The sequence below is a fragment of the Enterobacter sp. BNK-18 genome (assembly GCF_047456135.1).
GTDB classification, from domain to species: domain Bacteria; phylum Pseudomonadota; class Gammaproteobacteria; order Enterobacterales; family Enterobacteriaceae; genus Enterobacter; species Enterobacter ludwigii.
In genome coordinates this window covers 1-57,404 of record NZ_CP179899.1, presented here as the reverse complement: position 1 = coordinate 57,404, position 57,404 = coordinate 1, and the positions used below count along the sequence as shown (strand labels likewise).

50 protein-coding genes, 5 tRNA genes and 3 rRNA genes (1 of these 58 running past the window's edge) are annotated in these 57,404 nt (G+C 51.9%); 12 read left to right on the top strand and 46 right to left on the bottom strand.

From position 1 onward, the window contains the following. A protein-coding gene (locus tag ACMGG3_RS00290; RefSeq protein ID WP_414149478.1) for a hypothetical protein crosses the window boundary here: on the bottom strand, positions 1–185 show its beginning. Its footprint begins 205 nt before the window's first position; only the first 185 of its 390 coding nucleotides appear in the window; the start codon lies at positions 183–185; the stop codon falls past the left edge of the window. Between the two features lie 810 nt (positions 186–995). Between ACMGG3_RS00290 and ACMGG3_RS00285 the strand changes: the two genes are divergently transcribed. Further along, positions 996–1,865: a bacteriophage abortive infection AbiH family protein gene (locus ACMGG3_RS00285; RefSeq protein ID WP_414149477.1), complete on the top strand. Its 870-nt coding sequence runs from the start codon at positions 996–998 to the stop codon at positions 1,863–1,865. A 73-nt stretch (positions 1,866–1,938) separates the two neighbouring features. On the opposite strand, the gene ACMGG3_RS00280 is transcribed toward ACMGG3_RS00285, so the two are convergent. From ACMGG3_RS00280 to ACMGG3_RS00260, 5 genes are read right to left on the bottom strand one after another with little or no spacing between them, the layout of a single operon-like run. After that, positions 1,939–4,272, bottom strand: coding sequence for a primase-helicase zinc-binding domain-containing protein (locus ACMGG3_RS00280; protein ID WP_414149476.1), 2,334 nt, complete (start codon positions 4,270–4,272; stop codon positions 1,939–1,941). Positions 4,273–4,286: 14 nt separating this feature from the next. Beyond that, positions 4,287–4,610, bottom strand: a complete 324-nt coding sequence (locus tag ACMGG3_RS00275) for a DUF5375 family protein (RefSeq protein ID WP_414149475.1) — start codon at positions 4,608–4,610, stop codon at positions 4,287–4,289. Then, entirely contained in the window at positions 4,607–4,831 is a 225-nt protein-coding gene (locus tag ACMGG3_RS00270) for a hypothetical protein (RefSeq protein WP_021546758.1), read from the bottom strand. Before ACMGG3_RS00270 ends, ACMGG3_RS00275 begins: the two co-directional genes overlap by 4 nt. Continuing rightward, positions 4,831–5,367 carry a host cell division inhibitor Icd-like protein gene (locus ACMGG3_RS00265; protein ID WP_414149901.1) on the bottom strand — a complete coding sequence of 179 codons (537 nt, stop codon included), beginning with the start codon at positions 5,365–5,367 and terminating at the stop codon, positions 4,831–4,833. Before ACMGG3_RS00265 ends, ACMGG3_RS00270 begins: the two co-directional genes overlap by 1 nt. 8 nt (positions 5,368–5,375) lie before the next feature. Then, the gene (locus ACMGG3_RS00260) at positions 5,376–5,636 is read right to left on the bottom strand and encodes a helix-turn-helix transcriptional regulator (RefSeq protein ID WP_414149474.1); all 261 of its coding nucleotides are present in this window, start codon (positions 5,634–5,636) and stop codon (positions 5,376–5,378) included. Positions 5,637–6,635: 999 nt separating this feature from the next. Here ACMGG3_RS00260 and ACMGG3_RS00255 point away from each other — a divergent pair. Together ACMGG3_RS00255 and ACMGG3_RS00250 are read left to right on the top strand one after the other, a co-directional pair. Then, positions 6,636–6,908, top strand: coding sequence for an ogr/Delta-like zinc finger family protein (locus ACMGG3_RS00255; RefSeq protein ID WP_414149473.1), 273 nt, complete (start codon positions 6,636–6,638; stop codon positions 6,906–6,908). Positions 6,909–6,927: 19 nt separating this feature from the next. After that, the gene (locus ACMGG3_RS00250) at positions 6,928–7,710 is read left to right on the top strand and encodes a hypothetical protein (RefSeq protein WP_414149472.1); all 783 of its coding nucleotides are present in this window, start codon (positions 6,928–6,930) and stop codon (positions 7,708–7,710) included. Positions 7,711–8,402: 692 nt separating this feature from the next. Here the strand turns inward: ACMGG3_RS00250 and ACMGG3_RS00245 are convergent. The 7 genes from ACMGG3_RS00245 to proB form a co-directional block, all read right to left on the bottom strand. Next, positions 8,403–10,232, bottom strand: a complete 1,830-nt coding sequence (locus tag ACMGG3_RS00245) for a hypothetical protein (RefSeq protein ID WP_414149471.1) — start codon at positions 10,230–10,232, stop codon at positions 8,403–8,405. Beyond that, the gene (locus tag ACMGG3_RS00240; RefSeq protein WP_414149470.1) at positions 10,216–10,689 is read right to left on the bottom strand and encodes an ABC-three component system middle component 2; all 474 of its coding nucleotides are present in this window, start codon (positions 10,687–10,689) and stop codon (positions 10,216–10,218) included. Before ACMGG3_RS00240 ends, ACMGG3_RS00245 begins: the two co-directional genes overlap by 17 nt. Continuing rightward, positions 10,677–11,681: an ABC-three component system protein gene (locus tag ACMGG3_RS00235; protein WP_414149469.1), complete on the bottom strand. Its 1,005-nt coding sequence runs from the start codon at positions 11,679–11,681 to the stop codon at positions 10,677–10,679. The genes ACMGG3_RS00240 and ACMGG3_RS00235 overlap by 13 nt, the downstream gene beginning before the upstream one ends. 22 nt (positions 11,682–11,703) lie before the next feature. Beyond that, entirely contained in the window at positions 11,704–12,870 is a 1,167-nt protein-coding gene (locus ACMGG3_RS00230) for a tyrosine-type recombinase/integrase (RefSeq protein ID WP_414149468.1), read from the bottom strand. A gap of 163 nt (positions 12,871–13,033) precedes the next feature. Continuing rightward, positions 13,034–13,109 (bottom strand) — tRNA-Thr (locus ACMGG3_RS00225). A 111-nt stretch (positions 13,110–13,220) separates the two neighbouring features. After that, positions 13,221–14,474 carry a glutamate-5-semialdehyde dehydrogenase gene (gene proA / locus ACMGG3_RS00220; RefSeq protein WP_014168771.1) on the bottom strand — a complete coding sequence of 418 codons (1,254 nt, stop codon included), beginning with the start codon at positions 14,472–14,474 and terminating at the stop codon, positions 13,221–13,223. An 11-nt stretch (positions 14,475–14,485) separates the two neighbouring features. Then, positions 14,486–15,589, bottom strand: coding sequence for a glutamate 5-kinase (gene proB / locus ACMGG3_RS00215; RefSeq protein WP_020882782.1), 1,104 nt, complete (start codon positions 15,587–15,589; stop codon positions 14,486–14,488). A gap of 305 nt (positions 15,590–15,894) precedes the next feature. Here proB and phoE point away from each other — a divergent pair, with 305 nt between their 5' ends. Continuing rightward, entirely contained in the window at positions 15,895–16,947 is a 1,053-nt protein-coding gene (phoE, locus tag ACMGG3_RS00210) for a phosphoporin PhoE (RefSeq protein WP_014168769.1), read from the top strand. Between the two features lie 114 nt (positions 16,948–17,061). On the opposite strand, the gene crl is transcribed toward phoE, so the two are convergent. The 3 genes from crl to gpt all read right to left on the bottom strand — a co-directional run bounded on the left by crl (position 17,062) and on the right by gpt (position 19,329). Further along, positions 17,062–17,463, bottom strand: coding sequence for a sigma factor-binding protein Crl (gene crl / locus ACMGG3_RS00205; protein WP_020882784.1), 402 nt, complete (start codon positions 17,461–17,463; stop codon positions 17,062–17,064). Between the two features lie 57 nt (positions 17,464–17,520). Next, on the bottom strand, positions 17,521–18,765 hold the full coding sequence (frsA, locus tag ACMGG3_RS00200) for an esterase FrsA (RefSeq protein WP_014168767.1): 1,245 nt from the start codon (positions 18,763–18,765) through the stop codon (positions 17,521–17,523). 105 nt (positions 18,766–18,870) lie between these two features. Continuing rightward, positions 18,871–19,329 carry a xanthine phosphoribosyltransferase gene (gpt, locus tag ACMGG3_RS00195; RefSeq protein ID WP_010427903.1) on the bottom strand — a complete coding sequence of 153 codons (459 nt, stop codon included), beginning with the start codon at positions 19,327–19,329 and terminating at the stop codon, positions 18,871–18,873. Between the two features lie 260 nt (positions 19,330–19,589). Between gpt and pepD the strand changes: the two genes are divergently transcribed. Beyond that, positions 19,590–21,047 carry a cytosol nonspecific dipeptidase gene (pepD, locus tag ACMGG3_RS00190; RefSeq protein ID WP_193163276.1) on the top strand — a complete coding sequence of 486 codons (1,458 nt, stop codon included), beginning with the start codon at positions 19,590–19,592 and terminating at the stop codon, positions 21,045–21,047. A 54-nt stretch (positions 21,048–21,101) separates the two neighbouring features. Here pepD and dinB read toward each other — a convergent pair whose 3' ends face one another. From dinB to ACMGG3_RS00150, 8 genes are all read right to left on the bottom strand, one after another. After that, a complete protein-coding gene (gene dinB, locus ACMGG3_RS00185; RefSeq protein WP_014168765.1) occupies positions 21,102–22,160 on the bottom strand; it encodes a DNA polymerase IV in 1,059 nt (352 codons plus the stop codon). A gap of 101 nt (positions 22,161–22,261) precedes the next feature. Next, positions 22,262–22,465, bottom strand: coding sequence for a (Na+)-NQR maturation NqrM (gene nqrM / locus ACMGG3_RS00180; RefSeq protein ID WP_020882787.1), 204 nt, complete (start codon positions 22,463–22,465; stop codon positions 22,262–22,264). Beyond that, entirely contained in the window at positions 22,465–23,688 is a 1,224-nt protein-coding gene (gene nqrF, locus ACMGG3_RS00175; protein ID WP_025205098.1) for an NADH:ubiquinone reductase (Na(+)-transporting) subunit F, read from the bottom strand. Before nqrF ends, nqrM begins: the two co-directional genes overlap by 1 nt. A 10-nt stretch (positions 23,689–23,698) precedes the next feature. Further along, a complete protein-coding gene (gene nqrE, locus ACMGG3_RS00170) occupies positions 23,699–24,295 on the bottom strand; it encodes an NADH:ubiquinone reductase (Na(+)-transporting) subunit E (RefSeq protein WP_014168762.1) in 597 nt (198 codons plus the stop codon). A 6-nt stretch (positions 24,296–24,301) separates the two neighbouring features. Then, positions 24,302–24,940 carry an NADH:ubiquinone reductase (Na(+)-transporting) subunit D gene (locus tag ACMGG3_RS00165; protein ID WP_025205100.1) on the bottom strand — a complete coding sequence of 213 codons (639 nt, stop codon included), beginning with the start codon at positions 24,938–24,940 and terminating at the stop codon, positions 24,302–24,304. Then, a complete protein-coding gene (locus ACMGG3_RS00160; protein WP_414149467.1) occupies positions 24,933–25,727 on the bottom strand; it encodes a Na(+)-translocating NADH-quinone reductase subunit C in 795 nt (264 codons plus the stop codon). Before ACMGG3_RS00160 ends, ACMGG3_RS00165 begins: the two co-directional genes overlap by 8 nt. Continuing rightward, positions 25,720–26,955 carry an NADH:ubiquinone reductase (Na(+)-transporting) subunit B gene (locus tag ACMGG3_RS00155; RefSeq protein ID WP_020882790.1) on the bottom strand — a complete coding sequence of 412 codons (1,236 nt, stop codon included), beginning with the start codon at positions 26,953–26,955 and terminating at the stop codon, positions 25,720–25,722. The genes ACMGG3_RS00160 and ACMGG3_RS00155 overlap by 8 nt, the downstream gene beginning before the upstream one ends. A 3-nt stretch (positions 26,956–26,958) precedes the next feature. Beyond that, positions 26,959–28,302: a Na(+)-translocating NADH-quinone reductase subunit A gene (locus tag ACMGG3_RS00150; protein ID WP_414149466.1), complete on the bottom strand. Its 1,344-nt coding sequence runs from the start codon at positions 28,300–28,302 to the stop codon at positions 26,959–26,961. A gap of 298 nt (positions 28,303–28,600) precedes the next feature. Here ACMGG3_RS00150 and dpaA point away from each other — a divergent pair, with 298 nt between their 5' ends. After that, positions 28,601–29,341: a peptidoglycan meso-diaminopimelic acid protein amidase gene (gene dpaA / locus ACMGG3_RS00145; RefSeq protein ID WP_014168757.1), complete on the top strand. Its 741-nt coding sequence runs from the start codon at positions 28,601–28,603 to the stop codon at positions 29,339–29,341. Here the strand turns inward: dpaA and ACMGG3_RS00140 are convergent. Together ACMGG3_RS00140 and lpcA are read right to left on the bottom strand one after the other, a co-directional pair. Beyond that, positions 29,312–30,079: a class II glutamine amidotransferase gene (locus tag ACMGG3_RS00140; protein WP_014168756.1), complete on the bottom strand. Its 768-nt coding sequence runs from the start codon at positions 30,077–30,079 to the stop codon at positions 29,312–29,314. The genes dpaA and ACMGG3_RS00140 overlap by 30 nt on opposite strands. A gap of 46 nt (positions 30,080–30,125) precedes the next feature. Beyond that, complete coding sequence (lpcA, locus tag ACMGG3_RS00135) at positions 30,126–30,704, bottom strand: D-sedoheptulose 7-phosphate isomerase (RefSeq protein WP_414149465.1); 579 nt, start codon at positions 30,702–30,704, stop codon at positions 30,126–30,128. 239 nt (positions 30,705–30,943) lie between these two features. On the opposite strand from lpcA, the gene fadE reads away from it, so the two are divergent. Both fadE and ACMGG3_RS00125 read left to right on the top strand, forming a co-directional pair. After that, positions 30,944–33,388 carry an acyl-CoA dehydrogenase FadE gene (gene fadE, locus ACMGG3_RS00130; RefSeq protein ID WP_214580802.1) on the top strand — a complete coding sequence of 815 codons (2,445 nt, stop codon included), beginning with the start codon at positions 30,944–30,946 and terminating at the stop codon, positions 33,386–33,388. Positions 33,389–33,496: 108 nt separating this feature from the next. Continuing rightward, the gene (locus ACMGG3_RS00125) at positions 33,497–34,267 is read left to right on the top strand and encodes an amidohydrolase (RefSeq protein ID WP_014168753.1); all 771 of its coding nucleotides are present in this window, start codon (positions 33,497–33,499) and stop codon (positions 34,265–34,267) included. Between the two features lie 41 nt (positions 34,268–34,308). Here the strand turns inward: ACMGG3_RS00125 and ACMGG3_RS00120 are convergent, their stop codons facing one another. The 9 genes from ACMGG3_RS00120 to dnaQ form a co-directional block, all read right to left on the bottom strand. Continuing rightward, positions 34,309–35,910, bottom strand: coding sequence for a gamma-glutamyltransferase family protein (locus ACMGG3_RS00120; RefSeq protein WP_020882793.1), 1,602 nt, complete (start codon positions 35,908–35,910; stop codon positions 34,309–34,311). A 9-nt stretch (positions 35,911–35,919) separates the two neighbouring features. Next, complete coding sequence (locus ACMGG3_RS00115; protein ID WP_025205112.1) at positions 35,920–36,795, bottom strand: ABC transporter permease; 876 nt, start codon at positions 36,793–36,795, stop codon at positions 35,920–35,922. A 2-nt stretch (positions 36,796–36,797) separates the two neighbouring features. Continuing rightward, positions 36,798–37,739: an ABC transporter permease gene (locus ACMGG3_RS00110; protein ID WP_020882795.1), complete on the bottom strand. Its 942-nt coding sequence runs from the start codon at positions 37,737–37,739 to the stop codon at positions 36,798–36,800. An 18-nt stretch (positions 37,740–37,757) separates the two neighbouring features. After that, positions 37,758–39,272, bottom strand: coding sequence for an ABC transporter substrate-binding protein (locus ACMGG3_RS00105; protein ID WP_073395551.1), 1,515 nt, complete (start codon positions 39,270–39,272; stop codon positions 37,758–37,760). A gap of 2 nt (positions 39,273–39,274) precedes the next feature. Then, entirely contained in the window at positions 39,275–40,357 is a 1,083-nt protein-coding gene (locus ACMGG3_RS00100) for an ABC transporter ATP-binding protein (protein ID WP_250368616.1), read from the bottom strand. Next, positions 40,354–41,367, bottom strand: coding sequence for an ABC transporter ATP-binding protein (locus ACMGG3_RS00095; protein ID WP_414149464.1), 1,014 nt, complete (start codon positions 41,365–41,367; stop codon positions 40,354–40,356). The genes ACMGG3_RS00100 and ACMGG3_RS00095 overlap by 4 nt, the downstream gene beginning before the upstream one ends. Then, positions 41,364–42,083: a FadR/GntR family transcriptional regulator gene (locus ACMGG3_RS00090; protein WP_014168746.1), complete on the bottom strand. Its 720-nt coding sequence runs from the start codon at positions 42,081–42,083 to the stop codon at positions 41,364–41,366. Before ACMGG3_RS00090 ends, ACMGG3_RS00095 begins: the two co-directional genes overlap by 4 nt. Before the next feature lie 386 nt (positions 42,084–42,469). Then, positions 42,470–42,546 (bottom strand) — tRNA-Asp (locus tag ACMGG3_RS00085). A gap of 132 nt (positions 42,547–42,678) precedes the next feature. Beyond that, a complete protein-coding gene (dnaQ, locus tag ACMGG3_RS00080; protein ID WP_032677465.1) occupies positions 42,679–43,410 on the bottom strand; it encodes a DNA polymerase III subunit epsilon in 732 nt (243 codons plus the stop codon). Positions 43,411–43,474: 64 nt separating this feature from the next. On the opposite strand from dnaQ, the gene rnhA reads away from it, so the two are divergent. After that, entirely contained in the window at positions 43,475–43,942 is a 468-nt protein-coding gene (gene rnhA, locus ACMGG3_RS00075) for a ribonuclease HI (RefSeq protein ID WP_014168741.1), read from the top strand. On the opposite strand, the gene ACMGG3_RS00070 is transcribed toward rnhA, so the two are convergent. Further along, positions 43,943–44,659: a class I SAM-dependent methyltransferase gene (locus ACMGG3_RS00070; RefSeq protein ID WP_020882800.1), complete on the bottom strand. Its 717-nt coding sequence runs from the start codon at positions 44,657–44,659 to the stop codon at positions 43,943–43,945. 32 nt (positions 44,660–44,691) lie between these two features. Between ACMGG3_RS00070 and gloB the strand changes: the two genes are divergently transcribed. Both gloB and mltD read left to right on the top strand, forming a co-directional pair. Further along, positions 44,692–45,450 (top strand): hydroxyacylglutathione hydrolase, encoded by a 759-nt coding sequence (gene gloB, locus ACMGG3_RS00065; RefSeq protein ID WP_047744233.1) that lies wholly within the window; start codon positions 44,692–44,694, stop codon positions 45,448–45,450. Positions 45,451–45,518: 68 nt separating this feature from the next. Further along, positions 45,519–46,883 carry a murein transglycosylase D gene (gene mltD, locus ACMGG3_RS00060; protein WP_014168738.1) on the top strand — a complete coding sequence of 455 codons (1,365 nt, stop codon included), beginning with the start codon at positions 45,519–45,521 and terminating at the stop codon, positions 46,881–46,883. 52 nt (positions 46,884–46,935) lie between these two features. Here mltD and ACMGG3_RS00055 read toward each other — a convergent pair whose 3' ends face one another. From ACMGG3_RS00055 to ACMGG3_RS00045, 3 genes are all read right to left on the bottom strand, one after another. After that, complete coding sequence (locus ACMGG3_RS00055; protein ID WP_032681620.1) at positions 46,936–47,709, bottom strand: class I SAM-dependent methyltransferase; 774 nt, start codon at positions 47,707–47,709, stop codon at positions 46,936–46,938. A gap of 74 nt (positions 47,710–47,783) precedes the next feature. Beyond that, the gene (locus tag ACMGG3_RS00050; RefSeq protein WP_025205128.1) at positions 47,784–48,584 is read right to left on the bottom strand and encodes an endonuclease/exonuclease/phosphatase family protein; all 801 of its coding nucleotides are present in this window, start codon (positions 48,582–48,584) and stop codon (positions 47,784–47,786) included. Between the two features lie 136 nt (positions 48,585–48,720). Next, the gene (locus ACMGG3_RS00045; protein ID WP_047356242.1) at positions 48,721–49,896 is read right to left on the bottom strand and encodes an MFS transporter; all 1,176 of its coding nucleotides are present in this window, start codon (positions 49,894–49,896) and stop codon (positions 48,721–48,723) included. A gap of 104 nt (positions 49,897–50,000) precedes the next feature. Here ACMGG3_RS00045 and yafC point away from each other — a divergent pair, with 104 nt between their 5' ends. Then, positions 50,001–50,906 (top strand): DNA-binding transcriptional regulator YafC, encoded by a 906-nt coding sequence (gene yafC, locus ACMGG3_RS00040; protein ID WP_014168734.1) that lies wholly within the window; start codon positions 50,001–50,003, stop codon positions 50,904–50,906. 31 nt (positions 50,907–50,937) lie between these two features. Here yafC and dkgB read toward each other — a convergent pair whose 3' ends face one another. From dkgB to ACMGG3_RS00005, 7 genes are all read right to left on the bottom strand, one after another. Next, positions 50,938–51,741, bottom strand: a complete 804-nt coding sequence (dkgB, locus tag ACMGG3_RS00035) for a 2,5-didehydrogluconate reductase DkgB (RefSeq protein WP_059306445.1) — start codon at positions 51,739–51,741, stop codon at positions 50,938–50,940. Between the two features lie 162 nt (positions 51,742–51,903). After that, positions 51,904–51,980 (bottom strand) — tRNA-Asp (locus ACMGG3_RS00030). Between the two features lie 55 nt (positions 51,981–52,035). After that, positions 52,036–52,151: ribosomal RNA gene (rrf, locus tag ACMGG3_RS00025) — 5S ribosomal RNA — on the bottom strand. 63 nt (positions 52,152–52,214) lie between these two features. Next, positions 52,215–55,120: ribosomal RNA gene (locus ACMGG3_RS00020) — 23S ribosomal RNA — on the bottom strand. A gap of 180 nt (positions 55,121–55,300) precedes the next feature. Next, a tRNA-Ala gene (locus ACMGG3_RS00015) sits at positions 55,301–55,376 on the bottom strand. 38 nt (positions 55,377–55,414) lie between these two features. Beyond that, positions 55,415–55,491: transfer RNA gene (locus ACMGG3_RS00010), tRNA-Ile, on the bottom strand. A 70-nt stretch (positions 55,492–55,561) separates the two neighbouring features. After that, positions 55,562–57,101 (bottom strand): 16S ribosomal RNA (locus ACMGG3_RS00005). The 16S, 23S and 5S rRNA genes sit together here with 3 tRNA genes alongside, the layout of an rRNA operon. Positions 57,102–57,404: the final 303 nt, after the last annotated feature.

Genomic DNA, 57,404 nt, shown 5'->3' with positions numbered 1-57,404 from the left:
TGAACATCAAAACCCAGCTCAGCGGCTGCGGCCTCTATACGCTGGCCAGCATCCATATCTGCCAACAGCACTTTCCCGCCGTCATGCTCCCATACCCATAAGGCAGCCTGCCCCCACGTCATTTCAGTCTGGTGTTCGCCAGCACCGGCGGAATTTTGTTTAGCATGTGATGCGTCGACATCCACTTTATCGCCTGAAATAACAATTTCACCGCGGGCTATCCAGCCGTAAACCTTTTGCCGACTAACCCAGCTTCTCTATACCGGCTACATGATATTTTAAGCGCCAGTATTTGCCGCCTTAAGGATGGATCATGAGATACAAACCACCACCATTAGCCAACTTGTAAGCCTTCTCTTAGTGGCATTTAGTTTCACCTGGAGATACCTACTTAAGACCGAACTACAAGTACCCTTGTACCAACTGACCATTGATTATCAGGGGGTTTTAGTAGACGTGGAGATACTAAAAGGGTTTCAAAGCGCAGGATATAAGGGATTTTGGTGAACTTTAGTCGACTTGGGGAGACGTTAGAATGGTGCGATAATAGGAGTAAACAAATCAATCTAACACATTGTTTTTAAAAATTTTATCTTCATCGATAAATAATTCTATACACATAGCTATACACATTGGCGAAAGCGTTCAAATCTCGCTCACCGCATCGCACAATAAAAAAATTTTTCTTGAGAAAACTACTCACACTATTCACTACCTACTTTTGTAATTAAATATCAGCAACATACACAAGAACACTAAATGAATCGTGAACAGTAAACTCTACACTATCTAGAGGGAATTCAAAAACCTTCATTTAGCAGAGCATTTGGTCAACTAACTGTGTGACTTGACTGATAAAATTGACTAAGTTCACACTTCTGATCGAGACTAGCTATGGCAGAGCATCTTCATAAAAAATTTAGGGAAGTCATTCTCATTCAACTGTATCACTACATACAGATTGGCAATTTTAGAATCTCATTGTGGGACAAAAAATGCGACTTTACATTATTGGAAATGGTTTTGACATAAGACACAACCTATCTACTGGATATAAACATTTTAAGAATTATGTTCAAAATAATGATCGGGACCTATTTAATGCAATTGAAAGTTACCTACCAGTAGGCGATCTATGGAATGAACTTGAAAGCTCATTAGGCGATATAGATTATGAACAAATACTTGATGAAAATTCGATGTTTTTAGTTTCACCCGGCTCAGATGAATGGACAGATGCATGTAACCATGATTTTCAGTATGAGGTTGAACAAACCACAGAGTTACTGTCCGAGCGACTTAAAGAAAAATTCGCAGACTGGATTAAAAGTATTGATTTAACTCCAGCACTAAAACCAAGCGAATTTACACCACCAATTCCTACAGAAAGTTTATATTTTACATTTAATTACACAAATACATTGCAACAAATATATCATATTAAAGACATTAACATTAAACATATTCATGGTAATTGCCTACATGATGATTTTCTAGAACTCGGTCATGCCTTTACCCCCGCCGGGCCAATTAACAAGGGTGCAGGCCCTGACCAAGACATTAGGATAGCGGAAGCATATAGCTATATTGATAGATATTTCGGTGCTACATTCAAACCAGTAAACGAAATAATCTCCGATGAAAGTGATTATTTCTTATCACTAAGAAATGTCAATGAGGTGCATGTCTATGGGCATTCACTTTCTGAAGTTGATGGTGAATACTTTAAGAAAATATCGCAAAGCATTTTACCTGATGCAAAATGGCTAGTTGCTCTATATAGTAACGAAAAGAAATGCGGTAATTTAGAAAACTACGGAATTGATGCTAGGAACATAAAGTCAATTCTTTATGAAAATATTTAAAGCAATAAATAGTTAGTAACTAAACAAGGCCCGACACTCGGGCCTTGTATCTACTTGAGTTATTCCCACCTAGCTAACTTGTTGTCTTACCATCACATTTAGGTAACCAGTCTGCATTACTTTCCTCTTTGAGAGTGAGGTTTGTCTGCATTCCCTGATTAGTTCGCCGCTTCTCATAATGTAGCCCGTATTCCTTCAGCATAACTGGTAGCCCTTTGCCAAACATTGTCAGGCTGAGGATATTTTTATAGCCATTAGCCTCCATGTATACGAGATAAGCATGGTAAAGGTACGTACGTGGCTGGCGCGGGACAATATTGGCGTTCCCCATAAACATGCCGTTGGTGTCGGGTAATGCCTCAAGATAGCCACAAAAATCAAATGCAGGATCAGCGTCACGCTTGATGGTGAGAGCCTCATCAGAATTCTGCTGCGACTGAAGCAATGTTCTGGCGCTCATCGGATCGCTGAAACGCTGCATGAGCTGGCGAACAATCACAGCCAGTTCTCGTGCAATCTTATCTTTCAGCTGCGGATCGCGTTCTTCCGGTGCTATCTGCTCAGGAAAATGCAGGATAACTCTCCGGCGGGACACTCCACCACTGCGATCAGTGAAGCGCATAGGATTATTATTTACGGCCAGGATAACCGCCGGAATATGTGTTGAATAAGCATTCTGATATTTGGGGTCCACCGAAACAGCATCGCCACCAGTTATAGCCTTAAGCCCGGCGCCGTCGCCGCTCCACTTCTCCTGATCAGGTAGGCGAATAAGAGAAAAACCTATCAGAGCCGCACGTTCTCGCGGGGACTCCAGCGTTTCAATGGTCGCAGAGGTGGCGTTATCCTCTCCTGCAAGCATGGTCGCAATTTCAGCCAGGATACTTTTGCCACTTCCGCCAGGGCCAGTCACTTCCAGAAAGAGCTGCCAGTCATAGCGGTTCGCCAGCACCATAAATAGCGCTGCGAGAATAATGTCGCGTTTTGCTGGCTTGTGCCCGGCGGCCCTGTCCAGCCAGCGCCAGAATGCCGGGGCATGAGTTTCAAGCGTTTCCCCATTTACCGGTGGCGTGAAATCGACTTCGCACAGGGTACGCAGCCAGTTCTCTTTACAATGCGGGCTAAAAAGCCCTGTTCGCGTATCGAGGACGCCATTACGAAAACCGATCAGATGACGTGCCGGATTTTGCTGTTGCGGAACAATTAACTTTAATGTTTCCACAAGTGATGCAATCTTTCCTGAGGAAAACGGTGCGCCGAGGCGCTGGAAAAGGGCTGCGATATCTCGGGCAAAATCAGACTGAGAAATCACTTTCCACGCTCCAGACTCATAGCGGGATAAAAGCTGCCCGTTCGGATCAACCGCCAGTGCATCCCTGTAATGCTCCCGAACCCTCTGAGCTTTTTCGCTGACACTCATCGCTGTGAATTCTGCTTCACTCATCGTGTCGAAAGGACTGGCATTATGTGGCTTCAAAGCCTCAAGAATTGCCTTCCTGGTGGATTCCTCTCCGTAATGGACAAGCGCATCATTCCAGTCACCAAAAACCGGTGGCAGCACAATGTCACACTGACACGCTTTTGCAGCAGCTTCAGCCCTGTTCTGGCCTGAACCATTCAGATCTCGGTCCGCTGCAATAATTAGTTGATACTCCGGATACTTGTTATGGGCAACGCTGGCCAGAGAAAGAAAGTTGACCGCCGAAAATGCCACCATGACGGCTTCTCCTGTCAAATGATGAATGGTAAGCGCCGTGGCGTAGCCTTCCGCAATCCACATCCTTCTTACTGAACTCCCGTCCCCTTCTATCAGATGATAGGCCTCCTTAACCTGACCTCCTTTAAGAAAACACTTGCTACCATTGCCACTGATAAGCTGAATATTCACCAGCTCCCCGTCAGCGTTATAGAGCGGGACGATCAAATCACCGGGGCGGAACATAACCCCACCGGTTTTATGAGCTGAAGTCAGCTCATGGCAAATATGCTCCGGGAAACCTTTATGTGTAAGATAAATGTTTCCGGCAGATTCACGCGAGGCTTGCAGCAGTCGCGCGGCAAGTGCTGCCGCTGCATCTTTCCCGCTATCGGTATCGGCGGTTAACGTCCTGACTTCGGAAGTAGCTATAGACAGACCATGTGTCAGTCCATGTATCCTGTCAGCTGCTTCACTGATATCCACATTCAGTGCCCTAGTGACAAGCGCTAAACCATCCCCGGCTCCGCACTGATTGCAGAACCATGTTCCCCGTCCTTCCTGATCGTCGAAGCGAAAACGATCTTTACCGCCACAGACTGGACAAGACTGATGGCGATTTTTCAATATATTAACGCCCAGCGCTGGCAGAATCTGAGCCCAGTGACCGCGGGCAGCCTTCACGGCCTGACTGACTTTCATTCCTGACATGATGCAGCTCTCCCTCAGTGTAAAACAGGCTTTTTGATGTGACGGACGCATAACTCATCCATTACGGCTATTCCGAGCTGGGAGAGTGCGGGACAGGACATTAGAGGGCCGGATTCCATCAGGTCTGAAAGCAGGGAGCAGGCAATTTCCATGCCTTTTGTTTGCCCGTGCTGTTGCAAATAAAATCCTTCAAGCTCATGGGCAATAGCGGTTTCAATTTCATCCAGAGTGAGCTGCAGGTGGCGGTTTTGCTGATAGCAGGCACTCAGCCAGGCGCAGGCTACTGCGCGGCGATACAACGCTACCCGAAGTGAAAGGGAGAGAGTGCGTGATTTCATTGCACCACCTCCATGTTCATAAGGTCATCCTGGCAACGCTGTACCACGCCATCAAGCTGTTCTGTCATCAGATAAATCAGCGAAACCAGCTGTTCACATTGGGCACCGGCAGGTTTTTCGTAGCAGTCCTGAAGGACAGCCATTCCGGTAACAAACTCCCCCACGTTACGAAGATGCTTCAGGCGGACAATATCGTCATAAGAAATTGCGGCGTGATTCATCACATCACCTCCCGAACGGGCAGGCGAGCTGCAAGGCAAAGCACATAATCATGGGCCAGTGAAAGGCGTGCGTGATGCTCATTGCTGGCAACGATACGAAGCATACTGATGCGCGGTTTACGGTCTGCACGACGAACGGCGGCAAAAACAAATATGAATTGAGGATGTGATGGGACGAGGATCGTAGCCATGAGGGCAACCTCCAATAAGTAGCAGTTATTGCCACCACCAGAGCTGCAAATCTCATGGGTGATGGCCCGGACGGGGTTTGCAGTACCGGCCTTATTGGAAACCGGCCAGCCCGAAGGCTGCCCCGCCCGGACCACCATTATCTGACAGGAGCCACGGTGTAAGCACCACAGCCCGAAAAATAGGTGTGTCTGAGCAACGACATAAAAAAACACGCTCGACGCGTGTTGTGTCGCCAATAAGTTACACGGGCTGCAAATCCCGGCTGCCGATTTTGCGGCAGCGGGGAAACTATACCTGGAAAGAATGTCAGGATGCAAGCCAGAAAAAAAGAGATGAGACTGCATAACCAGTTTCACGCATGACCTCCCAGCTCGCGGGCTGCAATTCGCGCTGCCATCCATGCACTGATCTCCGACTGTACCCAGGCCACATTTTTTCCGCCCAAAGATATCTGCTGCGGGAAGGCATCCCGGCTGATAAGGTCGTAGATGGTTGAACGGGATAGCCCACAAAGGTGCATGACTTCAGGTAAACGTATGAAGCGCTCCTGCTGAGCCGGAACGGGGAGCACCGGAGCAACTGGTGCAGGGGTGGAAACGGAAATAGTATGCATCTCGCTACCTCTCTAATATGTTTACAACAGTCCGGGCAATTCCATCCGGATTCAGTTAGCTCCTTATTATGTTTATATAATCCGCTCGCGCATGCTTTATTTAATTAGAATGAAGCATTGATTTCTCAAAAAATAAAACAGTTTAAAACCGGATAAAACAAACAAAAACAAATCATTCCTTTATGAAATATAATAAGGAGCATCAAGAATAAAAAAATCTATTACACCAGGAAGGATCACAACTCAAGCCTAAAACAAGCCATGCCATTCCGGGTTTTACATCATAAGGACGAAGACATCGGAATAATAAAAGAGCTAAAAACGACCAAGACTAAACAGTTCATCATATGTATTAATTAAGTTACTAACTGAAGGAATTAAATTACTCTTATCCTTCCACATGTATCCGGATGTGTTTAATGAGCATCAGATAGATTCATTTTTATGAATATTTCCCTGAAATGCAACAGGGTGACGGGAGGTTGAATATTGAATTATTAAACAGAAATAAGACACCTTTTATTCTATACATCGAATAGTGCTGAATACTTGTGAATAGTGGTGAGGAGAAAAAAGCCAGTAATAAACTGAAATAAATATCGCGACTTATATGAGAAAAAAATATAAGTGTAATTTTATTTCTGTGAACAGTCATGAACAGTAGATGACCACTTCGATTCAAACACTACGCTCCTCAACCCCATGTATTTACTATCTTTTTATTAAAGTGAACAGTAGTGAATAGTATGTATTAAAGGAAGGGTGAATATCAGACATGACGCCTTTCTCTGGCTAGCCAGAACAAGGTCATTGTTCTGTCACTGGCACAATCCCCCTCGGTAGTGCCCTTGTATGAGTACCGGCACAATTGACACGACAACAAAACACTAATGGTGGATGCATCAATGCGTGCTAATGCATCAGCTAGTTTCACCCCGGCAAAACATAAAGTTTTCCTGGCTCGCCTCAACAGACTTAATGCAAAAGGAGGGTACTGATATGGCCCTGAAGTGTCCTGAATGTGGCACGGTCGCTCATGCCAGAACCAGCGCCTATGAAGCTCCATCGGTTAAGCGCTCATGGTATCAGTGCCAGAATCTTGAATGTTCGTGCACATTTACTGCCCTTGAAAGTGTCGACACGATAATTATGAAGCCCCATAAACCAGCGACGCCTGAACCTGATTCGAAGAGCAATTCTCTCGTACGTCAGCCGCAGACCCTGGGCCGCTACGGTTCAGCCTGCCCCCTTAAAGACCGTCATGCACAATAGAATGGAGAGGAACAACAATATGAAAGAACAACAATTGACGGAAAACCAGATTCAGGCCGCAACCGGACACGTAGTTACACTCCTCGCCAGGGCAAAAAAACCGCTTAAGGATGCGGATTGGCTCATTCGGTTGCCTGCAGATGAAATAGCTCGCGAGACGGAAAAACTGACAAAAAGCCTTTCCTCCGGCTGGCAGTCCCGAATTATCGATCTTTACCAAAAAATGCAGGCCTGGGTGGAGGCCAGTCAGGCCGAAGAAGCAGCCATTGAGAACCTCAGGACTCTGCGCCATCATCAGACCGAAACTGAACAGGCCAGCAAAGACAATCGGGCGCAGTTCAGGGAATTGCTTAACCAGAACGGCGGCATCGTAACGCCGGAGATGAAAGCTCTTCGGGCGGAGTATCTGGAACAACAGGAAACAGCCACCGAGCTGGCCGGACTGATTACTGAAAAAGAAGAGCAGTTGCCGATACTGGCTGGCGCGACCGGTCGTAAGGCAAAAGCCTATGTCAACTGCCATCATGGCCTCACTGAGGAGCGTATCGATGAGCTTCTGCGTGACTTTTTTATTTTCAACGGTGCTGAATTGAGTAGTCTGCTCAGGATGAAGTACAGGCAATTCGAACGGAATAGTTCAGCACATATACCGGGCATTATTGAAGGCATAAATGATGCAGATACGCTGTATCGTGAATTTATCCTGAATCTAATGCTGAAATGGACGAATGAAATAATGCCGCTGAGATTCCGAGACGACGTTATGAGCCTGACCGGTTCAGCACCCATCAGGCTCACATAAGGACAGGAGAAAAAAGTTTTGAAGTGAAAAACAGCTCACTTATGCCCGGCCTATGCCGGGTTTTTGATGTCTGTCGCCTGAGTGCATTTCTATGCTGCATGAAAACGCATGAGTCACATGCAACCAGTGAATGTACGTCAGACCAGCTACGGCGCGGCCCAACGACACTCATGCACCTGCATGAAAACCACTCCCTAAAGCGGGCAGGCGTGGCGGGGCTACGAGCGCGCGCTGTGGGGTTAAATAGTGCCGAACGTACAAATCTCAAGAAGCAGGCTGGGTCAAGACAGAGGGAAATCACGCCTCTTTGGTGCGCTGTTGAAACGCAAGGCATGAGGGAGAAGAGTAGCAGGTCAGAGTAGAACAACGCGGTAGAAAGCATTACAGGCTTGATGCTGCTTAGTGGGTGAATAATTTTGAAAAATCTACCGCTGAAGAGTGTAATCTACCTCTGTCGACGCGCTGAACCTGCCGCGGGTAGTCGGTCAAAAAAATCACATAAATCCCATCATTTTTCCCCAGTTAGAGTATGCATCAAAATGGTGCATCGTTTTGCATGCACTCTCCCGTTCCTGTACTCCCTACCAGCGCCAGTTCCAGAGCGGCCTGAGTCCACCTTTGTACCAGCATTAAAAGCGCCTCATTAAGCGGGCAGGCGTGGCAGAGAGAGCATTGCGCGCCAGAACAGTAATTTAATTTATACTCTTTTTAGGAAAAACTCCCGTTGCGCCATCAAAGTTAAGATCAATCAACTTTATGTCATCATTATTTTCTACAGTAAAGGATGGACCTTTATTTTCAATTAGTATGACCTGAATAGTTGAATTGGAATTTATTAAGTAGCTATAAAATGCATCAGTTAAAGTTAAAGGGTTAACTTCTGATTCTTTAATTTCTCTTTTTTTATCGAAATGTGTAACTAACGGACTATCTAACAGTACAAAGCCTGTCTGCGGATTTCCCTTCCTAGCTAAAACATCAGCAAGCGAAATCACAAAGCAAGCATATATAACAGCACGGCTACCTTTACCAAATAAAGAACGTTCTTTTTCATTTATGATAAAGTCATACTTATCTTCATCAAATTTCACTGAGTTATCGGTGCGCCCGTCGAATTTTATTGAATTGAGCACAAACCTTAACTGATTTATTACTTCCTTTATTTCATCAACTTTCAGATCATCAAAATCATCAGAATTATAGACGTCTAGGTCAAGATTATCCCCCTTGGATTCCAAAGCACTTATAATTTGATGCTTAGAATAGTCTGATGATAAGCATTCTTTATGTTCATATAATTTCTCCATCACTCTTCGTGAGTTCTTTAAATCAACATCATGTAAGCGTTCGTACTCTGGCATTTCCAAACTCAACAGGAACTCACTTTCTTTAATTGACAAATTAATGGATGACAATTCATCTTCGTTTGATTTGATTGACTTAAGCAACCCAGCCAGTTGGATGTTTATTTTTTCTGATTCTGCCATACATGAAGCATAATAATCTTCATAATTTATCTCCGGCGAATGGTTTATTGTATGTCCGCAGTTATCACACAACTCCTCAGCAAAATTCTCCAAGAAAAATGTCGCTTGCGATATAGAATTAATTCGTTGAAGGTCGGAAAGATAGCAATCTTTGAGCATCGTGAATCGGTCAATAAGCATTGATATATAATTACTTTTCTTTTGCAGCAATCCGATTTCATTTTTAATCTCATTAATAACCGTAACTTTATTCTCATAAAGCTCCAGAAAATTATCCACTTCTATTGCAGCATTTTCAATTTGCGTTTCAACTTTATGTAGCGCTTCATTAATCAATAAAAAGTTCAAATCTGGGAAAATTAGATCGCGATTTAACCCATCTATTATATCTTTCACCTGTTGTTTCAAAAATATCTTTGCCTTTTTATTTGGTTTTTCCTCTCCGATTAAGGCATCATCCCTTTTCGTTAGTAAAAATTTAAATTCAGACTTGCTTTTTATTTGTTCAGCATACTGCTCAGATAGTAACATGGATTTAGACGTTAATATTCTAATTTCATCTATAAAGAAGAAATCAAGTACATTACTTAAATTAAAATTCTGCACACCACCATTATTATTAATTCTTACCTGAGCTTTATTGAAACCTAACTTGCTATAAAATATAGAATTAAAACTATTCTTGGATTTTGCAGTTTTTACAATTTTCTGAATAAATGTAGCAGGACTAATTGTATCTATCCCACCAGAATATAGCTTATACTCAGAGTTATCATGCAACCCTCTTTCAATAGAATATGAGTTTTCATTTATAGAAAACTCTATAAATGATGAATCATAACCCTTAGCCTCATTTATACCCGCATTTTCAAGCTTATCACTACCTAAAAGGTATCGAATAAGATTAAACAAATATGTTTTCCCTGAATCTGAACCACCTGTGATAATGGTTAGTTTCGATCCAAATTCAATTAAAACATTATCAAGCATGGCACCCGTTATCAATATTTTTTTAATCTTAATGTATTGACTCATAGTATCCATCCTTATCCAAACATCCAAATTTTGATCCCACTAGCTTTTTCAACTCTGATTCATTTAAAGAACCAAATGTCTCTCTTGCAATGTTTATATTATGCCCCATTTTTGAAACATACTCATTCTGTACAGAATTTATGAACGAAAAAGTTTTATCAGTTACCGAGAACAAGATTCCATGCCTAGCATAATCCTCCTCTACTATTTTATATTTTTTCATTAAAACAAGCGCATCTGTGAATGTTTTTCTCGTAATTGCCAATTGGCTATCTCGCCTAGGAATTGCAGGATGCAAGCTACTCTGCTCAGGAATAAAATCACTTAAATTAAGGACTAGAAAATCTAGACATATTAACTTTTCAATGGTCAAACCATTCGGATTAAATGCCATAAGAATTTTGGCAAGTCTCAACGATATTTCTACTTGAGAATTGTACAATCTCAAATTTTCCATTGTAATTCACCATCGTTAATCATATGATGACATATTCCTTTTTTATCTGGGGCTTCACATATTTTTGATAAAATGGAATGTGATATGGGAGTGAGAGAAGCTTGTTTTAGAATATCATTACACCTATCAAATGAGTTTCCATGTGTTTTATACAATTCACTTTCGATAGAAGATGCAATATAACGCTTCAGAATTTTAAAATTATCTTCAACAAACGAGTCTCTTATGTATCTACTTAGTGAGGATGCAAAATAAAAATCATCACGACAACCTCTGAAATGATTGCTGAATGGCGCAATTAAATTTGTTAGGTCCATGTTTCCTACTGATGAAACCTCGGAATAAACATCTAATAACTGCCCCACATAGACGGACTCAATCAATGGATCATATTCTGGTGTTGATTTAGGAAAGTCTCTAGCGTAAAACATTTCATTGAAATATTTAAAATATAGAGGGGTCTTTGTTATCTCACTTAAAATTATAGACAAAGGAAGCGAGTGAAAAATATTAAAATTAAAATCATTTATATATTCAACCAAATCCTTAGTTAATGGAATCACCTTTGTAGATGTAATTTTATTGCTTATTGACTCATCCCAGACAGCTAAAATCTTTGCTTTTAATAAAGAAGAATCCCTTAATAATTCAGAAAATTTGGTGGATAGGTCTTTGGGAGACACAAAAAAATATCTTTCAGGTATTGGATAATCACCGTTTTTAGTAAAATAGATGAGCTTCCCAAATTCATCGGCAACGTCAGAGAAACTAAGTCTTTTGGAGTAAAATTTACACTGATAGTTATGCCAGATGTATTCTTTGCTATGCGGATCAGTTACAAATCCGACAACATCCCGACCTTTATCCCCCGCCCCCCCTAACCTTTCATGAGAAAAATATTCTCCGGCATGACATTCAATAAGCCAATCATGAATGAACTCCTCCCAAGTCGTATCATCCCAAGTCATAATTGTTGCCAGCGCTTTAGCCATATTTAAGTACCCATCCTATAAACTAAATGCCTAACTGGGTCGCATACCATTGCATCATATCTCTGCGATCCTCTAAATATTGTGCATGGTTATATGTGCCACGGATTTTGTTCTTGTCTGTATGTGCTAACTGCATTTCAACCCAAGCAGTAGAATAGCCTTCTTCATGTAGTATCGTCGATAAGGTATGTCTAAACCCATGCCCCGTCACCTTCCCGCTATAACCAATGCGTTTGATGACTTGATTGATACTCGCTTCACTCATAGGCTTGTTCGGATCATTCCGCCCTGGAAAAACATAACGATAGTTCCCTGTCATGATCTTAAGTTCATTGAGTAAATCTAACGCCTGAGTAGACAATGGCACAAGATGTGACCTGCGCATTTTCATCCTTTCAGCAGGAATTTCCCAAATAGCGTTATCCAGATCAAATTCTGACCATGATGCAGCTCGTAATTCGATAGTTCTCACACCCGTAATCATTAGTAATTTCGTAGCTATCTGGACAAGCTTACTCCCAGTGTAACCCTCTAAGGCTCGCAGAAACTCAGGGATCTCATCAGCTTTTAAGAACGGGAAATGATTGGATTGATGTACTTCGAGAGCGCTGGAGAGATCAGCTGCAGGATTGTACTCCGCCCGGCCCGTTGCAATTGCGTAGCGAAACACTTCGGAGCAACGCTGCCGCACTTTCCGCATTTTCTCCAACGCACCACGTTTCTCAATTTTACGCAGAACGTTTAGCAGCTCTAGCGGTTTAATATCTCCCACTGGCCTTGTTCCGACATAAGGAAAAATGTCGTTCTTAAACGCTTCCATGATGTCTGATGCATATCCTGCCGACCATTTAGCAGATTTAAGTTGATGCCACTCTCTGGCTATCTTTTCGAAGGCGTTCTCTGACTCTGTTTGCAGAGCCAGCTTTTGCTCTTTTCGAACCTCACTAGGGTTCTTTCCTTCTGCCACAAGTTTTCGAGCTTCATCACGACGGGAACGAGCATCGGCAAGGGTGATCGTTGGGTAAACGCCAAGCGAGATCATCTTGGGTTTACCGGCATAGCGATAGCGGAACCGCCAGCTCTTGCTTCCATTAGGTTCTATAAGCAATGACAAGCCTTGACCATCCCCAAGCGTATAGGGTTTATCTTCAGGCTTAGCGCGGCGAATCTGCATATCGTTTAAAGGCATGTGTATAGGAATCCATGACCGAACAGGAACGTATACACAATCCTATACACATTCTGTATCGGATTCTACTGGATGGTTACGGAAAATCATGGACAAAAAAGCAGTAAATTCTTTATAAATCAGGGTTTTTACGGATGAATACGGACATTTGAGGAAGTTGAAATGGTGCCGATAATAGGAGTCGAACCTACGACCTTCGCATTACGAATGCGCTGCTCTACCAACTGAGCTATATCGGCCCTGAAAGGCCGGTTACGAGCGTAACCACGGGGCAAAAGGTTAGATCTAACCGGGTGATGCGTCAATGCCCTTTTGAATCAAACGGCTATTTTTGCATCACCCGTGATTATTTACGCACGAATCGTATCATCACCGAAGCCGATCCACTTGTAGGTGGTCAGTGCTTCCAGGCCCATCGGGCCTCTTGCATGCAGTTTTTGCGTGCTGACAGCAACTTCTGCGCCCAGGCCGAACTGGCCACCGTCGGTGAAGCGGGTTGAGGCATTCACGTATACGGCGGAGGAGTCCACCTCATTCACAAAGCGGTCGGCATTGCGCAGGGTACGCGTCAGAATCGCATCCGAGTGCTGGGTACCATGTTCACGGATGTGAGCAATGGCATCGTCAAGACTCGCAACCACCTTCACGTTCAAATCCAGCGACAGAAACTCGTCGTCGTACTGTTCCGCTTTGACCGGTACCACCGTCGCCGGGCCGTCTTTCAGCAGTGCCAGCGCGTTGGCATCCGCGTGCAGCGTCACGCCGCTTTCGGCCATCTGTTTGCTCAGAGCAGGCAGGAAGGTATTGGCGATGCCCTGATGCACCAGCAGCGTTTCAACCGTATTACAGGTGCTTGGACGCTGGGTTTTGGCATTGACGATAATCTTCAGCGCCGGTTCAATCTCGGCACTGTCATCAACCACGATATGGCACACGCCGATACCGCCCGTGATCACAGGAATGGTCGACTGCTCACGGCACAGCTTGTGCAGGCCCGCGCCACCGCGTGGGATCAGCATGTCGATGTATTTGTCCATGCGCAGCATCTCGTTCACCAGCGCACGGTCCGGGCTCTCGATTGCCTGTACGGCACCTGCCGGCAGGCCGCACTCCTCCAGCGCCTGCTGGATAACGTTTACGGTCGCGGCGTTGGTACGCCAGGTCTCTTTCCCGCCACGCAGAATGGCAGCGTTGCCAGTCTTCAGGCACAGGGAAGCGACATCAACCGTAACGTTGGGACGGGCTTCATAGATCACGCCAATCACGCCCAGCGGCACGCGACGACGCTCAAGGCGCAGCCCGCTGTCGAGCAGCCCACCATCAATGACCTGACCTACCGGATCGGCAAGATTGCAGACCTGGCGGACATCGTCAGCGATGCCTTTCAGACGTGCCGGGGTCAGCGCCAGGCGGTCGAGCATTGCTTCGCTCAGGCCATTGCGACGCGCTTCCAGCAGATCCTGCTCGTTGGCGAGCAGAATCTCCTGCGACTGCGATTCCAGATAATCAGCGATTTTTTCCAGCACACGGTTTTTCTCGCGGCTGGAAAGGAGCGCCAGTTTGTAAGAGGCGGCCTTCGCGGCTGCGCCCATTTGTTCCAGCATTTTCTGGCTCCTTAACGAATAATCATGTCATCACGATGCACGGCAACCGGGCCATATTCATAACCCAGAATGGCGTCGATCTGCTGTGAATGGTGACCCGCAATACGGCGCAGGGCATCGCTGTTGTAGCGGCTTACGCCGTGGGCGATGTCACGACCTTCGAGATTACGGATACGGATCACTTCACCACGTGAGAAGTTGCCTGTCACGCTTTTAATTCCTTTAGGAAGTAATGAGCTCCCTCTTTCCAGAATTGCGGCGGTCGCCCCTTCATCAACGGTGAGTTCGCCTGCCGGCGGTGCGCCAAAGATCCAGCGTTTGCGGTTCTCGAGCGGGGAGGCCTGCGCGTGGAAGCGGGTTCCCACGGAGATGCCTTCCATCACGTCGCCAATCACGCCAGGACGGCTGCCCGCGGCAATGATGGTGTCGATACCGGCACGGCATGCCACGTCGGCAGCCTGCAGTTTGGTCCCCATCCCGCCGGTCCCGAGGCCTGAAACGCTGTCACCTGCGATGGCGCGTAGCGCATCGTCGATACCGTGTACATCGGTAATCAGTTCAGCATCCGGATTTGAACGCGGGTCGGCGGTGAAGAGCCCCTGCTGGTCTGTCAGGAGCAGTAATTTATCAGCGCCTGCCAGAATTGCGGCCAGCGCCGAGAGGTTATCATTATCACCCACTTTGATTTCAGCGGTGGCAACGGCATCGTTTTCGTTAATGACGGGAACGATGTTGTTATCCAGCAGCGCGCGCAGCGTATCGCGCGCGTTCAGGAAACGCTCCCGGTCTTCCATATCCGCACGCGTCAGCAGCATCTGCCCGACGTGGATGCCATAGATAGAAAACAGCTGTTCCCAGAGTTGAATGAGTCGGCTTTGTCCCACGGCGGCCAGCAGCTGTTTCGAGGCGATCGTCGCGGGGAGTTCGGGGTAACCCAGGTGTTCACGCCCGGCGGCAATCGCCCCGGAGGTCACAATTACAATACGATGCCCTGCGGCATGCAACTGAGCGCACTGACGTACAAGCTCAACAATGTGGGCGCGATTAAGGCGGCGCGATCCGCCTGTTAAAACACTGGTACCGAGTTTTACCACCAGCGTCTGGCTGTCACTCATGATTCTCTGCCGTTCAACGATAAGGGAAAATGATGTCAAACGAACGTTTTAACAGGTGTCAGCCCCGTTGCCAACTGCCTTAGCACATCGCGAAACACTTTGTTGCGCGGGATCAGGAAGCGTAGCGGCAAAATTTGACAGTTTTATTACCGAAATAATAAATCACAGTTTTTTAAAATTATTCTTAATTTGTCATAAAAGTTTCATTGCGTAACGTTAAAACCCTTTCTGTTTTTTCACGGGACTTAAGCATGAGCTTATCGTCCAGCGAATTTTTTTAGCGCGTTTATAAGACAGGATCGAAAATGAAAAAGAGCACACTGGCATTAGTGGTAATGGGCGTTGTGGCTTCCGCATCTGTACACGCAGCCGAAGTTTATAATAAAAACGGTAATAAACTGGACGTATACGGCAAAGTTAAAGCAATGCACTACATCAGCGATGATGACACTAAAGATGGTGACCAGACTTACGTCCGTTTCGGTTTTAAAGGCGAAACACAGATTAACGATCAGTTGACGGGCTATGGCCGTTGGGAAGCTGAATTTGCCGGTAACAAAGCAGAAAGCGACTCTACACAGAAAACGCGTCTGGCGTTTGCTGGTCTGAAACTGAAAGACATTGGCTCTCTGGATTACGGTCGTAACCTGGGCGCACTGTACGACGTTGAAGCCTGGACCGATATGTTCCCTGAGTTCGGCGGTGACTCTTCAGCCCAGACTGATAACTTCATGACCAAACGTGCGAGCGGTCTTGCCACCTACCGTAACACCGACTTCTTCGGTGCGGTTGATGGCCTGGATATGACCCTGCAGTATCAGGGCAAAAACGAAAACCGCGATGTCAAAAAACAGAACGGTGACGGTTTCGGTACCTCTCTGACCTATGACTTCGGTGGCAGCGACTTCGCCGTCAGCGGTGCCTACACCAACTCTGACCGTACTAACGCACAAAACCTGCTGACGCGCGGCGAAGGTAAAAAAGCGGAAGCATGGGCAACCGGTCTGAAATATGACGCTAACGATATTTATCTGGCAGCGATGTACTCTGAAACCCGCAATATGACCCCAATTTCGGGTGGTTTTGCGAATAAGGCTCAGAACTTTGAAGTTGTTGCACAATACCAGTTCGATTTCGGTCTGCGCCCGTCCCTGGGTTATGTCCAGTCTAAAGGCAAGGATATCGAAGGTGTGGGTGACGAAGATCTGGTGAAATACATCGACGTGGGCGCGACCTATTATTTCAACAAGAATATGTCCGCGTTTGTTGATTATAAAATCAACCAGATTGATGACGACAATAAACTGGGCGTGAGCAGCGATGACATCGTTGCTCTGGGTATGACCTACCAGTTCTGATATTGTTGAAATAAAAAATCCCGGCGCAGATGCCGGGATTTTTTTTGCCTGGAGGGGGTCGGGTTTACTGCCCTCACCCCATCCCTCGCGAAGAGAGAGGGAGAAATATCGCGATTACGCCGTCAGCTTAACCGCTTCGCTGGAAAAGTTATCCGCGGGTTCAAGCTTCAGATCCAGGGTGGCCAGCAGTGCTCTTGCCTTTTCGAGGTACTCTTTCAAAGTATGCTCCAGGCGGTCGATCACTTCCTGGTCTTTGATGGGGGCTGTTTGCCAGTAGCCGTCTTTATTAAACAGGCCGAACTGGTAGCTATACGTAAAACGTTTTTCTTCCGCTTCCATTTCCATCCACCAGCCCCAGAATTCACGTTTTTCGGGTGCAGGCTTCACGTTGACGCATACAGCCAGGCAGTCGAAAAAAAAGCGATTTTCTTCACACTGCTCTTCTCGAATATACGGGCCGAGAGCCATAAACTTCTTGATCAGTCTACTTTTCGGGTGTCCACTCGGTAACGTCATTGCGATCTCCTTTTGTGAAGCCACTGTTTTACCAAACCAGCAAAATTTAGCAATCTATTAACACAATCTCTGCGCGATCCAGCGTGTGATCTCTCTCAATGCTTTGTCAAAATTCTGGTACACCGGGCTGAACGGTACCTCAAGCAATTTGCCATCCGCAGATGACGAAGTGATTAAGCGTGACTCCTCTTCGGGACTGAAGGGATCGTTTTTCCAGTACCCTGACATCATCGGCGTAGGGCAACGCCGTCCCAGCAACCCCTGCGTTTTTAGCGAGTAACGATTGAGTTCAACGCGCAGCGCTTCGTCTGATGCATCATGCATGCCAAGGCGGCTGGCCAACACATCAAGGTACATTTCCGGCACGCGGCCCTGCCGGGTCGGATCGCTGAGCAGAGCGTGCACCACCGGGCCGAGACAGGCGACGGCCTTCAGGCGTGAAGCTTCAAGGTAAGCCAGACGCACGGCGACGTTGGCGCCAAAGCGGAAGCCAAATGCAGCAACACGCGTGTGGTCAACCCATGGAATGTTTTCCAGCGCTTTTAATGCATGCTGGTGCAGAAGACTCGAGTCCTGAGTCAGTTTCCATTTGGATGAAAAGCCAATTGATGGCATATCCAGCGTCAGCATCGCGATCCCTTTTGGTGCGAAGTAACGCTCATACAGGCTGTAATAGTCGATTTGCAGTGAATCCAGCCCGCCGCACATCAAAACGGTCGGGAACGGGCCTTCGCCTTCTGGCATATGCAGGAACCCGGTGACGGGCGCGCCACCCGGGATGGTAAACTCCAGTTCGCGCATCCGGCCCGGCAAGCGTTGAGCGGCCTCTTCGTAGGCGCGATTCGCCAGCGCCTGAGCCTGCTCGGCCAGCTCATCACCTTTCAAATGCGGGTATGCGGCAATAGCATAGAGGTTGGCTGCATGCAGCCAGTGTTTGCCGCTGAGCGTGGCGTCCTCTTCCTGGCTGGCTTTTTGCTGCCAGAGCATCGCCTGTTTAGACCATTCGTAGATCCAGTTTCCCCCGCGATAACCCACGACCGTATCGTAGAGTTCACTGTCGGTACGCTCGGCTTCGCTCATCACGATACGCGCCTGCACATCAAGGATTTCACGGGGATCAATACCGCGCCAGATCCACATCAGACGGTTAATCATGCGGTACCAGTGGGGCACGTTTTTACCGTCTAATGCAGACTGGACGGCAGGCATGGTCCCCGGATTAAACCGGCGCACCAGTGTCGACGTTTCAGGATGTTTGAAACGGGGTTTGAAGAGAGTCTCGGTGAGATTCGCCTGCGTCATTACGTTGCCTCCATGAATACGTCATATAGAGACCATTGTAACGCGCGTCAGACTAAAAAAAACAACGCCCGGTATCACCGGGCGTTAAATAAGTGCGTAAGAGAATTAACGACCAGAGATTGGCGGTACGAATACCACGCCCATATCCCATGGCTGTTCAATCCAGGTATCCTGAGGGATATCAATCACGTAATCGTCAACCAGCGGACGGCCTGCTGGCTTCGCGAAGATGGTGACGAAGTGGGCTTTTGGATACATTTCGCGGATAGCCACCGCGGTACCGCCGGTATCAACCAGGTCGTCGATAACGATGAAGCCTTCACCGTCGCCTTCCGCACGTTTCAGCACGGTCAGCTCACGCTGGTTGTCATGGTCATAGCTGGAGATGCATACGGTATCGACATGACGAATACCCAGCTCACGTGCCAGCAACGCCCCCGGTACCAGACCGCCACGGCTGACGGCAATAATGCCTTTCCACTGTTCGGAAGGCATCAGACGCGCAGCCAGTTTGCGTGCGTGAATCTGCAACATGTCCCAGGTGACGACGTATTTTTCGCTCATGTGAAGTGTCCCAGCCTGTTTGTATACGGCTTAAAAAGTGTTCGAGGGGGAAATAGGTTGCGCGAGATTATAGAGATCTGACGCACTAAAAACCAGTGTTTAGCGCCCGGAGCCTGAGTTTTTACATGCTTTATGCTACCAGCCACCGGAGAAAGTGGTATTCTCAGTTGCATCTCGCAAGCCTGTCTTGTGGTAACTATTAACCTGCTAACCCTGTGACCTGCAACTCGCTTTGCAGGGCATCGACAAGGAGACTTATCGTGTCTGAACTGTCTCAATTATCTCCACAGCCACTGTGGGATATTTTTGCCAAAATCTGTTCCATTCCCCACCCTTCCTACCATGAAGAACAGCTTGCCGAACATATTATGGGCTGGGCGAAGGAAAAAGGTCTGCATGCTGAACGCGACCAGGTTGGCAACATTCTGATCCGCAAACCGGCGACCGCAGGCATGGAAAACCGTAAACCGGTTGTGCTGCAGGCGCACCTGGACATGGTTCCACAGAAAAACAACGACACCGTTCACGACTTCACCAAAGACCCTATCCAGCCTTACATCGATGGCGACTGGGTGAAAGCGCGCGGCACGACCCTTGGTGCAGATAACGGCATTGGTATGGCGTCTGCTCTGGCGGTACTGGCGGACGACAGCGTTGAGCACGGTCCGCTGGAAGTGCTGCTGACCATGACGGAAGAAGCAGGCATGGACGGCGCGTTCGGTCTGCAGGCGAACTGGCTGCAGGCGGACATCCTGATCAACACCGACTCTGAAGAAGAGGGTGAGATCTACATGGGCTGCGCCGGCGGGATTGATTTCATCACGACCCTGTCACTGTCCCGCGAAGCGATCCCTGCTGGTTTCCAGACCTTCAAGCTGACGCTGAAAGGGCTGAAAGGCGGCCACTCCGGTGGTGATATTCACCTGGGTCTGGGCAACGCCAACAAACTGCTGGCACGCTTCCTGGCTGGCCACGCGGCTGAGCTGGATCTGCGTCTGGTGGATTTCAACGGTGGCACACTGCGCAATGCCATTCCGCGTGAAGCCTTCACGACCGTGGCAGTACCCGCAGCTAAAGCTGACGAGCTGAAAAAGCTTTCCAGCGTATACCTGGATATCCTGAAAAACGAACTGTCAGCGAAAGAGAAGAACCTGACCGTGGTGCTGGAGTCCGTGACTACCGACAAAGCGGCACTGACCTCCCCGTCTCGTGACGCCTTCGTTCAGTTGCTGAACGCGACGCCAAACGGCGTAATTCGTAATTCAGACGTCGCGAAAGGCGTGGTTGAAACCTCCCTGAACGTGGGCGTGGTCACCATGAGTGATGACAGCGCGGAGATCATCTGCCTGATCCGCTCGCTTATCGACAGCGGTAAAGAGTATGTGGTGAGCATGCTGGAGTCTCTGGGTAAACTGGCGGGTGCGCACACCTCCGCAAAAGGTAGCTACCCAGGCTGGCAGCCGGATGCCAGTTCGCCGGTGATGGCGCTGGTGCGTGAAACTTACCAGCGTCTGTTCAACAGTACCCCGAACATTCAGGTGATCCACGCCGGTCTGGAGTGTGGTCTGTTCAAGAAACCGTATCCGAACATGGACATGGTGTCTATCGGGCCAACCATTACCGGTCCGCACTCGCCGGATGAGCAGGTTCATATTGAAAGCGTGGGTCATTACTGGACTCTGCTGACTGAACTGCTGAAAGCGATCCCTGCTAAGTAATTCGCCGTATGATGCCCGGTAGCACGTTGCCTGCCGGGCTGACAAATCCGCCTGCTATAACCCCAATACCAGTTGCCGCTCCAGTTGCGGGTCCAGCAGCGTCACGTGTAACCCCACCAGCCTGACTCCCCGCCCTGCCCGCCGCTCTTCCCAGGCTTTTCTCGCAGTGGCGATAAGATCGTCTTTATTCAGTCGCGGCCAGACATGCTCCTGCGTCGTCTGCTGGAAATCGTTAAACTTCAGCTTAACGCCCTGACGGGCAATCAGCAGGTCGGGTTTTACTTTCGCTAACCGCCGCTCCAGTTCGGGATAAAGTTGGTCAGTGATAATGACTTCACACTCGGACCAGTCATGGATGTCTTCCATCAGCGTGCGTTCAACCCCGACCGATTTACGCAGCCGCTCACTGCTCACGCTGCGCTCATCAATTCCCTGACTGCGCTCCCACAGCACGCGACCAAACTTACCGAAACGCTTAAGCAGCATGGCCAGATCGCTTCGCTGTACATCTTCACAGGTCCGTAATCCCATACTTTCCAGCTTTGCAGCAGACACTTTCCCCACGCCGGGGATTTTGCCGAGCGGCAGCGTTTTTAAAAACGCCGGAACCTCTTCCGGAGTGATGACGTACTGACCATCGGGTTTATTCAAATCAGACGCTATTTTGGCGAGAAATTTCACCGGTGCGACGCCCGCGGAAGCGGTCAGATTGAGCTCGTTGAAGATAGTCCGGCGGATCTCCTGCGCCATTAACGTTGCGGAGCCGTGGCAGTGCAGGCTGTCAGTGACATCCAGGTAGGCTTCGTCCAGTGACAGAGGTTCAATCAGCGAGGTATAGCGAGAGAAGATCTCGCGGATATGCAGGGAGGCTTCTTTGTAGGCTTCAAATCGGCCGGGCAGCAGTGTGAGATGAGGGCACAGCTTTAGCGCCATGGCAGTTGGCATAGCGCTGCGCACGCCAAATTTGCGCGCAGGGTAGTTGGCGGTACTGATCACACCGCGCTGGACACGGCTACCGCCAATCGCAATAGGTATATCCCGCAGCGCCGGATTGTCACGCATCTCCACTGCGGCAAAAAAGCAGTCCATATCGACATGGATTATTTTGCGCATAGTAAGCCCTCACTCATCACTGGATAAGTATACAGTAAAGAAATGAGAGTTGAGAAGTGTGTTTCCCCTCTCCTCCTGGAAGAGGGAAAACACCGGACTCACTACAGGATCCGCCGGGCCTCGCGCGCCATGCGTTTTTTACGGGCGTCGCAGGGTTCGGGGCAGTCACACACTTTTTCCATCCCGAGCGCGGAGATACCACCACAGCTGCCCTGAATGCTTTTACGCTTTATGATCCAGCCCAGAGACATGCCGAGTACAACAAGCAAAAAAACCGCGAATGTTGCCAGAAACGTCAGCATCATCACCCCCCGAAGTCATCCAGCAGGATGTTCTCATCTTCCACACCCAGATCTTTTAGCATCTTAATGACTGCAGCGTTCATCACTGGCGGCCCACACATGTAAAATTCGCAATCCTCTGGCGCAGGATGCTGCTTGAGGTAGTTTTCATAAAGCACGTTGTGGATGAACCCCGTGTGACCGGTCCAGTTATCTTCCGGTTGCGGATCGGAGAGGGCCACATGGAAGGTGAAGTTTGGGTTTTCACGCGCCAGCTGCTCAAACTCATCATCATAGAACATCTCTCGCAGCGAGCGTGCCCCGTACCAGAAGCTGATTTTGCGCTTGCTCCCGAGGCGCTTGAGCTGGTCAAAAATGTGCGAACGCATCGGTGCCATGCCCGCGCCACCACCGATAAAGACCATTTCAGCCTCGGTCTCTTTAGCAAAGAACTCGCCAAACGGACCGGAGATGGTCACCTTATCTCCCGGTTTCAGGGACCAGATATACGACGACATCACGCCCGGGGGTGCATCAGGCACATTCGGCGGCGGCGTGGCGATACGCACGTTGAGCATAATGATGCCCTTCTCGTCCGGGTAGTTGGCCATTGAGTAGGCGCGAAGCGTCGGTTCTTTAACGTCAGACACAAAACGGAAAAGATTGAATTTGTCCCAGTCGGCACGGTACTCATCCGGAACGTCGAAGTCCGTATACGCCACGGTGTGCTCCGGGCACTCAATCTGGATGTATCCCCCGGCCCGGAACGGAACATCTTCCCCTTCCGGCACGCGCAGCTTCAGCTCTTTAATGAAAGTCGCTTTGTTATCGTTAGAGATAACTTCACACTCCCATTTTTTGACCCCGAAGATCTCTTCCGGCAGCTCAATTTTCATGTCCTGGCGCACCGCGACCTGGCAGGCCAGACGGCAACCCTCTTTTGCCTCACGCTTCGTGATATGCGCCAGCTCAGTGGGCAGAATATCCCCTCCCCCCTCTTTCACCGTGACGCGGCACTGACCGCAGGAGCCACCGCCACCGCAGGCTGAGGAGACAAAGATTCCGTTACCGGAGAGCGTATTGAGCAGTTTATCCCCCGCCGGCGTGCGGATCTGGTTTTGCGGCTCACCGTTGATATCAATCACCACGTCGCCGGAATTCACCAGCTTCGCGCGTGCCGCCAGAATCAGCCCTGACAACACCAGTACAATCAGCGTGAACATCACCACGCCAAGAATAATTTCCATCTGTTAGCCCTTATAGCTGCACACCGGAGAAGGACATAAAGCCCAGCGCCATCAGCCCGGTGGTGATAAAGGTGATCCCTAAGCCACGTAAACCCGCAGGCACATTGGCATATTTCATTTTTTCGCGGATCCCCGCCATGGTGACGATAGCCAGCATCCAGCCGATGCCGGAGCCGAAACCATACACAACGGATTCACTGAAGTTGTAATCACGCTGAACCATAAACGATACGCCACCAAAGATGGCGCAGTTCACCGCGATCAACGGCAGAAAAATCCCCAGCGCGTTGTATAGCGACGGGAAATACCTGTCGAGGATCATCTCCAGGATTTGTACCAGCGCCGCAATCACACCGATAAAGGTGATGAAGTTCAGGAAGCTGAGATCGACACCGTCTACCAGCGCACCGTCGCGCAGCACAAAGTTGTACACCAGGTTGTTAATCGGTACAGATAAGCCGAGCACCACCGTGACCGCAACACCCAGACCAAACGCCGTCGATACCTTTTTGGAAACGGCAAGAAACGTACACATGCCCAGGAAAAACGCGAGTGCCATGTTTTCAACAAACACCGCGCGCACAAATAAACTCAGGTAATGAGCCATCGTCGGTTACTCCTTTTCCTGCTGTTCTGGCTTCAGGGTACGAATCAGCCAGATCAGCAAACCGATAATGAAAAATGCGCTTGGGGCCAGCAGGAAGAGTCCGTTTGGCAGATACCAGCCGCCGTTTTGTACCGTGTCCAGCACCGTGACGCCAAACAGCTTACCGCTGCCGATCAGCTCGCGCAGGAACCCAACGGTCAGCAGGATAACGCCGTAACCGAGACCGTTACCGATCCCGTCCATAAAGCTCGCCAGCGGAGGCATTTTCATCGCATAAGCTTCGGCACGCCCCATCACGATGCAGTTGGTGATAATCAGGCCGACAAACACCGAGAGCTGTTTTGACGTTTCATACGCGAAAGCGCGCAGTAGCTGATCGACCACGATCACCAGCGACGCGATAATCGCCATCTGCACAATGATCCTCACGCTATTCGGGATGTGGTGGCGGATCATGGAGATAAACATGCTGGAAAATGCCGTCACCAGCGTGACCGCGACGGTCATGACCAGCGCGGTTTCCAGTTTTGTCGTGACCGCCAGCGCCGAACAGACTCCCAGCACCTGTAAGGTAATAGGGTTATTCGCCAGCAGCGGACCGATGAGCACCTTTTTGACTTCTTTCAGTTCACCCGTATCAGCCATTGTTCAGCGCTCCTTCACGTACGTTTTTCAGGAAAGGACCAAAGCCCAGCTCGCCCATCCAGAAATCAAAACTGTGCTGCACCCCTTTTGACGTGAGCGTTGCCCCGGAAAGCCCGTCTACGGCATATTCGTCACCCGGACGCGCAGCCCCTTTCATCACCTTCAGGGCAGGCAGGCCGTTATCGTCGAGCACTTTCTTGCCGACAAACTGCGCGCGCCAGTTAGGGTTTTCAACCTCACCGCCGAGCCCCGGCGTTTCGCCCTGGTCATAATAAGTAATCCCTTTCACCGTGCGACCATCCGTATCGAGTGCCACAAAGGCGTACATCATCGACCACAGCCCGTTGCCGTATATCGGCAGCACGACCTCCTGCACCCGCTTCTGCTCATCGCGCACGAGGTAAATTTCGGTGAGGTTACTGCGACGCTTGATGCCAGCGGGATCTTGCGATGCCTCCAGCGTCAGGCTCATCTCAGGGTCTTTCAACGCCAGTGCCTGGTTAAATTTCGTCGGGTCTTTATCCAGCAACTGGCCGGTTTTTAAATCCACCAGACGCGCCGAAATGCGCTCCGCGAAGAGTTCAGCCACGTCGTCTGTACTCATCCCTTCCTGCATTAACCCGGCCACAGCCAGGATGTTGCGTTGTTTATCCAGCGCGCGCTGCTCCTGTTGCCGTGGTTTTAATCCCACGGCAGAGCCAGCCACGACAATGGAACAGACCAGGCAAAGGACCAGCACCACCAGCAGCGTTTTGCCAATGCTGTCGTTATTCTTGCTTTCAGCCACGCGCTTTCCTCCGCTTAATGTTGGCGCGCACGACCAGATAGTCGAAGAGCGGCGCAAACAGATTGGCAAACAGAATGGCCAACATCATCCCTTCCGGATAAGCCGGGTTGACCACACGAATCAGGACACACATCGCACCAATGAGCACGCCATAGCTCCATTTACCTTTGTCGGTAAAGGACGCAGAGACAGGATCGGTGGCCATGAACATCATGCCGAAAGCGAACCCACCCAGCACCAGATGCCAGTACCAGGGCATGGAGAACATCGGGTTGGTGGCGGAACCGATGAAATTAAACATCGTGGCTGTTAACACCATGCCAATCATTACCCCTGCGACAATGCGCCACGACGCGACGCGTCCGAAGAGAATGATGGCGCCACCGAGTAAAATCATCAGCGTGGAAACTTCCCCAACAGAGCCGGGAATGTTGCCAATAAAGGCATCCAGCCAGGTCACGGGTTGACCCGTGGCGTTGTTAACCAGCGTTTCGCCCCCGTGCGCGGCCCACTGTGAAAGCGGCGTCGCACCCGAGAACCCATCCGCGGCCGTCCACACCAGGTCGCCAGAGATTTGCGCCGGATACGCAAAGAACAGGAAAGCTCGCCCGGCCAGCGCCGGGTTGAGGAAGTTGCGCCCGGTGCCACCGAAGATTTCCTTGGCAATCACCACGCCAAAACTGATCCCCAGTGCCGCCTGCCAAAGCGGCAGCGTTGGTGGAACAATCAGGGCAAACAGAATCGACGTCACGAAGAAGCCTTCGTTGATCTCATGTTTGCGAATGATGGCGAACAGCACTTCCCAGAAGCCCCCCACGATAAACACCGTGATGTAGATTGGCAGGAAGAATACGGCTCCCAGCGTCATCATGCTTATCCAGCCGGCATCGGCTGCAAAGCTGACCCCCAACGTCTGAGCCAGTCGGTAGTGCCAGTCCGACTGGATAACCTGAGCCAGCTGTGGGGCATCATATAAATGATGCAGCGCCGGAATGGTCTGCAGGCCAACGTTGTACATACCCCAGAACATGGCCGGGAAGACCGCAAACCAGACCAGAATCATCATTCGTTTGAGGTCGATAGCATCGCGGACGTGTGCCGCCCCTTTTGTGACCAGCCCCGGCGTGTAGAAAATGGTCGCCGTTGCTTCATACAGCGGGTAGTACTTCCTGAGCTTCCCGTGCGTAAAGTGCGGCTCTATTTTTTCAAAGAGGTGTTTTAAGCCCATCAGTTATCCTTCCTGCTCAATGCGGGTTAACACCTCGCGCAATACCGGTCCATATTCGTATTTTCCCGGACAGACATAGGTACAGAGCGCCAGATCTTCTTCGTCAAGCTCGAGGCACCCCAGCGCCTGGGCACTGTCGGTGTCGCCGGCCAGTAGATCGCGCAGCAGCAGAGTTGGCAGAATATCCAGCGGCATAACGCGCTCGTAGTTGCCAATCGGAACCATGGCGCGCTCTCCGCCGTGGGTGCTGGTCGAGAAATTAAAGAGTTTGCGACGCAGGAAGTGTCCAAGGGTGGTGCGGGTCACGGAATACTTCTCAGCGCCCGGCAGAACCCAGCCGAACAGCTCTTTCTCGCGACCTTCCAGAACCACACTGACCTGCAGGTGGAAGCGCCCAAGATACGCCTGCGCGCCAGCCGCATGACGGCCACTGAGCACCGAGCCAGAAATCAGGCGGTTTTCACCCTCTTTCGTTTCACCGGCAAGCAGTTCATTAATGTCCGCACCCAGCAGCGTTTTCACCAGGCGTGGATTTGCTGCCTGTGGCCCGCCGAGGGCGATCACCCGTTCAGGGCACAGTTCACCGGTGGTAAAGAGCTTACCAATGGCAATCACGTCCTGATAATTCAGATGCCAGACCTGTTTCGTCAGGCTCACCGGCTCCAGGAAGTGGATATGCGTTCCGACTAACCCCGCCGGGTGCGGGCCTGCAAACGTATTAAACGTAACTTGCCCCTGCGGATGGCCCCCGAGTTTGCCGCCGCCCGCCTGACAGACGTGGACCTTCCCCGAGGTCAGACGGGTTAACACGGTTAGCCCGGCATCAAACGCGTTACGCTGCGCCAGAATAATGGGCTCCGGGTCCGCGCTGAGCGGGTTGGTATCAATGGCGGTGACGAAAATAGCGGCCGGAAGCGTGTCCGGAACAGGCGATTTGCTGAAAGGTCGCGTGCGAAACGCCGTCCACAAGCCGGACGCCAGCAGTTGTGCCTGAACGGCTTCCCGGCTCAGGGCGGCGAAATCTGCTGCGTCGAAACGGGAAAACTCACGTTGTTCGTCGCCTTCAATACGGATAACCACCGACTGCAGGACGCGACGTTCACCGCGATTGATTGCCACCACGGTACCGCTCGCGGGGGCCGTAAACATAACGCCAGGATTTTTTTTGTCCTCGAAGAGCGCCTGTCCTTTAATGACGCGATCGCCTTCCTGCACCAGCATTGAGGGACGCATTCCCAGGTAGTCATCGCCCAAAATGGCGACATGGCGGACACTTGCGCCAGGCGAAACGTGCGGCTCGGGCACGCCTGCAATCGGCAGATCAAGTCCTTTTCTGATTTTAAACATGTGGTTAGCAAGCTTCCATGAACTTCAATCCAGAGGGGGCGAAGTGTACCATTTTCACTATTTTTCGGGCACCAAAACCTCGGTTGCAGGCGCTAAAGTGCGAGGTATTACGCAAAGTTCCTGGAGCCAACGCGATTTTGATGGTTTATAAAGTAAAACTAATTTGTAAACTCACCGCCCGGCTCTTGCGAAAATCTATGGCGGTGCTAATGTGAGCGCACCTAACAGAATAATCTGATTTCGGGTCTCTTTTGCCGTCCTGGCAATTTGGTCTTAGTTTTATCAAGGAACTAGTAGTATGCGTAAAATCGCATTGTTCATTGCGATGCTCCTGATTCCGTGCGTATCGTTTGCCGGGCTGCTCAGCAGCAATAGCTCAACCACGCCGGTCAGCAAAGAATATAAACAGCAGTTAATGGGATCACCGGTTTATATTCAAATCTTCAAGGAAGAACGCACACTCGATCTGTTTGTAAAAATGGGCGAGACATATCAGCTGCTTGATAGTTACAAGATTTGTAACTACTCCGGTGGTCTGGGGCCAAAACAGCGTCAGGGCGATTTCAAAAGTCCGGAAGGGTTTTACAACGTTCAGCGTAGCCAGCTAAAACCTGACAGCCGCTTCTATAAAGCCATTAACATTGGCTTCCCGAACGCCTATGACCGTGCCCACGGTTATGAAGGCAAATACCTGATGATCCACGGTGCATGCGTGTCTATCGGCTGTTATGCGATGACCGATACCGGCATTGATGAGATTTTCCAGTTTGTCACCGGCGCACTGGTCTTTGGTCAGCCGAACGTTCAGGTCAGCATCTACCCGTTCCGCATGACCGATGCCAACATGGCACGTCACAAGTATTCCTACTACGCGGATTTCTGGAAACAGCTGAAACCGGGTTACGACTACTTTGAGCAGACGCACAAGCCGCCGGTTGTCTCGGTTGTCGATGGCCGCTATGTGGTCAGCAAGCCGCTGAGCCACGAAGTCGTCCAGCCACAGCTGGCATCAAACTACTCGGTCCCCGAGACAAAATAAGACCCACTCGCCTGGCATAATCTTTTGCCAGGTTTCGTTGCCCGTCAGCGGCTGGGTCGCGATCACTGTGACCACATCATTCGGTGTGGTCTCTCGTTGAAAATCAATTTCCACATCCTGATCGAGCAGCTTGGCGACGCCAAACGGCGCGCGGCGCGTGATCCAGAACAGATTGGTCGAACAGAACGCCATCACATAACGCCCGTCAGACAGCAGCATGTTGAACACGCCCTTCTCACGCAGTTCTGATGCCAGCGACGCAATGTATTTGAAGACGGCGGTCATGTTGCCGGGCGTGCGGGGATAACGCTGCGTCAGCTTGTGCAGCAGCCAGCAAAACGCTTTTTCGCTGTCGGTCTCACCGACCGGACGGAAATTGCCCGTCTCCAGCGACTTGTAGCCGGAGAGCTGGCCATTGTGCGCGTAGGTCCAGTGACGGCCCCACAGCTCGCGGGTGAACGGGTGGGTATTTTCCAGCGCCACTTCCCCACGGTTTGCCTGACGGATGTGGGCAATCACCGAGCGGGACTTAATGGGATAGTCCTGCACCAGTCTGGCAATCGGGGAATTAAAGCTGGGCTGTGGATCTTTGAATGTGCGACATCCTTTGCCTTCGTAGAAGGTAATGCCCCAGCCGTCTTTATGCGGCCCGGTGCCCCCGCCGCGCTGAACGAGCCCGGTGAAGCTAAAGCAGATATCGGTTGGCACATTGGCGCTCATCCCGAGCAATTCGCACATACATCACCTCCACAACAGCGGGGGCAATCATGCCCCCAGCGAAGTCTTACTTAACCATCTCTTTTTCGATCAGCTGGATCAGGATGTGGATCACTTTGATGTGAATTTCCTGAATGCGGTCAGCATAACCGAAGTGTGGAACACGGATTTCGATATCCGCCGTACCGTCCATCTTACCGCCATCTTTACCGGTCAGGGTGATGACTTTCATCCCTTTTTCACGCGCTGCGTCAATCGCTTTGATCACGTTAGCCGAGTTTCCGGACGTCGAAATACCCAGCAGCACGTCACCTTCACGGCCCACGGCTTCAACGTAGCGAGAGAAGATATAGTCATAACCAAAATCGTTACTGACGCAGGAAATGTGGCTCACATCGGAAATCGCAATCGCCGGGTAGCCCGGACGGTTTTCACGATAACGCCCGGTCAGCTCTTCTGCAAAGTGCATCGCATCACAGTGGGAACCACCGTTACCACAGGAGAGCACTTTACCACCGGCCTTGAAACTGTCGGCCAGCAGGACCGCTGCGCGCTGAATAGCGTGAATATTGGCATCATCTTTCAGAAAGTTAGCCAGCGTTTCCGCCGCTTCGTTCAGTTCGTTACGAATAAGATCCTGGTACATGAGGATAATCCTTCAGTATTGATGAAATAACACAGTGGAGTGTACCGGATAGCGGGAAAAGCGAGAAGCTAAAGCCATGCGAATCGTCTGGCGTTTTGCGTTTTCGTGCCGGCTTAAACCTGAACAATGTGAACCAGGTTGTAATTATTTTGTAAACACATTGCTAAAGGAAATAACATCAACTACAACCATATCATCACAAGTGGTCAGACCTCCTACAAGCAAGGGAGCTTTTCTTTATGATGATTTTGAGCATTCTCGCAACCGTTGTTCTGCTCGGTGTGCTGTTCTATCACCGGGTGAGTTTATTCCTGAGCAGTCTGGTTCTGCTGGCCTGGACGGCTGCGCTTGGCGTCGCTGGCCTGTGGAATATCTGGCTTTTAGTCCCGCTGGCTATCATTCTTCTGCCGTTTAACTTTACGCCGATGCGTAAATCGATGATCTCCGCGCCGGTGTTCAAAGGCTTCCGCAAAGTGATGCCGCCCATGTCGCGTACGGAGAAAGAAGCGATTGATGCCGGTACCACCTGGTGGGAAGGCGACCTGTTCCAGGGCAACCCGGACTGGAAAAAGCTGCACAACTATCCGCAACCGCGTCTGACCGCTGAAGAACAGGCCTTTATTGATGGTCCGGTGGAAGAAGCGTGTCGCATGGCAAATGACTTCGCGATTACCCATGAAATGGCGGACCTGCCACCAGAACTGTGGGCGTATCTGAAAGAACACCGCTTCTTCGCGATGATCATTAAGAAAGAGTACGGTGGTCTGGAGTTTTCCGCTTACGCTCAGGCCCGCGTCCTGCAAAAACTGGCAGGCGTTTCCGGGATCCTGGCGATCACCGTTGGCGTGCCGAACTCGTTAGGCCCGGGTGAACTGCTGCAACACTACGGTACCGAAGAGCAGAAAGATCACTACCTGCCGCGTCTGGCACGTGGCCAGGAAATTCCATGCTTCGCGCTGACCAGCCCGGAAGCGGGATCAGATGCGGGTGCGATCCCGGATACCGGCGTCGTCTGCATGGGTGAATGGCAGGGCCAACAGGTGCTGGGGATGCGCCTGACCTGGAACAAACGTTATATTACGCTCGCCCCTATCGCGACCGTGCTGGGCCTGGCCTTTAAGCTCTCCGATCCGGAAAAACTGCTGGGCGGTGAAGAAGATCTGGGCATTACCTGTGCGCTGATCCCAACCTCCACCCCAGGCGTTGAAATTGGTCGTCGCCACTTCCCGCTGAACGTACCGTTCCAGAACGGCCCAACCCGCGGCAAGGATATCTTTGTACCGATTGACTACATCATCGGTGGTCCGAAAATGGCCGGTCAGGGCTGGCGCATGCTGGTGGAATGTCTGTCGGTTGGCCGCGGTATTACCCTGCCGTCGAACTCGACCGGTGGTTTGAAATCTGTCGCGATGGGGATTGGTGCATACGCCCATATCCGCCGTCAGTTCAAAATCTCTATCGGCAAGATGGAAGGGATCGAAGAGCCGCTGGCACGTATCGCAGGCAATGCCTACGTGATGGATGCTGCCGCCTCCCTGATTACCTACGGCATTATGCTGGGCGAAAAACCGGCCGTGCTGTCAGCTATCGTGAAGTATCACTGTACCCACCGCGCACAGCAGTCAATCATTGATGCAATGGATATCGCGGGCGGTAAAGGCATTATGCTCGGCGAGGGCAACTTCCTGGCGCGCGGCTACCAGGGCGCACCGATTGCCATCACCGTTGAAGGGGCAAACATCCTGACCCGCAGCATGATGATCTTCGGCCAGGGGGCAATCCGTTGCCATCCTTATGTGCTGGAAGAGATGGCCGCCGCGCAGAATAACGACGTGGATGCCTTCGACAAGCTGCTGTTCAAACATATCGGTCACGTGGGCAGTAATAAGGTGCGCAGCTTCTGGCTGGGTCTGACGCGCGGTCTTACCAGCGCCACGCCAACCGGTGATGCGACCAAGCGTTATTACCAGCATCTTAACCGCCTGAGCGCCAACCTCGCTCTGCTGTCAGATGTTTCTATGGCGGTGCTGGGCGGTAGCCTGAAGCGTCGCGAGCGTATCTCTGCCCGTCTGGGTGATGTGCTGAGCCAAATCTTCCTGGCCTCTGCGGTCCTGAAACGCTACGACGATGAAGGCCGTCAGGAAGCCGATCTGCCGCTGGTTCACTGGGGTGTTCAGGATGCGATGTATCAGGCGGAACAGGCCATTGACGATCTGCTGGCGAACTTCCCGAACCGCTTTGTTGCAGGTGCCCTCCGCGTGGTGATCTTCCCGACCGGTCGTCATCATCTGGCGCCGTCTGACAAACTGGATCACAAAGTGGCGAAGATCCTGCAGGTACCGAGCGCAACCCGTTCCCGTATCGGCCGCGGTCAGTATCTGGCTCCAACACCGCATAACCCGGTTGGTCTGCTGGAAGAAGCGCTGCTGGACGTGATGGCTGCCGATCCCATCCACCAGAAGATCTGCAAACAGCTGGGCAAAAACCTGCCGTTCACCCGCCTGGATGAACTGGCGAAACAGGCCCTGACGGGCGGGATCATCAACAATGATGAAGCCGCTCTGCTGGTGAAAGCCGAAGAGAGCCGTCTGCGCAGCATTAACGTGGATGATTTCGACCCGGATGAGCTGGCGACACAGCCGGTAAAGCTCCCGGAGAAGGTCCGTAAACCTGAAGCTGCATAACGCGTTTCGCTTCTACAAACCCCGCCACGCGCGGGGTTTTTTATTGCCACATTTTCTCTTTATGTCGTGCTACAGTGTCAAAAAGTGGTCGTTTGAGGAGTCTGAATTGTGCCTGGTCTGAAGATTTCGATTTTGCAGCAACCTTTAGTGTGGATGGACGGCCCTGCCAACCTGCGCCACTTTGATCGTCAACTGGAAGGCATTACCGGGCGTGATGTGATTGTCCTGCCGGAGATGTTCACTACCGGCTTCGCCATGGAAGCGGCGCAACAGTCAATGCCACAGCAAGAGGTGGTCGCCTGGATGCACGCCAAAGCGCAGCAAACCAATGCGCTGATTGCGGGCAGCGCTGCGCTGCAAACCGAGCGCGGGCCGGTCAACCGCTTCCTGCTGGTCGAGCCGGAAGGGAAAGTGCATTTCTATGATAAACGCCACCTGTTCCGCATGGCAGATGAACATCATCACTATGAAGCGGGTGATGCGCGCGTGGTGTTCGAATGGCGCGGCTGGCGTATTCTGCCGCTGGTTTGCTACGACCTGCGCTTCCCGGTGTGGTCACGCAACCGCAACGATTACGACCTGGCGCTGTATGTCGCCAACTGGCCTGCCCCGCGCTCACTGCACTGGCAGTCGCTGCTGGTCGCACGCGCCATTGAAAACCAGGCGTATGTGGTCGGCTGTAACCGCGTGGGGACCGATGGCAACGGGCATCATTATCGGGGGGATAGCCGGGTGGTGAACCCGCAGGGTGAAATTATTGCCACCGCCGAGCCGCATCAGGCAACGCGCATTGATGCTGAGTTGTCACTGACGGCCCTGAAGGAATATCGCGAGAAGTTTCCGGCCTGGCAGGATGCGGATCCCTTTAGCATTGGATAACGGTTTCCCCTCCCTCTCACAGGTAGAGGGAGGGGACATCATTAACTCACCAGCGCCTGCCCGTCTTTGCGGCTCTCTGTCGCCGCCACATAATGCCCTTCCGGCATACGATAAATCACCTGCGCGCCGCCGAAGTTGTAATCCTGGAGCGGATCTTCCACCACGATCTGGTGCCCGCGCTCACGCAGTGCGGCGATAGTATTGCGATCGAACGTCGATTCGACGATCACTTCCCTGCCCTGCACCACGCGCCAGCGAGGCGCATCAATTGCCGCCTGTGGGTTTTGCCCGTGCAGCATGATGCGCAGCGCCATCTGCATATGCCCCTGCGCCTGCATTGGCCCGCCCATGACGCCAAAGGACATCAGCGGTTTACCGTTGCCGTCCATCGCAAAGCCCGGAATGATGGTATGGAACGGACGCTTACTGCCCGCCAGCGCATTCGGATGGTTTGGATCCAGCACAAAGCCACAGCCGCGGTTTTGCAGACTGATCCCGGTCTCCGGCACCACAATCCCGGATCCAAAGCCCATATAGTTGGACTGAATAAAGGAGATCATCATACCGCTGGAATCTGCAGCGCTCAGGTAGACCGTGCCGCTCTGCGTCGGCGAACCGTAGACGAAATCGGAGGCGTTATCGGGGTCGATAAGCGCCGCGCGCGACGCCAGATAACGATCGCTCAGCAACGCCTGGGCCGCAAACTCCATGTGTTCTTCATCAGCGACGTAGCGATCGAGATCCGCCAGCGCCAGTTTCATCGCTTCAATAGACAGATGAAGAGACTGCACGGAATCCGGATGATGTTTTTCAATTCCACACTGCTCCAGAATACCGAGCGCAATCAGCGTGGCGATGCCCTGCCCGTTTGGCGGCAGCTCCTGCACCGAACCACCGGCAAAATCACGCGACAGCAGTTCTACCCAGTCCACACGATGATTGGCCAAATCCTCAGCCGTCAGGTGCGCGCCATGCTCTTTCGCGAAAGCGGCAATTTTCTGCGCCAGCTCGCCGCGGTAAAACGCTTCACCGTTGGTTCTGGCAATCAGCTCCAGCGAATGAGCCTGCGCCGGGTTACGGAAGATCTCGCCAACCCGGGGAGCACGCCCTTCCGGTGCAAAGCAGGCGCTAAAGCCTGGCTGATCTTTGAGCTTGTTATAACCCCGCTGCCAGAGATGGCCAATCAACGGGGAGACCGGAAAACCGTTACGCGCATACTCGATGGCCGGTTGCGCCAGCGTAGTGAGCGGCAGCGTGCCAAAACGTTCTGCCAGCGCCACCCAGCCCGATACCGCACCCGGCACGGTGACGGCGTCCCAGCCAATTTCTGGCACCGCGGTTTTACCGGCAAACAGATCCGCGTGCCAGCTGGCAGGCGAGCGGCCTGAGGCGTTCAGGCCATGGAGTTTTTCACCATCCCAGACGATGGCAAAGGCATCGCTGCCAATACCGTTTCCGGTGGGTTCAACCACCGTCAACGCCATGGCGGTTGCAACCGCCGCATCAACCGCGTTCCCGCCGAGCTGCAGCATTTTCATTCCCGCCTGGGCCGCCAGCGGCTGAGATGTCGCCACGGCGTTGTGGCCCATCATCGGCGGGCGTCGTGAATCGTAACCGGAAGTGAAATCAAGCGCTTTGGTCATCATGACTCCTTAGTCATGGCGCGGATCGAGCGCATCGCGCAGTCCGTCGCCGAGTAAATTAAAGCCCTGCACGGCAAGAAAAATCGCCACACCGGGGAATACAGACATCCATGGAGCCTGCTCAAGGAAACCTTTCGCGGTATTAAGCATTGAGCCCCATGACGGGTTCGGCGGCTGCTGGCCTAACCCCAGAAACGACAGACTGGCTTCAGCAATGATTGCCGAGGCAATGGCCAGCGTGGCCTGCACCAGAATCGGAGACATCACATTGGGCAGCACATACTTAATGATGATCCAGCGATCCGGCAGGCCAATCGCCCTCGCGCCGTCGATATACTCTTCGTTGCGAATGGCGATCACCTGGCCGCGCGTCAGCCGGGCGAAGATCGGCATTGCGGAGAGGCCAATGGCGATCATGGCGTTGGTCAGGCTTGGGCCCAGAAACGCCCCGAGCGCGATCGCCATGATCAGGAACGGACAGGCCAGCAGCGCTTCAATAAAACGCGAGATCACGCCGTCCCACATCTTCTGGAAGTAACCCGCCACCAGCCCCAGCGGAACGCCAATGACCACGGCGATCACCACCGACATACAGCCAGCCATCAACGACGTTCTCGCCCCCCAGATAATGCGGGACAAAATATCGCGGCCCAGTTCATCGGTCCCAAACCAGTACATCACCGAAGGCGCTTTTCGCACCGCCAGGAAATTGGCTTTCACCGGATCAAAAGGCGCGATCCACGGTGCCAGCAGTGCCACCAGCACAAAAAAGCCCACCACTACGGCCCCCATCACCGCGCTTTTATTGGCGAGAAATTTCTTCAGCACCCGGTTCTGTGCACGGGGCTGAACCGCGGCAATGGTTTGAGTTGTCAGTTCCGCCATGCTTAACCTCGCATTTTCGGGTTGATAAGAACGTAAAGCACGTCGGCCAGCAGGTTCAGCAGCAGGAATCCGATCGCCACGATAAGCACCACCCCCTGCACCACCGCATAGTCACGGTTAAAGACCGAATCGACGATCATCTTGCCGAACCCTGGAATGGTGAAAACCTGTTCGGTCAGTACCGCGCCACCCAGCAGTTCGCCGAACAGCAGCGTGGTCAGGGTGATCACCGGAACCAGCGCATTGCGAAACGCATGCTTTAAAATCACCGCCTTTGGCAACAGCCCTTTAGCCCGTGCGGTGCGGATGTAATCGGCCTTCATTACCGCGATCATGGAGGCGCGGGTATGGCGCATCAGCGTGGCCGCCAGCCCCGTTCCCAGTACCGAGGCAGGCAACAACAGCGTACGCAGGTTCTGGATCGGATCTTCACTAAACGGCACGAATCCCGACGCTGGCAGCCATTGCAGATTGACCGAGAAGACCAGAATCAACAGGATCCCGAGCCAGAAATGCGGTATCGAGATCCCCGAGATCGCCACAAAGTTGGCACCGTGATCGACCCAGCTGTTTTTGTTGACCGCCGCGAGGATCCCCATGCTGATGCCAAACACCAGCGCGATGATCATCGCCAGCAGCGACAGCTCCAGCGTCACCGGCAGTTTGCTGGCAATGAGCTGGGTGACCGGCTCGTGAGTGCGTAAGGAGACACCAAGATCGCCCTGCAGCGCGCGCGTCAGCCAGTTGAAGTACTGCACAGGGATGGGCGCATCGAGATTGAGCTCAGCACGCAGCTGGGCGATCACCGCCGGATCGCGCTCCTCCCCGGCCATGGCGATCAGCGGATCGCCGGGCAGCAGTTTTTGCAGGCCAAACACCATCATGCTCACCAGCAGTAAGGTCGGGATGGCCAGCAGCAGACGTTTGCAAATCAGTTCCAGCATGGGTTCTCCTCAGGCCAGTTATTTCGCCAGCGTCAGGCCAGCCAGACGCACAATGCCGTCCGGATACGGTTTAAAGCCCTGCACGCTCTTGTTCAGACCAAAAATACGCGGTTCAAAATAGAGGTAGGCGATGGGCATATCCGTCTGCAGCTGTTTCACCACCTTGTCGTACAGCGGCTGACGGACGGCTTTGTCGTTGCTCAGGCGCGCCTGCGTCAGCCATTCATCCACCTGCGCGTTACTGTAACGACCGTCGTTAAGGGTGCCTTTGCTGTTAATGAAGCCGTAGATGCTGCCATCCGGATCCGGACGACCCGACCAGCCAGAGAAGCTCAGCTGATAATCACCGCTTTGCTGGCGGTCGAGCAGCGTGGCGAACTCGGTCATTTGCAGGTTCAGGTTAAAGCCAGCCTCTGCGACCATCGCCTGCAGTACCTGACCGACCTGCTGTGAAGTTGGGTTGTTGGGCACCAGCAGATTGACGTTCAGCGGCGTAGTGACGCCTGCCGCTTTCAACAGCGCTTTGGCTTTGTCGACATCGCGTGGTGGCACCGGCAGGTTAACGTGATACGGACTTACGGTAGAAAACGCCTGGTTTGCCGGGGTGTACAGCCCCTCGAAGACCACCTGATTTAACGCATCGCGATCGATTGCCTGAGAAAATGCCTCACGCACGCGGGCATCCTTAAACGGATCGTTCGCCGGGACCTTGCCGTTATTGATATTGAAGGTAATGCCCTGATAACCCAGACCGGTCACCTTCGCCAGCGCCAGTTTGCTGTCGGCTTCGACGGTTTTCACGTCGCTGGCGGCAATGCCTTCGGTCAGATCGAGATCTCCGGCACGCAGGTTAGCCAGACGCACGGAAGCATCCGGGATCGGCAGATAAATAATTTTGTCGAAGTGGTAAGCGTCTTTGTTCCAGTAGTTGTCAAAACGCGTCAGAACGATACGGTCCTGCGAGACGCGGCTGTCGAACTTATAGGGGCCAGAGCAGACCGGATGGGCGGCAAAGTCAGGCTTTTTCGCGGCGTCGGGTGCCATCATCGCCCCGGCGCGATCGGTAAGCTGCATCAGCAGTGCGGCATCAGGTGTTTTCAGATGCAGGGCAATCTGCATCGGGCCTGTCACCTCAACGGACTCAACGGACGAGATTTCACTTTTACGCAGCGAACCTTTTAACGTCAGCGCGCGGTCGAGGTTGTATTTTGCCGCGGCGGCGTCAAATTTTTCACCGTCATGGAAGGTCACACCTTCACGCAGATCCATGGTCAGCGTTTTGCCGTCGTCACTCCAGGCCCACGATTTCGCCAGCCCGGGAACCACTTTCAGATGCTCATCCACGTCCACCAGCCGGTCGCACAGAGAGGCAAAGACGAAACGGCCATAATAGGTGCGCGCAAGATGCGGATCGAGCATGTCCGGATCCGCACCCAGACCAATTCGCAGTACGCTTTCAGAATGGGCGGGCAGCGCCGCGCCAAGCAACATAACACTTCCCAGTACGGTCAAAAGAGAATTACGCATTGTCATTATCATGAGTTCCTTGAAGGAAGGGAGGAGTGAGTGGCCGCGTGTTCAAACAGCGCGCGGCGGCGCAGAAAGGCTGCGGATGGCGGTGCTATCTGGATAACACTGCGATCGCGGTTAATCTCCTGCCAGCGGTGGCAGGCAATCTGGCGTCCCCCATCCAGCACCTGATTGATCGGCTCGACCTGGCGACATTCATCCGTGGCATACGGACAACGGGTATGGAAACGGCAGCCTGACGGTGGGCTGGCCGGGTTCGGTAAATCCCCCTGCAGCAGAGGTGCCACCCGCGGCGCGCCTGGCTGCATCTGGGGGGCGGAGGCGATTAACGCCTGCGTATAGGGGTGTAGCGGGGCATCAAAGATTTCCTCGACTGTCGCAAGCTCAACAATTTGCCCGAGATACATCACCGCCACGCGGTCACTCATATGGCGAATAACCGCCAGGCCATGGGCGACAATCACCATTGTCAGCCCCAGCTGGTGCTTCAGATTTTCCAGCAGGTTGACCACCTGCGCCTGAACCGAGACATCCAGCGCGGAGACCGGCTCGTCCCCCAACAACAGCTTTGGCCCGGAGGCCAGCGCACGCGCAATACCGATTCGCTGACGCTGCCCTCCGGAAAATTCGTGCGGATAACGTTGCGCCCAGGCCGCTGGCAGCCCTACGGTTTTAAGCAGCTCCGCCACCCGATATTGCCTGTCGGCTTTCTTCATCGACTGGTGTAGCCACAGCGGCTCACCGACGATCTGCTCGACTGTCATGCGCGGGTTTAACGATGCGAAAGGATCCTGAAAGATGATCTGCAGCTCCCGCCGCAGCTGGTTCAGACGCGCTCCCGAGGCGTGAGTGATCTCTTCACCCTGATAAAATACGCGTCCTTCGCTGGCCGCCAGCAGCCGCAGAAGAAGACGGCCCAGCGTCGATTTTCCGGATCCGGACTCGCCCACAATCGCCAGCGTTTCACCAGGCATGACGGAGAGGGAAACCCGATCGACCGCGGTGACAAAACGTGCTGGGGTAAACAGTTTTTTAGGGCCGGGAAAAAGCTTGCTCAGGTCCCGGGCTTCAAGAATGGGCGTCGTCATGCAATTTCTCCCAGCGCAATATGTTGTTCCAGCGGCACGCGGAAGCAGGCCACCTGATGGTCGGTCTCCATCGCCGTCAGCGACGGCTTTTCGTCATGACACCGCGTTTGCGCGAAGGGGCAGCGGGTAGCGAACCGGCACCCTTTGGGCATGGATTCCGGCAGCGGAACGGCTCCGGGAATAGTGGAAAGCGCGCCTTTACGTGCGCCGAGGGACGGAATCGAGCCCATCAGTCCTATGGTGTACGGGTGTTGCGGGTCGGCAAAAATGGCCTCCACGCTCCCCTGCTCTACCACCTGTCCGGCATACATTACCGCCACCTGCTGCGCGACTTCCGCCACCACCCCCAGATCGTGGGTGATCATTAACACCGCCGTACCGGTCTCCTCTTTGAGGGTATTAAGCAGCGCGAGGATCTGCGCCTGAATGGTCACATCCAGCGCGGTTGTCGGCTCGTCGGCAATCAGCAAACGTGGATGGTTAATCAGCGCCATCGCAATCATCACGCGCTGACGCATCCCCCCGGAAAGCTGGTGCGGATACGCTTTCATGCGCATTTCTGCTGCCGGGATCTGCACCTTCTCCAGAATCTGCAGCGCAACCTTCATCGCCTCTGCATGAGAAAGTTTCTGATGGCGCATCACCGCTTCACTGAGCTGGTCTCCCAGCGTGAAGGCAGGGTTGAGCGAGGTCATTGGCTCCTGGAAAATCATTGCCAGTTCGCTGCCGCGAAGATCGGCATATTCCCGCGGTGAAAGCTTTCGTAAGTCGTGACGACGGAACTGCATCTCGCCGCTGACGATCTGTGCGCTGGCGGGCAGTAAGCCCATCAGCGCTAATGAGGTGATACTTTTCCCGCAGCCGGATTCCCCCACCAGCGCCAGCGTTTCTCCCGCGTTGACCGTCAGTGAAATACCATCAAGCACGCTCACCGGAGAGCCGGCGAACGTTACGTTAAGATTTTGCAGCCGCAGTACAGGCGTGGGGTCCTTAAACGGGATCGTCGTCATAGCGTGAAGTCGTCCTCAAGGTGAATAGCCTGAATCAGGGCTGACTGCAGGCTAAGCAGGTGTTCGCGCATGGCGGCCGCTGCTTCATTAGGCTGGCGATGGATAATCGCAGACATGATTTTTTGATGGTGGTCGTTATAGTGATCAACCCGCTCGGGTGTACGGGCTAATTCGCGCAAATGCTGCCAGCCCGGTTCACGTCTGACGGCATCAATGGCATCAAACAGGCCAAGCATCAGGCGATTACCGGCAGCCTCGGCAATGGCGCGGTGAAATGCGCTATCCCAGAGTTCGTTGAGATCGCGGTCGTCCGGGCTGACCTTATCAATGCGTTCCAGCATGCGCTGCATAAGCGCGAGGTTTTCCCTGGTGGCACGCAGTGCCGCAAGCCGGGCTAAGCCGGGTTCGAGCTGAAGACGAGCTTCCATGACTTCCAGAAGGTTGGTTTGCTGAACCAATCCCTGAAGGGCCAGAGGTTCAACAGGTGCAGACGGGCCTATAAAGGTCCCTTTGCCCTGTTTACGCCAGATCCGCCCCTCCTCTTCCAGCACATCCAGCGCACGACGTACTTCACGTCGTCCTACGCCGAGAGTCTCCGACAGCTCACGTTCAGTGGGCAGCGGAGTGCCTGGTGTTGACTCATGCTGGTTGATCAGTCCGCGCAGCTGCTCAAGCGCGGTGCTGGAATTGGCCAGAAACCGTGACGGTTTTTCCATATTGGTTCGCTCGCTATCATCATTACTTTATTTTTATTAACGATAAGTTATTGATATGACGTGCTACTTACCGTGCTAATGATTAAGCAATAAACGAACCAATAAAGCATTGGTTCATGAACTTTCTGAAGGGATGGAGATAAGCGAATGATTTTCTGTGAATTATTTTTTACAAAATTACACATCTGCTCCGCTGCCAAAAAGACAATTGGTGGCAAAATGCACAAATACGGTGCAAATTGTGCACTATCATTGATCAAATGTTAATTAATTGCACCACAGATATTAACTTTTTGTTAATAAAGACGGGGGGATGGATAAAGAAGATTTGCAGACGCAAAAACGACGAAGGCCTGAATCATTTCTGATTCAGGCCTTCTGAATAGTGGCGGAACGGACGGGACTCGAACCCGCGACCCCCTGCGTGACAGGCAGGTATTCTAACCGACTGAACTACCGCTCCACTGTTCCCGCTGGGGGAACGAGGCGCATATTACGGTTTGCCTCCGGACTCGTCAACGCTTTTTCTCACGTTTTGAATCGTTTGCTGCAAAATTCACCCAAACGATGATTTTACAGGCATTCTGGCCCTTTTTCAGGCCCGCCACATGCAGCTTCCGCCTTTCTTCTGCACTAAATCAAGACGGGATTCATGGTTAAGTAACTCTTCATCACTGGCTAAAACCACCCGCAAACGACTGGCCTGGCGAACAACGCGTTGAATCCCCGCTTCCCCCTGCGTCTGCTGCGATTCATTTTCCATGCTGAACTTCATGGACGTCTGACCACCGGTCATCGCCAGGTAGACATCCGCCAGGATCTGGGCATCGAGCAATGCGCCATGCAGCGTTCGCTTGGTGTTATCTATTTCATAGCGAGAACAGAGCGCATCCAGGCTGTTACGCTTGCCAGGAAACATTTTCCTCGCCAGCGCCAGGCTATCGGTCACCTTACAGAACGTGTTCGTTTTCGGAATATCACGATGGAGCTTACTGAACTCATAGTCCATAAAGCCGATATCGAACGACGCGTTGTGAATGATAAGCTCGGCGCCTTTGATATATTCCAGAAATTCGTCTGCCACTTCCGCGAAGGTCGGTTTATCCAGCAAGAACTCATCGGCGATACCGTGCACGCCGAACGCTTCTGGGTCCACCAGCCGGTCGGGTTTGAGGTAGACATGGAAGTTGTTCCCCGTAAGACGACGGTTCACCACTTCAACGGCACCGATCTCAATGATCTTGTGCCCTTCGTAGTGCGCGCCGATCTGGTTCATACCGGTGGTTTCGGTATCGAGGACAATCTGGCGAGTAATTGCAGTGCTCATAGCGGTCATTTATGTCAGACTTATCGTTTAACTGAACGTTTCAAATACAGGAAGTCTACCAGAGATGCGTAAACAGGTAGAAATTTTCACCGATGGATCTTGCCTCGGCAACCCAGGGCCTGGCGGTTATGGCGCGATTATGCGCTATCGTGAGCATGAAAAAACTTTTAGCGAAGGCTATTTTCTGACCACCAACAACCGCATGGAGTTGATGGCCGCCATTGTGGCGCTGGAAGCGCTAAAAGAACACTGCGATGTGGTGTTGAGCACTGACAGTCAGTACGTACGCCAGGGGATCACCCAGTGGATCCACAACTGGAAAAAACGCGGCTGGAAGACGGCAGATAAAAAGCCAGTCAAAAACGTCGATCTCTGGAAACGTCTTGATGCTGCGCTGGGCCAGCACGAGATTAAATGGGAATGGGTTAAAGGTCACGCAGGCCACCCCGAAAACGAACGATGTGACGAACTGGCACGGGCAGCGGCATCCAACCCCGCTCATGAAGACACAGGCTATCAGCCCGAATCCTGATCAGGGTTTTCTGTACTGCCGCGTAGCGCCCACGGTCTGGCGAATGGGCGATTTCGATTTACTCTGCTTCATCGGATTAAGCGTAAGGGGGATGGTTCGCTTACGCGCGACAATAAACTGCATGCAGCCTAATGCCGGCAGATGGGTGCTCAGAACAACGCCCCCCTGCCGCGCCCAGGGAAGTACCTGAAAACCGCCCGAGCAGAGCACCTCAAAATTCAGCAGTGAAAGCCAGTCAAGCTGGCGCATCATCGTGAACATCCTGCTGTTATACGGCGGTGTCCGGCGAAGCACCGGAACCAGCTTGCGCAGCCCCATCAGACTCAGCGGATTGAACCCGCTGAGTATCAGCCAGCCATCATCAATCAGGACGCGGTCGGCCTCGCGCAGCAGGCGATGAGGATCGCTGCACCAGGGCAACGTGTGTGCCAGCAGACAGGCATCAACGGACTTTTCCGCAAACGGCAGATGCAAAGGATCCGCTTTCACCTGAACCGGCGATGCGCCAAGAGAGACATTAACCTGATGTGAGATAGCGCAGCTTTCGGTATTGATTTCCGCGCTGAGATTGCCAATCTTAAGCAAGTGAAAACCATACATTTTCGCGAGCCAGGGTTTAAGCTGCTGTTCCAGGTTCTCGCGATAGTATTCACCCCAGGGCAATTCGGCCCAACGTTCAGGTGCCGGGACAATCTGAGGTATCCTTGCCGGTTTCATCAACACACCCACCACGCTATAAGAGGTAATTTATGAATCTTATCAGTATTCCCGCCTTTCAGGACAATTACATCTGGGTTTTAGTCGATGACGAGCGTCGGTGCGTCATTGTCGATCCTGGAGAATCGGCTCCTGTATCAGACGCGATAAAAGAGAACGGCTGGCAACCAGAGGCCATCCTTCTGACCCATCATCATAACGATCACACCGGCGGCGTTGCTGACCTTCGTGCCCAATTCCCGCATCTGGTGGTTTACGGACCGGCAGAGACACAAGATAAAGGAACAACGCAGGTAGTCGAAGAAGGTGAAAATATCCTCATACGCGAGTGGGAGTTTTCTGTATTTGCTACACCAGGTCACACTTTGGGACATCTTTGTTTCTACAGTAAACCTTATCTTTTTTGCGGCGACACGCTGTTCTCTGGAGGCTGTGGAAGGCTTTTCGAGGGCACCCCAGCCCAGATGTACCAGTCATTACAGAAGATTAGCGCATTACCTGACGATACCCTTATTTGTTGCGCACATGAGTATACATTAGGAAATATGAAGTTTGCGGCGAGCATCTTGCCAGAGGATCGGGCGATTCAAGATTATTATCACAAAGTGAAGGAGTTACGTGCAAAAAACCAAAAAACACTCCCCGTAATTCTGAAAAATGAGCGTAAAACTAATTTATTTTTACGAACAGATGATATTGATTTAATTGATGAAATTAACAAAGAAACAAATTTGTCACAACCAGAACAACGATTTGCATGGTTAAGGTCAAAGAAAGATAACTTCAGATAATTGCGGGTTGCCTTTTCAAAATTTCGCCGTTATCATCGCTCGTCTTTTAAGCAACTATTGACACACACATGAAGGCAAAAGCGATATTACTCGCCTCTGTCCTGCTTGTAGGTTGCCAGTCGCAGAACGGCAGCAACGTACAACAGCACGCACAGAGCCTTTCTGCAGCTGGTCAAGGGGAAGCAGGGAAGTTTACAAGTTCAGCGCGATGGATGGACGATGGGACGTCTTTCGCACAGGATGAAGACTTGTGGACCTCTATTGGCGACGAGCTAAAGATGGGAATTCCGGAAAACAACCGGATTCGCGAACAGAAGCAAAAGTATTTAAGAAATAAGAGCTATCTCCACGATGTAACTTTACGGGCAGAGCCGTATATGTACTGGATAGCCGGGCAAGTTAAGAAACGTAACATGCCGATGGAGCTGGTACTCCTACCCATAGTGGAGAGCGCTTTTGACCCACACGCGACGTCTGGCGCCAATGCCGCAGGCATTTGGCAGATCATTCCGAGCACCGGGCGAAACTATGGTTTGAAACAGACCCGCAACTATGATGCGCGTCGTGATGTTGTCGCTTCAACGACAGCCGCTCTCGACATGATGGAACGTCTTAATAAGATGTTCGACGGCGACTGGCTGTTAACGGTCGCAGCGTATAACAGTGGCGAAGGTCGTGTACTGAAGGCAATGAAAGCGAATAAAGCACGGGGTAAATCCACCGATTTTTGGTCGCTCTCACTGCCACAGGAAACGAAGATTTACGTACCGAAAATGCTGGCATTGAGCGATATTCTCAAGAACAGCAAGCGTTACGGTGTACAACTGCCAACACCAGACGAAAGTCGTGCACTGGCGCGCGTTCGCCTCAGCAATCCGGTTGATATTCAACAGGTTGCTGATATGACGGGTATGTCGGTAAGTAAACTGAAAACCTTTAATGCAGGCGTTAAAGGCTCAACGCTGGGGGCCAGTGGTCCGCAGTATGTAATGGTTCCGCAGAAACATGCTGAGCAGTTACGTGAGTCTTTAGCATCGGGTGAAATTGCCGCTGTTCAGTCAACACTGATCGCGGATGCATCATCCGTGAACAGCCGCAGCTATAAGGTTCGGTCAGGTGATACGCTTTCGGGCATTGCCTCACGTCTTGGCGTGACGGCAAACGATCTGCAGCAGTGGAATAATCTGCGCAGCTCAGGCCTGAAAGTGGGTCAGACTCTGACGGTGGGTGCAGGTAACAGTGCACAGCGTCTCGCCAGCAACAGCGATAGCATTACCTATCGTGTGCGTAAAGGTGATTCACTGTCCAGTATCGCAAAACGACACGGCGTAAATATCAAGGATGTGATGCGCTGGAACAATGATACTGACAATCTGAAACCAGGCGACCAGCTGACGTTGTTTGTAAAAAACAGCGCCACGCCAGACTCCTGATGACATGACCTAACGATAAAAAGGCACCGATTCCCCTCGGTGCCTTTTTTCTTTACGCTGCTTTTTGCGCTTCAGCCATGATGGTATCGCTGGTAAATGATCCATCATCCTGCAATTCAAAGTACGCCTTCACTTCCGCTGACGCACTATCCTGATACAACCGAATGGCCTGGCTTAACGCTTCCGGCGTGCGCATACGGGCAATCCACGAGCTGAACTCCAGCGGCAAGCGGTCCGTTATCAATGCACGTGTGATCAGCCCTGCTTCAGTAATCAGCGCTAACCACTCCCCGCTGGAGTAGTTTTGCACATGCGAGGTGTCGCGCAGCGCTTCAACCGTTTGCAGCCAGATATTACGCACCGGATGTCCCGGCGACATCACATCCATAATGATAAAGACCCCGCCCGGCTTCAGAACGCGTTTAACTTCACGTAATGCCTGGCCGACATCATGCCAGTGATGGGCAGAATAACGGCTGATAACAACTTCAAATGAGGCATCTTCAAAGGGTAAGGATTCGGCATAGCCCTGACGCGTTGCGATGTTGTTCAGCCCTTTGTCTTGTGCGGCCTCTGCAACCACCTCCAGCATCTGACTGGATAAATCATAGGCCGTGACCTGCGCCACCTGCTGTGCTGCCGTGAAGCTGGCATGCCCGGCGCCACAGCCTAAGTCCAGAACATGCGCGTGCGGCACTGCCGCCAGGCGTTCACCGAGACGGACCAGATCACGGCCAGACGCGTGCACTGCACTGCTCAGATAAGCATTTGCCTGGGAGCCAAACTGTTTTTCTACATTGTCATGATGGGAGTGTGTTGTTGTCATCGTACTGTCCTTTTGTTGTTAAAAATAAAGGGCAGCACCCGAATGGCCTGCCCCACGGCAGACCTGACATACCATTATTTATCAGGTTTGCCGGGACTGAATTCAACGAGTAGAGGATTGTGATCGGAGGCACGCGTCACCAGAACAGAGGCGTCGTGAACGTTCAGACCACGATAGAAGACAAAATCGAGAGGACGGCCAAACGCTTTCTTGCGCTGGTCATCGCTAAAACGAACTTCACGCAGCGACATTTCGCGTGCAAAGCGATACAGCGCATTCATGCGCGGACGGCTCCAGGCATTAAAATCCCCGGCCATAATGATGGGCCCGCTGTGATGGGCGATCTGGTCACCGATCGGAAGTAACTGCTTACTATACACATCCACGCCCAGGCTGAAGTTGACCGCGTGGATATTCACAACCATCAGCATGCGCGTGTCCGGCAGTGGGTAGACCGTTACCAGCGCCGATTTCGCCAGACGCAGAATCGGCTCGCGTTCGCGCAGCGGGCAGCAATAGACCGGATGAGCCGAAGAGAGAGTCATCACGCCAGAAGGATGTTGCGGCAAGACAAACGCGGGGACCTGGTCAGCAGCAAGGTAGTGAGTCGTAGCAAACCTTACCAGCTCGGGGGTGGTTTGCGCCTCCTGCAACAGCACCAGATGGGCGTCTTTCCCAAAATTCTTGAGTACCGATAACCACTCAGCGCGCTGTTGTTTAAAGATGTTCCACACCAGCACCCGGATTTTTTCATCGCTGCTTAAGGGTGTCCCGGCAGGTAATGCCTGACTTATGCTCGCAAACGACCCCGGAGGCAAGATCCTCTCCGCGGGCATTCCGGCAACATAACGCATGGCATAGGTATTTTTTCGCACTTTTGGAAACGGCCTCTGTAACATGAACCAGCCCGGAAAACGGACTGGTTCTAATGTTATAGGGACTTTAGGGTACACTTTCAACGCAATTTCAGATAAACCGCTTTCCAGTTTTGTAAGCAAGCACTTACTGATGTTATCCCAGCACTACACGAGCGGGTTTATCAAGGCGCCCACTCAGGCTAATGAGCAGGAAAGCGACCAGAACAATCACCGCACCAATCCATGGCGTTTGGGTTAATCCGAAATGTTCAACGGTTTGCCCACCAATGATAGACCCCAGCGCAATCCCAATATTGAACGCGGCAATATTCAGGCCCGATGCGACATCTACCGCGTTGGGTGTATAAAGTTCGGCTTTTTGTACCACGTAAACCTGCAGGCCTGGCACGTTACCAAAGGCGAAGATCCCCATCACCAGTACCGTTATCAGCGCGGCGTATTGCATCGATGCCGTGAACTGGAAAATCATCAGCAGAACAACCAGTGCTACGAAGATAAACTTCAGGGCCGGCACTGCACCATGTTTGTCCGCAAGCTTCCCTCCCCAGATATTACCGATGGCGACGGAGATACCATACCCCAGCAAAATCCAGCTCACTGCACTGGGTGAGAAGCCTGCCAGGTCCTGCATCATCGGAGCCAGGAAGGTGAAAGCCGTGAATACCCCTCCATAGCCGAGCGCTGTGACGGCGTAGATGATCAGCAAACGCGGATGCGTGAGTACCTTGAGCTGATCGCTCAGGCTGGCACTCGCACGTCCTGCAATCGTCGACGGTACCAATAGCAGGCTGGCAACCAGGGCAATCACCCCCAGTAAAGAGACGGCAAGGAAGGTTTCGCGCCAGCCAAAGTGCTGTCCGATAAACGTTCCTAACGGTACACCGGTGACAAGGGCGACGGTCAGACCACCGAACATAATCGCGATGGCGGATGCTGCTTTCTCTTTTGGTACCAGGCTGGTTGCAATAGTTGAACCAATGGAGAAGAACACACCGTGAGCGAGACCGGTCAGCAGCCGGGCAATCACCAGCGTGGTGTAGTCCGGCGCCTGCCAGGCCAGAATATTGCCAGCGGTGAATAACACCATCAGCGCAACCAACAGCGGCTTACGCGGGAAACGTCCCGTCAACGCGGTCAGGACGGGGGCGCCGATGGCAACCCCGAGCGCATAGATAGAAACCAACAGGCCGGCAGAAGGCAGCGAGATTGAAAGCTGGTTAGCTATCGTAGGCACCAGTCCTACGATAACAAATTCGGTCGTGCCAATTGCAAAGGCACTGATCGTCAGGGCAAGTAGCGCCAGTGGCATAAATAACTCCATATCATCAGGATTAAGATGACAGGCAGTATGCGCCAGTGCTTAAATAACAAAAATGGTCAAAATATCAATAGAATTTTGCAGGTGGTGCAACAATGAAAGCAACGTCGGAAGAGCTGACAATTTTTGTCGCCGTCGTCGAAAGCGGCAGTTTTAGCCGTGCGGCCGAGCAGTTGGGGCAGGCTAATTCAGCCATCAGCCGCTCGGTGAAAAAACTGGAGATGAAGCTCGGCGTCAGTCTTCTCAACCGAACGACGCGTCAGCTAAGCCTGACGGAGGAAGGCGAGCGTTACTTCCGCCGTGTGCAGTCCGTCCTGCAGGAGATGGCGGCGGCAGAAACAGAGATTATGGAAACCCGTAGCACGCCACGCGGATTGCTGCGCATTGATGCGGCAACACCGGTTGTTCTTCATTTTCTGATGCCGCTGATCAAGCCTTTCCGCGAACGCTATCCGGAGATGACGCTCTCGTTAGTTTCCTCAGAGACGTTTATCAATCTCATCGAGCGGAAAGTGGATGTGGCGATCCGGGCCGGCACCCTGACCGACTCGAGCTTGCGGGCCCGCCCTCTTTTTGCCAGCTACCGCAAGATAGTCGCGTCACCGCAATACATCGCAGAGCATGGCAAACCAGAGACGGTTGAAGAGCTGAAGCAGCACCTGTGCCTGGGCTTCACGGAGCCCGTATCGCTGAACACCTGGCCTGTGGCCTGTCATGATGGTCAACTGCATGAAATCACCAGTGGGTTATCGTCCAACAGTGGAGAAACGCTGAAGCAGCTTTGCCTCGAAGGGAATGGGATCGCCTGTTTGTCGGACTATATGATTGATAAAGAAATTGCACGCGGTGAGCTTGTAGAGCTGATGGCAGATAAACGTCTGCCTGTGGAGATGCCTTTTAGTGCAGTTTATTACAGTGACAGAGCGGTAAGTACGCGCATACGCGCCTTTATCGATTTCCTGAGCGAACATATAAAAACAGCTCCCGGGGGAGCTGTGTGAGGGTTTCAGGTTACAGAGGAAAGGGTCAATATTAATCCCAGTCAGGTGCCAGACCTTCAGGGCTGACCAGACGATCGTTGCATTCCAGGGCAGCGATCGCTTTTTTGTCTTCGGCGTCCAGCTGGAGATCCCTCGCTAACAGGTTGCTGGCCAGGTTTTCACGTCGGGTTGAAGAGGGGATCACGGCGTAACCTTCACCCATCGCCCATGCCAGAATCACCTGTGCAGCCGTTGCGCTATGTTTCTCTGCGATACGATTAATCACGTCATCTTTCAGTGCTTTACCGTAGGCCAGGGTCATATATGAGGTGATGTGGATGCCGTGCTGTTTTGCCCAGTCCACGACTTTGCGGTTTTGCAGGTAGGGAGAGAGTTCAATCTGATTGGTTGCAATGTTTTCAGCCCCCACGGCGGCAATGGCTTTTTCCATCAGCGGGATGGTGAAATTAGAAATACCTATTTCACGCGTTAAGCCCTGCTCTTTCGCTTCACGCAATGCCTGCATGAACTCCTCGACTGACACGGCATCGTTCGGTGATGGCCAGTGGATCAACGTCAGATCCACATAGTCGGTACGCAGTTTTTCCAGGCTCTCTTTCAGGCTGGGGATCAATTTGTCTTTGCTGAGGTTTTCAATCCAGATTTTGGTCGTGATGAAAAGCTCGCTGCGCGCTACGCCGCTCTCTTCGATAGCCTGACCAACGGCAGCTTCGTTATCGTAAATCTGCGCCGTATCAATTGCGCGATAGCCAAGTTCAAGTGCAGTTTTAACAGATGCGATAACAACGTCGTCTTTCAGGCGGAAAGTGCCCAGACCCAGTGCAGGGATAGTCATGTAATCCTCGTTATTCATAATGATTGTTAACTGAGGAGGATTATCGCTGCTGCCGTTATGCAGAAAAAGAGCGTTTAACGCAGAGGATTTTTGCTGATTTGGCAATAATGATACGACAGATATGAAAAAAGCCCTGAGCGTTAACTCAGGGCTTTTAATAAGTGGCGGAACGGACGGGACTCGAACCCGCGACCCCCTGCGTGACAGGCAGGTATTCTAACCGACTGAACTACCGCTCCACCGAAGACTGCTGTAACCACCGGATTTATGCACCGGCTTACTACGTAATTTGATGCCTGGCAGTTCCCTACTCTCGCATGGGGAGACCCCACACTACCATCGGCGCTACGGCGTTTCACTTCTGAGTTCGGCATGGGGTCAGGTGGGACCACCGCGCTAAAGCCGCCAGGCAAATTCTGTTATCTGTATCAGCTGAAAATCGTCTCTCATCGCCAAAACATCTTCGGCGTTGTAAGGTTAAGCCTCACGGTTCATTAGTATCAGTTAGCTCAACGCATCGCTGCGCTTACACACCCGACCTATCAACGTCGTAGTCTTCAACGTTCCTTCAGGAGACTTAAAGTCTCAGGGAGAACTCATCTCGGGGCAAGTTTCGTGCTTAGATGCTTTCAGCACTTATCTCTTCCGCATTTAGCTACCGGGCAGTGCCATTGGCATGACAACCCGAACACCAGTGATGCGTCCACTCCGGTCCTCTCGTACTAGGAGCAGCCCCCCTCAATTCTCCAGCGCCCACGGCAGATAGGGACCGAACTGTCTCACGACGTTCTAAACCCAGCTCGCGTACCACTTTAAATGGCGAACAGCCATACCCTTGGGACCTACTTCAGCCCCAGGATGTGATGAGCCGACATCGAGGTGCCAAACACCGCCGTCGATATGAACTCTTGGGCGGTATCAGCCTGTTATCCCCGGAGTACCTTTTATCCGTTGAGCGATGGCCCTTCCATTCAGAACCACCGGATCACTATGACCTGCTTTCGCACCTGCTCGAGCCGTCACTCTCGCAGTCAAGCTAGCTTATGCCATTGCACTAACCTCCTGATGTCCGACCAGGATTAGCTAACCTTCGTGCTCCTCCGTTACTCTTTGGGAGGAGACCGCCCCAGTCAAACTACCCACCAGACACTGTCCGCAACCCGGATTACGGGTCTACGTTAGAACACCAGCCATTAAAGGGTGGTATTTCAAGGTTGGCTCCACGCAGACTGGCGTCCACGCTTCAAAGCCTCCCACCTATCCTACACATCAAGGACCAGTGTTCAGTGTCAAGCTATAGTAAAGGTTCACGGGGTCTTTCCGTCTTGCCGCGGGTACACTGCATCTTCACAGCGAGTTCAATTTCACTGAGTCTCGGGTGGAGACAGCCTGGCCATCATTACGCCATTCGTGCAGGTCGGAACTTACCCGACAAGGAATTTCGCTACCTTAGGACCGTTATAGTTACGGCCGCCGTTTACCGGGGCTTCGATCAAGAGCTTCGCGTTGCCGCTAACCCCATCAATTAACCTTCCGGCACCGGGCAGGCGTCACACCGTATACGTCCACTTTCGTGTTTGCACAGTGCTGTGTTTTTAATAAACAGTTGCAGCCAGCTGGTATCTTCGACTGATTTCAGCTCCACCCGCAGGGGCTTCACCTACATATCAGCGTGCCTTCTCCCGAAGTTACGGCACCATTTTGCCTAGTTCCTTCACCCGAGTTCTCTCAAGCGCCTTGGTATTCTCTACCTGACCACCTGTGTCGGTTTGGGGTACGATTTGATGTTACCTGATGCTTAGAGGCTTTTCCTGGAAGCAGGGCATTTGTTACTTCAGCACCGTAGTGCCTCGTCATCACACCTCAGCGTTAACAAGGAACCGGATTTACCTGGAACCTCCGCCTACATGCTTAAACCGGGACAACCGTCGCCCGGCTAACATAGCCTTCTCCGTCCCCCCTTCGCAGTAACACCAAGTACAGGAATATTAACCTGTTTCCCATCGACTACGCCTTTCGGCCTCGCCTTAGGGGTCGACTCACCCTGCCCCGATTAACGTTGGACAGGAACCCTTGGTCTTCCGGCGAGCGGGCTTTTCACCCGCTTTATCGTTACTTATGTCAGCATTCGCACTTCTGATACCTCCAGCACCCCTCACAGGACACCTTCAACGGCTTACAGAACGCTCCCCTACCCAACAACGCATAAGCGTCGCTGCCGCAGCTTCGGTGCATGGTTTAGCCCCGTTACATCTTCCGCGCAGGCCGACTCGACCAGTGAGCTATTACGCTTTCTTTAAATGATGGCTGCTTCTAAGCCAACATCCTGGCTGTCTGTGCCTTCCCACATCGTTTCCCACTTAACCATGACTTTGGGACCTTAGCTGGCGGTCTGGGTTGTTTCCCTCTTCACGACGGACGTTAGCACCCGCCGTGTGTCTCCCGTGATAACATTCTTCGGTATTCGTAGTTTGCATCGGGTTGGTAAGCCGGGATGGCCCCCTAGCCGAAACAGTGCTCTACCCCCGAAGATGAGTTCACGAGGCGCTACCTAAATAGCTTTCGGGGAGAACCAGCTATCTCCCGGTTTGATTGGCCTTTCACCCCCAGCCACAAGTCATCCGCTAATTTTTCAACATTAGTCGGTTCGGTCCTCCAGTTAGTGTTACCCAACCTTCAACCTGCCCATGGCTAGATCACCGGGTTTCGGGTCTATACCCTGCAACTTAACGCCCAGTTAAGACTCGGTTTCCCTTCGGCTCCCCTATACGGTTAACCTTGCTACAGAATATAAGTCGCTGACCCATTATACAAAAGGTACGCAGTCACCCCATAAAGAGGCTCCCACTGCTTGTACGTACACGGTTTCAGGTTCTTTTTCACTCCCCTCGCCGGGGTTCTTTTCGCCTTTCCCTCACGGTACTGGTTCACTATCGGTCAGTCAGGAGTATTTAGCCTTGGAGGATGGTCCCCCCATATTCAGACAGGATACCACGTGTCCCGCCCTACTCTTCGAGTTCACAGCCTGTGTGCTTTCGTGTACGGGACTTTCACCCTGTACCGTGCGACTTTCCAGACGCTTCCACTAACACACAAGCTGATTCAGACTCTGGGCTGCTCCCCGTTCGCTCGCCGCTACTGGGGGAATCTCGGTTGATTTCTTTTCCTCGGGGTACTTAGATGTTTCAGTTCCCCCGGTTCGCCTCGTTAACCTATGTATTCAGTTAACGATAGTGTGTCGGAACACACTGGGTTTCCCCATTCGGACATCGCCGGGTCAAAGGTTCATATCACCTCGCCGGCGCTTTTCGCAGATTAGCACGTCCTTCATCGCCTCTGACTGCCAGGGCATCCACCGTGTACGCTTAGTCGCTTAACCTCACAACCCGAAGATGTTTCTTTCGATTCACCACCGGTTTGTGAAAATTTGAGAGACTCGAACACACATAACATGTGTGTCGTTTCAATTTTCAGCTTGATCCAGATTTTTAAAGAGCAAAACTTCGCAGTGCACCTTTTCAGGTTCACTCTGAAGTTTTCTTGTTTTCGCAGTAAAAGATGGTGGAGCTATGCGGGATCGAACCGCAGACCTCCTGCGTGCAAAGCAGGCGCTCTCCCAGCTGAGCTATAGCCCCATCGTATGACCAACCTCTTCAAATCTGCATGACAGATTTGGTAGGCCTGAGTGGACTTGAACCACCGACCTCACCCTTATCAGGGGTGCGCTCTAACCACCTGAGCTACAAGCCTGTAGAGGTTTTTTACTGCTGTTTTTCATCAGACAATCTGTGTGAGCACTACAAAGGCAGGTTCTTTAAGGTAAGGAGGTGATCCAACCGCAGGTTCCCCTACGGTTACCTTGTTACGACTTCACCCCAGTCATGAATCACAAAGTGGTAAGCGCCCTCCCGAAGGTTAAGCTACCTACTTCTTTTGCAACCCACTCCCATGGTGTGACGGGCGGTGTGTACAAGGCCCGGGAACGTATTCACCGTAGCATTCTGATCTACGATTACTAGCGATTCCGACTTCATGGAGTCGAGTTGCAGACTCCAATCCGGACTACGACGCACTTTATGAGGTCCGCTTGCTCTCGCGAGTTCGCTTCTCTTTGTATGCGCCATTGTAGCACGTGTGTAGCCCTACTCGTAAGGGCCATGATGACTTGACGTCATCCCCACCTTCCTCCAGTTTATCACTGGCAGTCTCCTTTGAGTTCCCGGCCGGACCGCTGGCAACAAAGGATAAGGGTTGCGCTCGTTGCGGGACTTAACCCAACATTTCACAACACGAGCTGACGACAGCCATGCAGCACCTGTCTCAGAGTTCCCGAAGGCACCAAAGCATCTCTGCTAAGTTCTCTGGATGTCAAGAGTAGGTAAGGTTCTTCGCGTTGCATCGAATTAAACCACATGCTCCACCGCTTGTGCGGGCCCCCGTCAATTCATTTGAGTTTTAACCTTGCGGCCGTACTCCCCAGGCGGTCGACTTAACGCGTTAGCTCCGGAAGCCACGCCTCAAGGGCACAACCTCCAAGTCGACATCGTTTACGGCGTGGACTACCAGGGTATCTAATCCTGTTTGCTCCCCACGCTTTCGCACCTGAGCGTCAGTCTTTGTCCAGGGGGCCGCCTTCGCCACCGGTATTCCTCCAGATCTCTACGCATTTCACCGCTACACCTGGAATTCTACCCCCCTCTACAAGACTCTAGCCTGCCAGTTTCGAATGCAGTTCCCAGGTTGAGCCCGGGGATTTCACATCCGACTTGACAGACCGCCTGCGTGCGCTTTACGCCCAGTAATTCCGATTAACGCTTGCACCCTCCGTATTACCGCGGCTGCTGGCACGGAGTTAGCCGGTGCTTCTTCTGCGGGTAACGTCAATTGCTGCGGTTATTAACCGCAACACCTTCCTCCCCGCTGAAAGTACTTTACAACCCGAAGGCCTTCTTCATACACGCGGCATGGCTGCATCAGGCTTGCGCCCATTGTGCAATATTCCCCACTGCTGCCTCCCGTAGGAGTCTGGACCGTGTCTCAGTTCCAGTGTGGCTGGTCATCCTCTCAGACCAGCTAGGGATCGTCGCCTAGGTGAGCCGTTACCCCACCTACTAGCTAATCCCATCTGGGCACATCTGATGGCAAGAGGCCCGAAGGTCCCCCTCTTTGGTCTTGCGACGTTATGCGGTATTAGCTACCGTTTCCAGTAGTTATCCCCCTCCATCAGGCAGTTTCCCAGACATTACTCACCCGTCCGCCACTCGTCACCCGAGAGCAAGCTCTCTGTGCTACCGTTCGACTTGCATGTGTTAGGCCTGCCGCCAGCGTTCAATCTGAGCCATGATCAAACTCTTCAATTTAAGTTTGATGCTCGTGAATTAAACTTCGTAATGAATTACGTATGTTCACTCAGAGACTTGGTATTCATTTTTTGTCCGAAGACATTAAGAATCCATGTCACTTTGAGTGCCCACACAGATTGTCTGATAAATTGTTAAAGAGCAGTTGCGACGCGGCTTACAGCTCACCGTCGCGAGGTGGCGTATATTACGCTTTCCTCTTTCAGAGTCAACCCTGATGTTCAGGATTTTTTCTCTTCAACCGACCGGGTTAACTGTGAAGTGATTCACATCCGCCGTGTCGATGGAGGCGCATTATAGGGT

What these genes read in the sequence shown, in the direction of transcription:
- ACMGG3_RS00285 (WP_414149477.1), top strand. Translation starts at nt 996, where the DNA reads ATGCGACTTTACATTATTGGAAATGGTTTTGACATAAGACACAACCTA.
- ACMGG3_RS00280 (WP_414149476.1), bottom strand. Translation starts at nt 4,272, where the DNA reads ATGTCAGGAATGAAAGTCAGTCAGGCCGTGAAGGCTGCCCGCGGTCAC.
- ACMGG3_RS00275 (WP_414149475.1), bottom strand. Translation starts at nt 4,610, where the DNA reads ATGAAATCACGCACTCTCTCCCTTTCACTTCGGGTAGCGTTGTATCGC.
- ACMGG3_RS00270 (WP_021546758.1), bottom strand. Translation starts at nt 4,831, where the DNA reads ATGAATCACGCCGCAATTTCTTATGACGATATTGTCCGCCTGAAGCAT.
- ACMGG3_RS00265 (WP_414149901.1), bottom strand. Translation starts at nt 5,367, where the DNA reads ATGCAGTCTCATCTCTTTTTTTCTGGCTTGCATCCTGACATTCTTTCC.
- ACMGG3_RS00260 (WP_414149474.1), bottom strand. Translation starts at nt 5,636, where the DNA reads ATGCATACTATTTCCGTTTCCACCCCTGCACCAGTTGCTCCGGTGCTC.
- ACMGG3_RS00255 (WP_414149473.1), top strand. Translation starts at nt 6,636, where the DNA reads ATGGCCCTGAAGTGTCCTGAATGTGGCACGGTCGCTCATGCCAGAACC.
- ACMGG3_RS00250 (WP_414149472.1), top strand. Translation starts at nt 6,928, where the DNA reads ATGAAAGAACAACAATTGACGGAAAACCAGATTCAGGCCGCAACCGGA.
- ACMGG3_RS00245 (WP_414149471.1), bottom strand. Translation starts at nt 10,232, where the DNA reads ATGAGTCAATACATTAAGATTAAAAAAATATTGATAACGGGTGCCATG.
- ACMGG3_RS00240 (WP_414149470.1), bottom strand. Translation starts at nt 10,689, where the DNA reads ATGGAAAATTTGAGATTGTACAATTCTCAAGTAGAAATATCGTTGAGA.
- ACMGG3_RS00235 (WP_414149469.1), bottom strand. Translation starts at nt 11,681, where the DNA reads ATGGCTAAAGCGCTGGCAACAATTATGACTTGGGATGATACGACTTGG.
- ACMGG3_RS00230 (WP_414149468.1), bottom strand. Translation starts at nt 12,870, where the DNA reads ATGCCTTTAAACGATATGCAGATTCGCCGCGCTAAGCCTGAAGATAAA.
- proA (WP_014168771.1), bottom strand. Translation starts at nt 14,474, where the DNA reads ATGCTGGAACAAATGGGCGCAGCCGCGAAGGCCGCCTCTTACAAACTG.
- proB (WP_020882782.1), bottom strand. Translation starts at nt 15,589, where the DNA reads ATGAGTGACAGCCAGACGCTGGTGGTAAAACTCGGTACCAGTGTTTTA.
- phoE (WP_014168769.1), top strand. Translation starts at nt 15,895, where the DNA reads ATGAAAAAGAGCACACTGGCATTAGTGGTAATGGGCGTTGTGGCTTCC.
- crl (WP_020882784.1), bottom strand. Translation starts at nt 17,463, where the DNA reads ATGACGTTACCGAGTGGACACCCGAAAAGTAGACTGATCAAGAAGTTT.
- frsA (WP_014168767.1), bottom strand. Translation starts at nt 18,765, where the DNA reads ATGACGCAGGCGAATCTCACCGAGACTCTCTTCAAACCCCGTTTCAAA.
- gpt (WP_010427903.1), bottom strand. Translation starts at nt 19,329, where the DNA reads ATGAGCGAAAAATACGTCGTCACCTGGGACATGTTGCAGATTCACGCA.
- dinB (WP_014168765.1), bottom strand. Translation starts at nt 22,160, where the DNA reads ATGCGCAAAATAATCCATGTCGATATGGACTGCTTTTTTGCCGCAGTG.
- nqrM (WP_020882787.1), bottom strand. Translation starts at nt 22,465, where the DNA reads ATGATGCTGACGTTTCTGGCAACATTCGCGGTTTTTTTGCTTGTTGTA.
- nqrF (WP_025205098.1), bottom strand. Translation starts at nt 23,688, where the DNA reads ATGGAAATTATTCTTGGCGTGGTGATGTTCACGCTGATTGTACTGGTG.
- nqrE (WP_014168762.1), bottom strand. Translation starts at nt 24,295, where the DNA reads ATGGCTCATTACCTGAGTTTATTTGTGCGCGCGGTGTTTGTTGAAAAC.
- ACMGG3_RS00165 (WP_025205100.1), bottom strand. Translation starts at nt 24,940, where the DNA reads ATGGCTGATACGGGTGAACTGAAAGAAGTCAAAAAGGTGCTCATCGGT.
- ACMGG3_RS00155 (WP_020882790.1), bottom strand. Translation starts at nt 26,955, where the DNA reads ATGGGCTTAAAACACCTCTTTGAAAAAATAGAGCCGCACTTTACGCAC.
- ACMGG3_RS00150 (WP_414149466.1), bottom strand. Translation starts at nt 28,302, where the DNA reads ATGTTTAAAATCAGAAAAGGACTTGATCTGCCGATTGCAGGCGTGCCC.
- dpaA (WP_014168757.1), top strand. Translation starts at nt 28,601, where the DNA reads ATGCGTAAAATCGCATTGTTCATTGCGATGCTCCTGATTCCGTGCGTA.
- ACMGG3_RS00140 (WP_014168756.1), bottom strand. Translation starts at nt 30,079, where the DNA reads ATGTGCGAATTGCTCGGGATGAGCGCCAATGTGCCAACCGATATCTGC.
- lpcA (WP_414149465.1), bottom strand. Translation starts at nt 30,704, where the DNA reads ATGTACCAGGATCTTATTCGTAACGAACTGAACGAAGCGGCGGAAACG.
- fadE (WP_214580802.1), top strand. Translation starts at nt 30,944, where the DNA reads ATGATGATTTTGAGCATTCTCGCAACCGTTGTTCTGCTCGGTGTGCTG.
- ACMGG3_RS00120 (WP_020882793.1), bottom strand. Translation starts at nt 35,910, where the DNA reads ATGACCAAAGCGCTTGATTTCACTTCCGGTTACGATTCACGACGCCCG.
- ACMGG3_RS00115 (WP_025205112.1), bottom strand. Translation starts at nt 36,795, where the DNA reads ATGGCGGAACTGACAACTCAAACCATTGCCGCGGTTCAGCCCCGTGCA.
- ACMGG3_RS00110 (WP_020882795.1), bottom strand. Translation starts at nt 37,739, where the DNA reads ATGCTGGAACTGATTTGCAAACGTCTGCTGCTGGCCATCCCGACCTTA.
- ACMGG3_RS00105 (WP_073395551.1), bottom strand. Translation starts at nt 39,272, where the DNA reads ATGACAATGCGTAATTCTCTTTTGACCGTACTGGGAAGTGTTATGTTG.
- ACMGG3_RS00100 (WP_250368616.1), bottom strand. Translation starts at nt 40,357, where the DNA reads ATGACGACGCCCATTCTTGAAGCCCGGGACCTGAGCAAGCTTTTTCCC.
- ACMGG3_RS00095 (WP_414149464.1), bottom strand. Translation starts at nt 41,367, where the DNA reads ATGACGACGATCCCGTTTAAGGACCCCACGCCTGTACTGCGGCTGCAA.
- ACMGG3_RS00090 (WP_014168746.1), bottom strand. Translation starts at nt 42,083, where the DNA reads ATGGAAAAACCGTCACGGTTTCTGGCCAATTCCAGCACCGCGCTTGAG.
- dnaQ (WP_032677465.1), bottom strand. Translation starts at nt 43,410, where the DNA reads ATGAGCACTGCAATTACTCGCCAGATTGTCCTCGATACCGAAACCACC.
- rnhA (WP_014168741.1), top strand. Translation starts at nt 43,475, where the DNA reads ATGCGTAAACAGGTAGAAATTTTCACCGATGGATCTTGCCTCGGCAAC.
- ACMGG3_RS00070 (WP_020882800.1), bottom strand. Translation starts at nt 44,659, where the DNA reads ATGAAACCGGCAAGGATACCTCAGATTGTCCCGGCACCTGAACGTTGG.
- gloB (WP_047744233.1), top strand. Translation starts at nt 44,692, where the DNA reads ATGAATCTTATCAGTATTCCCGCCTTTCAGGACAATTACATCTGGGTT.
- mltD (WP_014168738.1), top strand. Translation starts at nt 45,519, where the DNA reads ATGAAGGCAAAAGCGATATTACTCGCCTCTGTCCTGCTTGTAGGTTGC.
- ACMGG3_RS00055 (WP_032681620.1), bottom strand. Translation starts at nt 47,709, where the DNA reads ATGACAACAACACACTCCCATCATGACAATGTAGAAAAACAGTTTGGC.
- ACMGG3_RS00045 (WP_047356242.1), bottom strand. Translation starts at nt 49,896, where the DNA reads ATGCCACTGGCGCTACTTGCCCTGACGATCAGTGCCTTTGCAATTGGC.
- yafC (WP_014168734.1), top strand. Translation starts at nt 50,001, where the DNA reads ATGAAAGCAACGTCGGAAGAGCTGACAATTTTTGTCGCCGTCGTCGAA.
- dkgB (WP_059306445.1), bottom strand. Translation starts at nt 51,741, where the DNA reads ATGACTATCCCTGCACTGGGTCTGGGCACTTTCCGCCTGAAAGACGAC.